Raw genomic sequence first — 52,520 nt, 5'->3', positions numbered from 1 at the left:
GACTATAAACGGGCACGGATCGACCGTAAGACTACCTCGGTAGCAAGTTGAAATGATGTGTCAAGAATCCCCGTCGCTTCAGCGCGGGGAGTATGTCAACGCGCTGCACCTAATCAAAACCAGGCTTTAGATTGGCTGGAAAAACAAGTCTCGCCAGCAACTCTATCGGAGTTTCTTCGCAGGTGGCAGAATCCCAAATGATTTGAGATTAATTCCACAGATGAATCTGGTTTAAGTGTTCTGAAATTAGGTCGATCGCAGATTTTAGGCAGATGTAACCGACGATGCAACGCAGATGTATTTCAAGATAGTTTCCGAATGAGTGCAAGAAGTCTCTTTGAGAATTAACTCGACTCAAATCTCCCCTTCTCCCCCTCTCCCCTTCTCCCCCTCTCCATCGAACATAACAGACAATCTAGGCGCTACAGCTTACTCTCATCTTTGACGGTAAGAGAATTATCTGATAAAGTTATAGCCAATATCAACGTTTTTTAATTTTATTCACAAAAATCCAGGGCAGTGGCGAGTTTGTGCCAGCGTCAAGTATAGCGCCTGCAATCAAATCACCCCCGATCGCGCTTTTAAATCTTTTAAATTTTAAAACCGAGCGGGCAGCCTGTAACAATCATATCTATGGAAATCCCCTTTAACATCACCCTGTTGATGGTCATGACCGTCACCTGTGGTATCAGCGCTCAAGTTCTGGCCGCTTATCTGAAAGTTCCGGCGATCGTATTTTTGCTGCTATTCGGTATTTTAGCAGGCCCGGATTGCCTCGGACTGTTGCACCCCAATCTGTTGGGCAGCGGTTTAGAAGTTATGGTGTCTCTTTCAGTAGCCTTAATTCTGTTTGAAGGCGGCTTGAATTTGGAATTGCGAGATTTAGGCAAAGTTTCCGGTAGCATTCGCAATTTAGTTACTTTCGGCACTTTAATTACGCTCATTGGCGGCGGAATGGCAGCACACTGGTTGGGGGAATTTCCCTGGCCGATCGCATTTCTGTATGCTTCCCTAGTCGTCGTCACAGGCCCGACAGTCATTGGCCCGTTGCTCAAACAAGTATCCGTTGACAAACAAGTCGCCGCCTTGCTAGAAGCCGAAGGCGTTTTAATCGATCCAGTCGGAGCAATTTTGGCGGTATTGGTACTGAATATTATCTTAAACGGCAATGCTGATTTATTGGTCTTGTTCCGAGATTTAATCGTTCGCCTTTTAGTTGGCGCAGTCGTCGGAGTTGCCGGAGGGTGGCTGCTGGGATTCATTCTCAAGCGATCGCAATTTCTCTCAGAAGACTTGAAAAACCTAGTAGTTTTAGCAGGTTTGTGGGGATTGTTCGGCTTATCAGAAGAACTCCGCAGCGAATCAGGACTGATGGCAACAGTCCTCTCCGGCATCGTCCTCAGAGCGGCTGCTGTGCCGGAAGAACGGCTGCTCAGGAGGTTCAAAGGTCAACTCACAGTCCTCGCCATCTCCGTCCTGTTCGTGTTGCTGGCGGCCGATTTATCCCTCGCTAGTGTAGTTGCGCTCGGTTGGGGAAGTTTGTTTACAGTTTTAGCCTTAATGTGGGTAGTGCGGCCGATCAATGTGTGGCTGTGCACTTGGAACAGCGGCCTGAACTGGCGGCAAAAATTATTTGCTTGCTGGGTAGCGCCGAGGGGAATTGTCTCAGCGTCGATCGCCTCTTTATTTGCCATCTTGCTCACCCAGCGCGGCATCAACGGCGGCGACTCAATTAAAGCCTTAGTTTTCCTGACAATTATTATGACTGTTTTCGTACAAGGGCTGACAGCGGGATGGATAGCTCAACTGTTAGGAGTCACCTCAAAATCAGCAACAGGTGCAGCAATTGTCGGGTCAAATCCTTTAAGCAGATTAATTGCTCGCTTATTTCAAGAACGCGGAGAATCAGTCGCAATTATCGACACCAATCCGGAAGCTTGCGCGCAAGCAGAAAGAGAAGGTTTGCGAGTATTTTTGAGTAGCGCTCTCGACCATAGCGTGTTAGAAGAAGCCGGACTCGATTCGATGGGAACATTTTTGGCAATGACTAACAACGGCGAGGTAAACTTAGTATTAGCTCAGCGAGCAGCCGAGGAGTTTGCACCGCCGAGGGTTTTGGCATTATTCCCCAAAGACCCGCAAGCAAATGCGCCTGCAAATAATAGTAAAATTAATCAAGCCTTTGTCTCGGATTTGTCGCTGAAGGATTGGAACGAATATTTGACCGACAGCGAAGTAAAATTAGGGGAAACCGAGTTAAACAGCGAGGGATTGCAATTTCAGATTGCTCACTTGCAAGCTTTGGTGCAAGCCGGGGAGTTGGCGCCGCTGCTACTTGAAAGACAAGGATACTTGCAAGTTGTGTCGGCAACAGAGATTTGGCAAGCGGGCGATCGCATTATTTATTTGCTCTACGATCCTACACCAAAATTGTTAAAAAGATTGTCCGGTTCGTCCAACTCTCGCTTGACTTTGGAAAAGCATCAGGTAGTTGAAGAAGTGCCGATTCCTGCTCCGGTTTTAGAGAATGTTTTGGAGGAATCTATAATTGAAAAGGAAGCAGAAGTTTTGCTACCACCTGTTTCGCGGTAGGGACAGAGAGGGAGAAGAAGAGAGAGGGAGAACAGGAGAGAGGGAGAAGGGGAAAGAGGGAGAAGGGGAAAGAGGGAGAGGATTGTTGATATGCGATCGAAATACACAATTTGGCGGTACGGGAGGTTGACTTTTTTGTACAGATTCCGACTGCACTCTTTGCTGTGCCACTCTCATCGCGGAATCCCACAAATTTTTGTTGCGGACTCTTTCATCCGGGTCGATAATTCCTGCATCTTTCAATACCTCTGTCAGCAATTTCCACAAATGATAAGCAACGTATCGCCCTAAGTAGCATATTTGATAGTTCCGCGCGATCGCATAATTATTCTTGATTTCTTGGTATGTCAAACCATTTAAAACTCCTTGAATAATTTCTCGCTGTAAGCCGTTCAATGGTTCGCCTCTCTTTTCCTTTACCAGGTTATCTAGAATGTTTGTAGCTGATTCTGCATTCATAAAGTTACGCGGTAAGTTGACAGTTGACAGTTGACAGTTGACAGTTGACAGTTGACAGTTGACAGTTGACAGTTGACAGTTGACAGTTGACAGTTGACGGTTGACAGTTGACAGTTGACAGTTGACAGTTGACAGTTGACAGTTGACGGTTGACGGTTGACTGATGATTTAGGATTACTTAAATCTTAAGCAACCCAGATGGGAAATTCATTCGTTCTACCCGCAGAGTTGATGAGGTATGAGGTGCAAGATTGATTGCGGGAAAGTGCAAAGAGAAGATGACTCGGCGGTTGAAACCGCTTCTTGTCAAACAAAGATAATTCGGCAGTTGAAACCGCTTCTTGTCAAACAAAGTCGGCGCAATGCCCGACGGAAGAATAAAGATCGCTCTTCACAAAAACTTACTCAGCCTCCCCAATTAAAGTAAATGCCGCCCAATTTCGCGGCTGGGGATGAGTTTTCATCGTGGTTAGCATTGCCTGCCGTAAAGCCTGTGCTTTGTCGGGATTACTTTGCAAGTTTCGATAAAATGCCTGCATCAATTCGGATGTCGGCGCATCAGGAACCGCCCATAAAGAAACAATTACACTCGGCACTCCTGCCGAAATCAAAGCGCGCGACAAACCAATTACTCCATCCCCGGTAATTCTGCCTTCTCCAGTGTTGCAGGCACTCAAAACGACTAAACTTGCTTGCAGTTTCATATCAAAAATCTCTTCTGCGGTCAATAAGCCGTCATCGCTACCAGAAGGAGCTAGGGCGATCGCACTTCCCAATCCGCGCACATCATCCAGCAACCCATGCGTGGCGAGGTGAATAATCGATGCTTGGGGCATTTTTTGGACGATCGCAGCTTTTGTCCCTTGTGCGCCTGTGATGGCTTGGGTTTTGAGCAGAGGGGCGATCGCTCTAGCTTCGGCTTCGGCTCCAGGTAGAGCAGACAATTGCCGTTTGGGTTCTCCCGGAGAGGGAGACACACTCGGCATGGTGGGATTGCCCAAGACTAAAGCGTTACCGCTGTTAGGTTGCTTCTGTGCTAACTTCTGTTGTCGAGTCAATGCCAGAACTTGAATCGAGGGGGAGGTGAGAATGGTGTGTTTTTGGATTAAGTAAGTGCCGTTGGCATCTTGCAGGGCGGGGAAGGGCACTTGGAATAGGGAACCTTGGGGAATGAAAATGACGTGGGCATTGGGGTCTTTGGGTAGGAGGCTGGCAATGGGATCGATCAGCAGTTGATGTAGCGTCGGTAAGTTGGGTTGAGGTTGGGTGGAGCCAAGACTGCTGCGACTGCGGACGGCAAGAAACTGCTGATTGCCAATGATTAGATCGGCGAGAGAGGCATTGTGTTTTTGCCAGAGGGGTTTGAGGTCAACTTGACGGAATGTGATTTCGCCCGTTGGTTGAATCACCCAGATGTAGAGCGCGGATTCTTGCGTTTCTCGTTTGCTTTGAATCTGGAAGTCGTCGTAGATTATGGAATATTGCACCAAAGTGGCATTCTGTGCTTTGGCGATTTGGCGGATTTGATTTTGGTTAGGAGAAGTGTTAATAACCGGATTGGTAGAACCTGAAGATAAGCGTTCTGTCAGGAGATCGACAAAGGCACGAGCGCGTCCCCGTTCGGCAATTTCTAAAGCGGCGATCGGGTTATTCTGAGCGACCCGGACTCGTTGTAAAGTCCGATAGGTACGAGCTTGTCCTTCAAAGATGGAGACTTTATTCGCGTCGTTGGAACCGAGTTTTTGACGCATCGATTCCCAAACTTGAATCCCATCGAGGAGCATTTTTTCAGCTTCTGTTAGGTTGCCAGCTTTCAAGAATGACGCTCCGAGGTTGTTGAGTTGATTACCCTCCCCTTCGCGATTTTTAAGTTCGCGGGCGATGGCTAAACTTTGCTGGTCATGCTCAATGGCTTTGGCATAGTTGCCCAGATAGTAGTAAGCATTACCCAAACTGCCCAGTGCCACCTGTTCCCCTTCGCGATTTTTAATTTCGCGGGCAATGGCTAAACTTTGCTGCCCATACTCAATGGCTTTGGCATATTTGCCCAGAGAGTTGTAAGCTTTTCCCAAATTCCCCAGTGCTGTACCCTCCCCAGGGCGGTCTTGAATTTCGCGGGCGATCGCTAGCTGTTGCTGTGCATACTCGATCGCTTTTGCATAGTCGCCCAGAGAGAGGTAAGTATCTCCCAAAAACTCTAGTGCTAGACCTTCCCCTTTGCGGTTTTTAATTTCGCGGGCGATGGATAACCACTGCCGTGAATACTCAATGGCTTTGGCATAGTCGCCCAGAAATATGTAAGCCTTTCCCAAAGTGGCCAGTGTAGCACCCTCTAATAGGCGGTCTTTAATTTCGCGGGCGATCGCTAAACTGAGCTGTAAATACTCAATGGCTTTGGTATAGTTGCCCAGAAAGTGGTGAGCGGCTCCCAAATTGCCCAGTGCTAGACCTTCCCAGTCGCGGTTTTTAAGTTCGCGGGCGATGGCTAAACTCTGCTGTGAATACTCAATGGCTTGGGCATAGTTGCCCAGAGAGATGTAAGCCAGTCCCAAACTGCTCAGTGCCTTACCCTCCCCTAGACGGTTTTTGAGGGCGTGATAAATTTGCAGTGCTTGTTGCCAGGAATTTATCGCTGTGACCAACTGACCTGTTTTATACTGTTGAAGCCCCTGCTGCAATAGTCGATCGGCCTCTGTTTCACGAACATTGATCGCCTGAGCAGAAACCGGGAGACCGTAAGCTTCCAAATTACCCAGTGCCACACCCTCCTCTTGGCGGTTTCTAATTTCGCGGGCGATGGCTAAGATCTCCTGAGCAACAGCCGGGAGGCCGTAAGCTTCCAAATTACCCAGTGCCACAGCTTCCCCTTCGCGGTCTTTAATTTCGCGGGCGATAGCTAAACTCTGCTGTGAATACTCAATGGCTTTGGCATTGTTGCCCAGAGAGTTGTAAGCTTTTCCCAAATTGTTCAGTGCCAAAGCCTCCCTTTGGCGGTTTTTGATGGCGCGATAAATTTGCAGTGCCTGTTGCCAGGAATTCAGCGCTGCTTGGAATTGGCTAGTCTGATACTGGTGCTCGCCATATCGGAACAGCCGATCGCCCTCTACTAGACGAGCATCCGTAGTTTGAGCAACAACCGGGAGTGAGAAATGCGGAGGAATATAAAAGGCAACAGACAAAAAGCAAAAGGCGAGGGGAAACAGGAATCCCGATCGCACTTTACAACTGGATTTAAATTTTAGCGAGTCAGGCTGCATGGGATTTTAGGGTTTGGGTTGCGGGGGTTGACGTTGTTGTTCGATCGCTCTTATTTGCCTCAATCGATCGCTCCAGTCTTTCAAAGGTTCGGCTTCCGAATTAGCCAGAGAATCTAGCAATTCCAGCACAGCCGTTTGGTTTTGAGAAGTCTCAGAGGCTTTGCGCGCTTCTGCGATCGCGTCATACCACAGCCCAGCCTTGGCATACAAGTCGATCCGCTGTTGGGGAGTTGATGCGGCTGCAAGTTGAGACTGCAATGATTCCGCAGGCTGCACCACTTGGATTTCTGCCGTCGCCACCACATTCCGCGAAGGAACATTCCGATCGCACAGCAACGCCCCACTGATAGGATTGCCCGATCGACAGTGGAGGCAGATTTGCCGGCAAAGCAACGGACATGATTCCTGGCTGACTCTCCATCTCGGTTCTGTAGAGTAGTTGGCCCGATCGAGTAAACAGCCTCAATTGCAACGGACGAGAAGTGCGATCGGGTACAAACCAGGTAAAAGTCGGATGCCCAGAAATCGTCTGTCCCATATGGCTAAACGGCACTAAGGCAGTTAATACCGCCGCTGAATCACCTTCACAACTGCCGCCGCGAGTGGTATTCGTGCCCGTTTCTTTCGGTTTAGAAGGGTTTGGAGGAGGAGTATATTTTGCCAGGGCTGCGATCGGAATCCAGAACGAAACACTCAGGATTAAACTCGCAATTCCCGCAGAGTAAATGGTTCGACGCTTCAATCCGTGAGTCATCATCTGAATCCTCTCTGTAACTATTTTCTACGGTAATCGACAATACACAAACATAATAGAGGACTGCCCGCAAACAAGACTTGCGGGAAGGTGCAAAGCATTGTTAAAGCGCGATCGCCCCTTCATATCAAGCTATAATCTCGTTAAAGCGCAGATTTTCAATGTCTTTCCACTCCCTTCTGGCAGAAGCAAACATGATTACGACTCTCAGTAAGCCGTCCTCACTCATTCATGAAATTCAGATTGAAAAGGTGGGAGATTGGACGCTATTCAAATTCACTGAATCTCTTCAACTCCGAATGGAAAGCCTGCTAGAAAAAAAGAAGGCGGATCAACTCACTCCAGATGAAGTTACACAACTAGACGCGATCGGAGAGTTAGATCGGATTTTTACCTATATCAACGCTATGCTTGCTGCCCAAAATGCCAATCAGTGATGCAGCCAAACAAGCCATACGCAAAAGAGCCAGCTATTTGTGTGAATACTGTCATTCGCCAGAACGCCTGAGCGCAAATCGGTTCACATTTGATCATATTATCCCAAAATCTTTGGGTGGCCCCGACGAAATAGATAATCTTGCACTTGCCTGTCGTCGCTGTAATGAGAGACGGTATAACTTTGTGGCTGGAGTCGATCCAGAAACCCAGGAAATTGTCCCTATTTTCAATCCTCGTCAGCAGAAGTGGGAGGAACATTTTGTTTGGCTAGACAACGGAGTTGTGATTCAAGGGATTACACCCATCGGTCGAGCAACCTGCATCCGCCTTGATTTAAACGATACACGCTATCCAGATGATGATTCTATCCGAGCAACCAGACGATTTTGGATTCAAACGGGGTTGCATCCTCCAGCAAGCGATCTATCCTAGATTTTGAAGACCCGCACCCACGATCGCTTCTCGAAAATCACCAGAACCACCGCCGTTTGGCTGACCAACTTAACTCGCACACGGTTCCCTTCGGTACATTTTGATAGCGCCGAAACGTTCCACCTAATTGTTTAGCTAAATTGTTTGCCAATTGCGTTCCTAATCCTGAAGATTGAATGTTAGTGTTTGAATCTTGAATTGTCGCTTCTATTTCAGACAGTTTCCCATTGCCATTATCTACCACCCGAATTACTTGCCGATCGCCTTCTTGAGTGCAAATTACTGTCAACCGAGTGGTTTCAATCGCGTGTTTGCCGACATTGCAAAGCGCTTCTTCGAGAAAGCGGCAGAGTCCTCGTTTGTGTTCCAACCGCAGATGTTCGGTGTTCAAAGGATCGAACTGCACTATTTTGAATTTGATCGTTTGGAGGTAGGGCAGTTCTTGTTCGAGGGTGTTGGAATAGACTTTGTAGAGCAATTCATGCAACGGGGCTTGCAGGGCTAATTCGATCGCACTTCCCATTCGCAAATGCGGTTCATCGGCGATCGCATCTCGCTGCACCGATCCGTAAACTTCCCGTAATTCTTGATTCAGGCGTTGCAAATCCGTTAAAAATGATGGGGGTGGATCTTGCTCCTGAGCAGTTCTCAAAATCACTACCAATGTTTGTAAAGGCCCGCTATGAATCGCATTAAAAGTTTGCTCGATCGCAAATTGACGTTCTTCCAACCGCAGTCGCAATTCCTGCTGGTGGCGATAGAAGAGTGCCGCCGCCCGGCCAGCCCCATTTAGCACCAAAATCAGGAACACAGGTACGATCGGCATCCACCACCCCATCAAAATTAATCCGTAACAAATCGCGATCGAGCTAATACTGGCGATTAAGAGCCCCAACAAAATTTTCCACGGCGATCGCAGAAATCGCCCCAAACTCATCCCCAAGAGTCCCCAGACCCCAATCCAGAGAGTTTCCCAGTCATCTCCCCAAACCTGAATCAACGGTCTGCGATCGAGCACCGCGCTAATAATCTGGCTGGTTTCGTGGGCTTGCATTTCCACTCCGTAAATCCGTCCGGGATTGATACCTGCGATCGCAGCTGAACTTGCCAAATCCTTTGCACTAAAAGACATCATCCCAATCAGCACAATCTTGCCTCGAATCCAGTTTGGATCTACTTTTCCCGCCTTGATTTGTGCTAGAGAAATGACTCGAAAAGGTGCCAAACCGCTGCGAACATTCAGCAAAATCTGATTACCGCCTGCATCCGCCCCCACATATCCGCCAGAATTGGGCCGCATTCTGGTCAATTCAATATTGCCAAATCGCATCGCCTCTCGATCGCGAATTCCATTACCTGCCTTAATTCCTCGGTTTGCTAAATAGCGCTCAGCCAGACGGATTGCGAAGGAAAAACGGTATTCTTGGCGATCGTTGTAAGTGCCCAATAAACTGCGGCGCTGATAGCCATCCCCATCGAGGACGAAATCTGCAAAGCCAATTTGTTCCGATCGCAGTGCGGGTGGAGGTGCGACGATAAAGCCATTGCGATCGGGCAAAGCAATCTCCACTCCGATCGCATTCTTGCTGTTACGAAACACCGATGCTAGTTCAGCGTGGCCCGGTTCAACCGGAATATCGCGGACAATATCCAGCCCGATCGCGATCGGTTCATAAGTCTGCAATCGTTTGAGTAAATCGGCAATTTCGCGATCGGGAATCGGATAAGTTTTGGCGCGTTTAATATCTTCCTCCGTAATGCCGACGATTATAATCCGTTCATCCATTGGCTCAGGAGGACGCAGCAGCAAAAATCGATCGAACGCCACCAACTCCACAAACTGAAGCGCACCCGTCAATCTAGCCATCATCACAGCGACAATCACCATCAACCCTGGAAGCGATCCTCGCCACCAAGTCGAGATATCTGCTTTCACTGCTTGCGATCGATCAGGCTTCATATCGTTTCCAGTTGTATCGGTATTGTTTAAATCTCCAAACAGTCAATCGATTTTAGATTTTAGATTTTAGATTTTGGATTGATTCCACGGATAAATCCGGGGGCTTGTACCACCTTTGAAATTATTGGTCAGTAGTCAGTAGTTCCCCCACTGTCAACTGTCAACTGTCAACTGTCAACTGTCAACTGTCAATCAATAAGTCCTGCTTCCCTAGCCCGCACTTCCGTTTGAATCCGCAGATTTTTATCTTTTTCGGGATACACTTCTAGCACATCTCGAATCTTAATCCAGTAATATTGCACAGTGCGTTCACAAACATTCATCCGTTTGGCGATCGCAGTATCCTGTAAGCTATCTTGAAAAGCAAATTGCAATACCTGCATCCAAGCAGGTTTGAGTTGCAGCCCATTGCGGATCTCTCTAGGAGTATAAATTCGCTCATCCAGCGCCCAATTGACCATCGCCAGCAAGTCTTTCACAGGCTGGCTTTTATCAACAACCGTGAATCCGCCCATATGATTGTCGATCGACGGTTTCAGCCAAACCAAAGTCCGAACATGGGCACTTTGCACTACAATATTCAAACTCGGATAATGCTCCATCAGCGTTTTCAGGAGTTGAAGCCCTGAATTAGCCTGAGCAGTTTCGCCGATCGCCTCTGGCATCACCAAATCCACAATCACCAGATCCGGGACGATCTGCGCTACTTGCTGAAGGGCTTCCTGAGCCGTTGGAGCCGTCAGAATATCTGCCTGTGGATACTCCTGCCTTAAAATATTAAGCGTGCCGTCTAACACCATCGCATGGTCATCCACGACTAAAAAAGTTCGTTTGTCCGATCGAGGTAAAGTCTGGGGCATAGTTGATTCGTTGCCGCACAACATCATCATTGGATTTTAGATTTTAGATTTTAGATTTTAGATTTTAGATTTGTGACAAGCGTTGAAACTAGGGGATTCAAACTGCTGAAATTCTCATTCAAAATTTGTACTGAGTGAGGTCGAAGTATCCCAAATCCCAAATCGTCTCGGTCATCTTCTTACCATAGAGTAATTACCGGGCATCCGTCCTGCATCTGTCCGCCAAATGTGGTTGTGGAAGTCAGCAACCAGAATTGCACTAAAGCGCAGTTCTGTTGATTATGTTCCAAAATCTGCACTTCATCGAAATTATTCATCTCTCTCCTCTGCGCTCTCTGCGCTCTCTGTGGTTAAATCATTCCGATCCAAATTGATATTACGCACAGATCACTCGATCGGAGATTTGATTATATTTCCATCGTAATTCTCCCATAATTCTTGTGGAACAGGCCAGAGAGCCTGTTCCTAAAAGCGCTTAAAACAATTCCCTTATTTCAACATCAAAGCAACTTCCTTAGCAAAATAAGTCAAAATCAAATCGGCACCAGCCCGTTTGATACTCATCAAAGTCTCCAAAATAATCCGATTTTCATCAATCCAACCCAACTTTCCAGCAGCTTTGATCATTGCATATTCGCCACTGACATTATAAGCAGCAACAGGTAAATTAGTTGCTTCCCGCACTTGGCAGATAATATCGAGATAAGCCAAAGCAGGTTTTACCATCACAATATCTGCACCTTCTGCGATATCCAAAGCAACTTCTTTCAGCGCTTCTTTAGCATTAGCAGCATCCATTTGATAAGTCTTTTTGTCTCCAAATTTGGGGGCAGAATCGAGGGCATCCCGAAACGGGCCATAATAAGCAGAGGCATATTTTGCGGAATAAGCCAAAATTGCTGTATCGATGTATCCTGCGGCATCTAAGGCTTTGCGAATTGCACCAATTCTGCCGTCCATCATGTCGGAAGGTGCGACCATATCTGCACCAGCGGCGGCTTGAGAAACTGCCATTTTTACTAACACTTCAACAGTCGGATCGTTGAGAATTTTACCGCTTTCATCAACTAAACCATCGTGTCCGTGTGATGTGAAAGGGTCGAGGGCTACGTCGGTAATTACTACTATTTCGGGGATGTTTTGTTTAATGGCTTTGACTGTTTGTTGAACCAATCCTTCTGGATTATAGCTTTCAGTTCCGGTGTCGTCTTTTTTGGTTTCTGAGATTACTGGGAAAAGGGCGATCGCACATATCCCCAAATTCCAACATTCGGCGATTTCTGTTAGCAATAAATCCAGGGAAAAGCGATAACAACCAGGCATCGAAGCAATCTCAACTTTTTGCCCTTCTCCTTCCATCACAAACATCGGATAGATGAGATCGTCAACTGTCAGATGATTTTCCCGTACCATGCGACGCAAACCGGGGGTGCGACGCAGGCGGCGGGGACGAATGGCGATCGGGGAGGGATTTTGATTATTCTCGGTGGGAAGGGCGGACTCGACGTTATTTGCGGATGACATAGGAACTGGAGTTTATAGAGAATGATAATCATTATTATCGCAGTTCCGTCACCCAAATCTATATTTATTAGGAATTACCCAGCAATTTGAGCTAATGAAACCCTAGCCCTAGACTTAATTAAAGCTGGCACAATGCGCGAACTTGCCATCCTTGCACCGGAAAGATTTCGACCAACCGGCCCTACTTGCAAAGCGGCTAAACCACCCATAATAAATAACTCGCATCCTGGCCAACGCAAATACTCGTCCAAAACAGGCAATCCTTTAACTATTTTAGTTGGATAAGCTTCTAAAATTTCTGTCAGCAATGGTTCGGCTGTTACATCTAATTTTGTTCCTGTTGCTAACCAAATTCTATCAACGAATAGCTGATTTCCATCCTGACAGTAAACAGTCCATTGATTGTCATCCCATTTAACCTCAATAATTTGACATTCTGGGTGAAATTCAAGACACGAATCCCGCGAAATTCGACGCAATTGTGTCATAATTTCAGGAGTCATAGAGCCGCCGTTGCGAGCTTGTTGAATCATCTCCCACCGCTTCTCCCAGTCTGGTTCATTTTCAAAACCTTTGAGATATTTGGGCCCTAACCAACCCGGTTCGGCATCAAATAATTTTTCTTGTAACTTTCGTCTTGACATTAATATTACTTGGGCACCGCGCCCGATCGCACCTACTGCCAAATGTCCGCTAGTTAAACCGCCCCCAACGATTAAAATCCTTTCTCCCTGCAACTTTAATCCCTGCAAATTAACTTGATGGGAATGGCAAAGTTTGTCTGGCGGATAGGGTGTTTGAATTTGATTTGTCCACTCCGGTAGTTGGGGTTTACCGCCGCCTGTGGCGATCGCCACACGACGCGCGTAGGCGTAGCCAGCCGAAGGCATCGCACTTTCTCCATCCTCAAACCAAAGCCGAAAACTCCGTTGCAACGGTTCAATCCGAGTTATTTTTGCCTTGATGACGCGATCGCCCAATTCCCATCTCTTAACCACATCGCCACAAAATTCCTTAAACAGCCGACTTCCTGGCAAATCGTAGGGCGCAAACAACTCGTTAGGGCGAGATTCGGCAAACCGTCGCAACTCAAAAGCATTGGGATCGGGATGGTGCACCGCAGGCGATCGCAAGTGTGGAATTTCCAAAGCCGCAAACTGCCTCTCCCACTGAGTTAGCCAGCCACCACTGGGGTCAAAAACCCAAAATTTGTCCCGCTTCTTCTGGCATTTTTGCAGCAAATGAGTAACCAGGGTTAAAGCGTGAGGCCCCGCCCCGACTACCGCTAAATCGATTTGCGATCGCGTAACACTGGTAATTTCCATTTCAGTTTAGATAAGATTTTTTACCGCAGAGGGCGCAGAGGGCGCAGAGGGAGGAAAGGAAAAGAGAGAAATATGGTAATCTAATATGACTCTCTTTTCTTTGTTCAGCCTGCAAATACGGAAGTTTTCGCAGACAATTCTAGCTAGTGAAAACTTGATTTGTGTGCGATTAAACTCATAAATTCTTGACGAGTTCTGGAATCTTCAGCAAACACGCCACGCATTGCTGAAGTCGCAGTCCAAGAACCTGGTTTTTGCACACCGCGCATTACCATACACATATGAGTCGCTTCGATTACAACTGCTACACCTTGAGGTTTTAGCAATCCTTGAAGTGCATCAGCAATTTGTGCAGTCAAGCGTTCTTGTACTTGCAATCTGCGGCCGTACATTTCACAAATTCGAGCGATTTTTGACAGTCCAATTACTTTGCCGTTGGGAATGTAAGCAACGTGTGCTTTGCCAATAATTGGCAGAATATGATGTTCGCAGGAACTGAAAATATCAATGTCCCGCACTAATACCATTTCGTTAGCATTCTCTGTGAACACCGCTCCGTTGAGCAGTTCGTCGAGAGATTGACGATAACCTCCAGTTAGAAACTGCAAGGCTTTGACAACTCGTTTCGGTGTATCTCGTAACCCTTCACGGTCTGGGTCTTCTCCCAATCCTAGCAGCAATGTACGCACTGCTTGTCTCATTTCTTCATCTGAGACAGGGGGTTGAGATTGAGTAGGAATTGATGACACTACACCATTTGGAGAAGTCAGTTCTGGGCGAGTAGATAAAGTCATGCTTGCAGTTTGTGAGAATGTTTAACAGTCGGTATGGACTTTTGGTTGCTACCTGATTATAACAAGATTTACAAAATGTAATATTAAAATATTGAGATTTTTTTGGATGAGTTTTATCGATATAAATGTAAAATTTGCCGTTAGTATTTACACGATTTGTGAACAGCAAAAATTGCAACCACTAACGGCGAAATTAAATAGATATCTCCCCAAAAAATTGTCTTGAACAGGCAGGATGCCTGTTCCACACTAAATATTGTCGATACCTAATGTAAAATGTGTCGGCTAGAATCCTGGACGTGATACTTAGATTGATGAAATCTTAAACTAAGCAACTGTTAAGTTGTTCTCGAATTTGAGCAGTATCTAAGTTGCGGCCGATGACTACGAGTTGATTTTTGGGTGGAGTCAACCATTCGTAAGCGTTTAATTCATAGCGCGCGCCGCTAAGTTGAAAAATGTGTCTCATCGGACTGTCTTCAAACCAGAGAATGCCTTTTGCTCGAAATACATCTAAGGGCATTTCTTCGGTGAGAAATTCTTGGAACTTGTGGAGATAAAAAGGTCGATCGCTCTCAAATGATAGCGAAACAAATCCGTCATTGTCTAAGTGATTGGAGTGATGTCTGTGATGGTGATGTTCGTGATGATGTTCGTGATGATGATCCTGTTCGTGATGGTGTTCGTGATGCTCGTGTTTTTCCTCTGCTTCAACACTATCAAAAAGATCGGCTTGTGTTAAACCTACACCCAAAATTAAGGGTAAAGGAACTTCACCGTGTTGAGAGTGGAGAATTCTCGCTCCTTCCTTAACTGTGCGAATGTAAGCTTCTAACTCTTCTACTTTTGCTTGAGGAGCTAAATCAGTTTTGTTCATCAGCACAATATCTGCAAATGCCACTTGTTTTAAAGCTGCTTCGCTGTCAAAATGTTCGGGAGTGAATGTTTCGCTATCGACTACGGTGAGTACAGAATCTAAACTGGTTAAATCCCGCAATTCAGTGCCTAAAAATGTCAATATGATCGGTAGAGGATCGGCAACTCCGGTGGTTTCAATCACCATGCAGTCGATGGGTTCTTCCCGTTCTAAAACTCGGTAGACGGCATCGACTAAGCCTTCGTTGATGGTACAACAAATACAGCCGTTGCTCAATTCTACCATGTCATCTTCGGTAGAAATTAAAAGCTGCGAATCGATGTTGATATCGCCAAATTCGTTAACTAAAACTGCTACTTTTAAATCTTGGCGGTTTTTGAGTATTTGATTGAGTAAAGTGGTTTTTCCACTGCCGAGAAATCCGGTAATTATAGTTACTGGCATTCCTTTTTTGGGAAAATCGGAAATTAAATCTGGGGTTTGTACAGTGAGATTAGTCATTGTCCCTCATCTATTAATTGTAGAAGCCCTGCTGTTAATTGGGAAAGGCACTGCGCTTCCCAAGGCAATTGTCGTTAGCGCAGTCCTCGAAGAGGATCGCACTTGATAGCTGAAATCCAGGCGATACGGGCGATCGCACTAGACTAAGTATGATAATCATTCTCATGATATCTAAAATGTGCTGTAAGCGCAAGCCCTAGAATTATTGCTCAGCTAGCTGATGACTCTTGAACACTTGACTGTCATCTCTTTTCCAGATTAATCCCATGTTACAAACGGGAATTTAAAACAATGTATTGAGGGCGAGTGCGATCGATAATTCCCTCCTGCTCCAGCCGACACATCAGGCGCGTGACGGTAATCCGCGTAATTCCCATCGCCTCAGAAATCTCCTGGTGAGTCAATCTCAGATCGATTAAGATTCCTTGTGCTACTTCCCGACCAAATTTTTTTGCCAACCAAGCTAATAGTTGCACCAATCTATCCCGCAGATATTCGCTACGCACAATGCAGAAAAATTCTTGAGTTTGCTGAAAGTGTCTGAAAATTTCATCTAAGGATTGATAGCACAAATTTTGAGGAATGTAACTCACTTCTACATGAGTTTTGCACTCAATTTGATAAGGTTCAATGCCTGACAGCGAGTGACCGAGTACGTCTCCAACTCCCCAATATCCGAGGGTTATTGGTGTTCCCTGTTCGCTCCAGGTCATGGTTCGGACGGCTCCCCGTTCAATTCGCAGTAAGCCGTTAAAGGGCATGGGTACTAACTGACGGCAGGTGAAAGTCTGCTGTCTGAGATTAGAGTACAAGGCTGGAGTGTAGGTTGAAAGAGTCATAGGATTTAGGTTTAGCGCGATCGCTACTTTGGATACTATTACAGTCTAAGTTAATTGATAATCTATATCAACTAGCTGGAAATTCCAATTCCGGAGTCAAGAAGGTTGAAACCCTTTGCGGGTGCTGTAAGAGACGTTTCGGAACTTGACTGTATCGGTATCTGGGTCGTACAGGGTATAAGTTGCTCGATCGGCGATCCGCCCGACATTCCCAACTCCGATCGCCCTTCGTGCAGTTGCAGACACGGTTCCAGGAGGCTCCTGGGAGTCCAAAGTCATTACCCAGTTATTGAGAATAGTTGGCTGTAATTGATACTCAAATGCTAAGCCCGATCGCCCGCAAAACAAATTATTAGCATCAGCACGGATTACGCGATCGAGCATCACAGGCGGCGGAGTCTCCGGGGTAAGCTCATCAGACGCGCTAACGGTACTCCCATGAATCAACAAACAATCCAATTCATGAAAACCAAAATTCAAAGAGCGCAACCACTCTACAGTTTTTCGGCTGACAGAATCCCAGAGCAACTTAATCGTCTCAGCACCGTATTTTTGTTGCAATTCTGTCGCATCAGGGCTAGAACCTATTCCATATAAGTTAAAACACTGTTCTTCCCACCACCCGATACAGATTTGAGGTGCGATTTCTCCTCGTTTGGGCGATCGAACTCGCTGCACTAATTTTTCGCAATCGGGATTCGGGCCGACTAAATCGCCTAAAATATACAATTCGTCAACGCGAATTCTCAGGCGTTTTATGTCAGCTAGTACAGCTTCGTAAGCTATCAAATTCCCTTCGATTCCTGTTAATATTGCCCAGTTTTTCATTGTTTATTGTTGTTGATACTAAAGGTTTTTTTCGGAGATTGTTTTGAACGAACCGCGAAGGCGCAAAGGACGCGAAGTAAGATAAAGGAAAAAGTTCTGAATCTCTCCTTTACTCTTAGTCCGCGTCGGCGGACTTCGTTTTTGTAGTAGCGGTTTCAACCGCCGATTCATATCGTTTCTGGTTGCATTGGAATGATTGAATTGTCAATTGTCAACTGTCAACTGTCAACTGTTTATCTATCTCTCACAAACATGAGTCGGATCGTCAGCTCTTTCGGCATATTCCAAACCTCTAGCCAAACGCCAAGCAAAAATCGGCGGCAAACCTTTTTCAATAATTGCAGCGCAAGTAGTTTGATAGTCATATTCCACTTCTCGCAATATCACCTGTTGCGCGTCAACATCATAAATCACATAGGTAGCATTCGGTCTACCGTGGCGCGGTTCTCCTACAGAACCAACATTCACAATCCGCTTTAAAGGAGCAGTAAAACTCAAATCTTTGTCTCCTTCAATGCTTGGCCCGCTGACTCTAACCTGCATATTTCCAGCATCTAAAGTACGGACATATGGTACATGAGTGTGACCGCAAAACAGCACATCAGCACCCGCAGAAAATACCCGCTCTAAGGCAGAAAAAGCATCCATTGTCGGCAGTAAATATTCATGATTGCTGTGAGGGCTACCGTGAACAAAACACATATTGTCTTCTCGCAGACTGTGTGGCAAAGTGGCTAAATATTCTCGCGTTTCTGGGAAGATTTGATTGTTAGTCCATTCGTGAGCTAATTTGCCTCTTTTTTCGGCTAAAGCTGAGGGATAGCTGCATTCGCAGGAGTTCAAACCTTCGACGATATCTTCATCCCAACAGCCGACGCAAGTGGGAATGTCGAGCGATCGAATCATTTCTACTACGGCGTGGGGATTGGGCCCGTAGCCGACTAAATCTCCGAGACAAAAGATTTTATCGGCTTGTTGTTCGTCAATGTCTGATAAAACTGCATTTAAGGCTTCATAGTTGCCGTGAATGCAGGACATAACTGCTATTTTCATTCTGCTTCTTCTCCTAATGAAAGTGATTCTTTGACTTGTTGTTGGTAATTCAACATAATTGTTTCGGAGAGACAGCAATCTTCTAGAGTTTGTCCTAATGCTGTTTCATCAAGATTTTCGCCGACTATTTCTATGCCGCTAAATCTTTGGGGGCGGCCTTCGAGCCAGCGGGGAAGTGGCAATTCTTCGTGGGCGGTTTCTTGGAATTTGGCAGCGAAATCGAAGTAAAAACATCGCCCGTCGGCTATGTCAAAAATGCCTTTGGCTCGGTGGATTTTGCCATAGGCTCCTTGAGTCATTTCTTCATACCAAAAGAGATCGAGGCTGGCTGGATCGAGGACTTGTCCGCTGGCGGGGCTGCGCCAAATTGATAGTTTTTCCGGTTCGCCGCTAACGGCTATGCCCTCTACAATTACATCCGCCCATTGATGCCATTCGGTGTTTTTGATGTCTGGTGGTACGACAGCGAATCGGCGACTGGGGAAGCTTTGAAGCAGGTTTTCTATTGATGTTAATTGTAGGTAAAATCCCAGTTCAATGTAAGCTGAAACGCCGTTGTTTAGGTGTTTCGCGAACTCGGATTCTTGGCCGTCTGTCAGGATGGTGATTTGGGGGAATTCGGCGGCGATGCAGGTTTGGTCGATCGGCACATTGCCGGTTCCGGGACACCAATACAGTACGGGTGCTGTCTCGACGGCTAGCTGCTGTCGAATCCAGGTTGTTTTGCCACTTCCGGGCGGGCCCGCTACGGCGGTGATTGTAGGTTGACTCATAATACAATGATAATCGTTCTCAGTCAAATTAGCTCTTAGATATTTAGATTTAATTTGGCGATCGCACCCGATGCCCCTCCATAAGAGAGGTAGAGCCTCCGAACATCGGTTCCAATAATCCGATTTCCCGCGTGCCTGCCCTACACTAGATCTCTTGCAAAAATCGTTTTAATCAAATTTTGGAACGGGCAAGATGCCCATTCCACAGAAAAAAAAATTGTGGAACGGGCATCTTGCCCGTTCCTAGCTATTTTGCAAGAGGTCTACTATAATCGGGGCATCACTCCAGGAAGAAAGAAGACTTTATGCCAGCAGAAAGTTCGTATCAAGCCAGTACGTACAATCTGGAACTTGACGCAGAAATCCAGCGATTAAAAGCTCAAGTTGTGCTCAGTTGGGAAAAAGAAGCACGCACCTTAAAGTGGTTCGGTTTAGCCGACGGGATGAATGTTTTAGAAGCGGGTAGCGGGCCGGGATTTTTTACCGAACAACTTTTAAAATTACTGCCAAACAGTTTGTTAACAGCCGTAGAAATCGACCCGGTATTGCACGAGAAAGCTCTAGGATATTTGCAGGACAAAGGAGGCGATCGCGTGAATCGCATTCAAGCATCGATCGCAGATACTGGTTTAGAGGATAATACATTTGATTTTGCGATCGCCCGTTTGCTATTTGTTCACCTCCCAGATCCCGTCGCAGCAGCCAGAGAAATCTTCCGCATCTTAAAACCGAGTGGTAAACTGGTGATTATCGATAGCGATGCGGATCTATTTTGGCTGACAAATCCACCTTGGTCAGTCGAGATTGTCCGGGAGAAATTCAAACAGGTGATGGCCTCTCGGGGCGGTAATTTATGCGTAGGGCGAAACCTGTGCCGCATTCTGAAAGAAGCTAAGTTTGGTAACGTCGATTTAGAAGCCGTTGTCAGCCACAGCGATATCATCGGCATTCAAGCCTTTGAACCTTTGCTGGACTCCGGGCCGATTTTACAAATGGTCAAACAAGGGCTGATTTCCGAGTCGGAAATAGAGAGTTATCTAATTTCCCGGGATGAGTTTGCCGCTGCGGGCGATCGATCGATGATGAGTTTTTGGTTGATGGCTTGCGGGAAAAAACTCAATAGATATCTCCCATAATTTTTGTGGAACAGGCATCCTGCCTGTTCTTGAAGCTCTTTTTGCCAAATGTCTAATAGAAATATCGAATAACTCTCAAGTCGGGGGCGGGTTTATGAGATTGTCGATTATTGGCAATTATTGTTGGTGAACCCTTCTATTTTCTTCTTCTTTCTTTCTTCGTGTCCTTCGCGTCTTCGCGGTTCGTTTCTAACACAAATACCCAACCCAATTCGGCAAAACCTCCAGCGAACCATACCACCTCCCCGGAGAGCGAGGCGAATGCCAAACACCCTCCAGCACCAAATTTTCGGCCCCATCCAAAAGAGCAGCTTCAATCGGCGTAATTCCATCGCCCCAAGTTTCGCCCTTCCCCACAGTCAACTCGTAACTTTTATAGGCCAGCCAAGTTCCAAAACTAGGCTTACCAAAAACAGATTTCCCAGCAACGCAGACGTAACGCACCTGCGGGTGGAAAGCACCGGGATAATGAATTTTGACAAAATCTAGATTTTTGCGCGTCCAGCGCTCTTGAGAGACGTGTGGCGTGCCTAAACTAATTAAAGTGTTGACCCAAGGGTGAGCTTCCCACAAACCCGCATTCGACCGCACGTCGCCGTGAATTGTATAAGGCTTTTCGCCTAAATAAATCCGAGAAATCCAGCCGCCTGCGGAATGACCGATGAGATTTACTTGAGAGACGCCGTATTGCTGTAACATTTGTTTGACCGTGCGATCGAGCTTCCGCAAAATTGGCACCATCGATCGCCCGCCAAAAGTCGGCAACCAATCTGCCTTGCCCAGTGGTACTGTTACAGTTGGGAAACCGCGATCGACCAAAGATTTTTCTAATTCCCGATAGTCTGAAGCAGCAGCAAAATATCCTGGCAAAATCACGGTAGGTAATGGCATTATCAATTTTAGATTTTAGACTTTAGATTTTTCGGCCGGGGTGCTAGGATCTATTTTTCAACTTCAAAGACGCTTGCCGAAGCATCCTTTGGATGGCTAACATCTCTTGCTCGTTAAACTTTTTGCTTGGGGAATATCTACTTCTATGGCTCGCGAGCCGATTCCAACATTGTATTTTACCCTAGTTGTCGTTCACTTAGAAGACCGTTTTCTACTGGTACAAGAGCGCAAGTACGAGCAGCAGTGGTATCTGCCAGCAGGGCGAGTAGAAAAAGGCGAGACTTTGCTTGAAGCTGCTCAGCGCAATACTGTCCAGGAAGCGGGCATTCCTGTGATCGTGGAGGGAATTCTCAGGGTAGAGCATACGGTGATGCCTAGGGGCAACGTGCGCCTGAGGGTGATTTTTGTGGCTCGTCCTGAAGATAAGACGCCACCCAAGAGCAAGCCGGACGAGTTTACTTTGTGTGCTGGTTGGTATTCTCTTAAAGAGTTAGACCAGTTGTCGCTGCGCGGAGAGGAAGTTCGGGAAATGTTTCAATATATGGCAAGCGGCGCTCCAATTTATCCGATCGACTTGCTGAGCGTTGAGGGAGCTCCTTTTAAAACTTACCGCTATCGGTGGTAAAAAGAAGGAAGAAGGAAGAGGGAAGAGGGAAGAGGAAAAAAGACTTATGCAGTCAGCTTTTTAGTCATCCGTCCAAATTCCTTTCTGTAACCGAATTGGAAACAGGGGTCGATCGCAGCGGCCGATCGTGTTTAATCGATTAATGCAGTTTGCCAGCCGGGAAATGACGGTATTGCAGCGGTCTTTTTTGTGAGAAGGCACTAGCGATCGGGCAATTTCCAGGGCGATCGTGCTATGCTTGTACCTTTAAATTGCAAATTTTTTAGTTTTGACCCGCTCCCCATAAAAAAATATCGGTAACAAATAACCAATAACCAATAACCAATTCTCGATCGTCATGACTGACTCATCCTCCCTAGCCAACGCCCTTTCCGAACCGCTGCGCCAGCCTTTTTGGTGGGCAGCCCTAGCTTCTGTCGGCCTTCACGGAGTGCTCGGAGTAAGCGCCCCGACAATCTCAAACATCATCTATGGTGGTGGCAATTCCTCAAAAAACATCCCCGGTTCCGTCGGATTCGTACAACTAACTCCCGCAGAAGCCGGCCGCCTGCCACAAACCATACCACCGCGATCGTCTAATAAGCCGTTTTCGATCGCACCAGTTCCCGTTCCCACCTCCCCAAAGTTAGCTCCCCCTTTGCCCCCTCCACCGGTTAACTTGCCCGCCCTGCCACCGGGAATGCCACCTCCTGGATTCTTTGCGCCTCTCGATCCCCCTCTCCCGCCATTAACTGCCCCAGCCGCCCCGCAGTCACAAACTTCAGTTCCAACGGTCAAACCCCCCTCTCTCAAAACACCAACTTTCGTCCCCCAAGGGCCTCCCAGCGGTTTGATTTTCCCGCCATTACCCGGTAATTTCGATCGTAATATCCCCCCACCGCCACCAGGAGTAACAGGATTACCCCAGCTTCCTGGCGGCACCTCCGAAGATGAGGCAGAGACTCTCAAAAGGGTTATAGCCAGTAGAGGCGGACTCCCGCTATTCCCAGACGGAGCTCCAGTCTTTACCCCGGAATTCCCCATTGGTGGCAGGAATTCTGGGCCCGATGGAGTACCGAAATTGACTCAAAAAGATCCCAATAAACGGAATCTCATCGCAGAAACTCCCGAAGAAAGAATCAGGAGGCAACAATTTGACCAGGGACAGCAACAGCTAGAACAGCAGGGAGTTCCCGGTTCAAACTTACCCAAGGACAGAGAGACATTGCTGGCTGCTGCTAATACCTATGTTGCTTTGTTTAATGACTTCAAAAGAGCTTACCCCGACTTGGAAATGACGGGGCCGACTCCTGTGACTGTCGCTTATCCCAAAGAAGCTTGCTCGCAAAAACTCGAAGGAACGGCAGTTTTCGGAGCAGTTGTCAGCCCTCAAGGTTTGCTCAAGGCAGAGCCTAAGCCGATCGTCCCCACAGGTTACGGTATTCTCGATACTGTGGCTAAAACAGCGATTATTAACCCTAATCTGACATTTCAAGCAGCCAGCACCCACAAGCTTTACCAGTTGGCTGTCGCGTTTAAATACGACGAAAAAGTTTGCAGTGGCATTCCTGTCACCCCATCCACAACCCCAACCAGGCCCACAGGCCCGCAGCCGCTAGCGCCAGCCCCGACAGCACCCAAGCCAACAGGCGAACAGTCCCCAGCCCCTGCGGAAGTGAAACCCCAGTTTGAGAAGCCACCGGCGCCCTCTAACAAGCCGCAACCAGGGGCCCAACAGTCGCCACAGCCCTCACCAAAACCCGCAACCAAACCGTCGCCCTCACCTCAACCGAAACCCGCCGCCGAACAATCTCCTTCTCCCCAACCGAAACCAGCCCCCGAACAGTCCCCGCAGCCAGAAGCTGCACCTTCTCCCGCCGCTGAAGTGTCCCCCTCCCCAGAAGCTGCGCCTTCTCCCGCCGCTGAAGTGTCTCCCTCGCCAGAAGCTGCGCCTTCTCCGGAATCTACGCCTTCTCCCGCCGCCGAAGTTGCGCCTTCTCCTGCGCCTTCTCCTGCTACGGCCAATTAATTGTTAATTGGGTGGGAATTGGTATTTGGTAATTGGCGATCAGTCAGTAGGGTGCGTCAGTTGCAATATTTGTTGCCTAGCAAACCAATTTATATTTGCTGGCGCACTCTACATTTTTAACTGGATCTGACCTAAAAAAATCCCACCCAATTACCAATTCCCCATGCCCCATGCCCCATGCCCTGGGAAGGCCAATCCCTCCGCTTCACCCAATTCCCCATGCCCCATGCCCCATGCCCCATGCCCTCTCAATTGTATTGGACTTTATACATTTGGAATAAGTCGCCGTTTTGTTTTTTTACTACTTTAGCGCCTGCCACTTTAATCATTTTTTCCCAGTCTTCTATTGTCTCTAAGAATACTTCGCCTGCTCGATAAGTTTCCAGAATTGCCCAATCTTCTGCTAGAGGTGCATTGGGATTGAGGACATCAAACACAAAATGACCGCCTGGTTTTAATACTCGCTTCACTTCTGCCATGACAATAGCCCAATAATCTATGGGAAAATAGCAACTAAAGCCTGTGGCGATGCACAAGTCAAATTGATCCTCTTCGTAATTTAAGCGATGGGCGGGAGCCAATTCTACGCCTTTAAATAGCTTGGAATTAAGTTGAGGGCCGCGAGCGTTTAAGGCATCTCGGGCGGCGCTGCTGATTTCTTGACCGTAAAAAAGGGCTTCCCAATCCCGCCAAGGATAGATCAGAAAGCTGACTCCGCAGCCAATATCTAAACAGCGCTGATTTTTTTGGGGTTTGGCAATTTTCCAGAAGGGAGAAACTGTTTTTTGTTGCAGTGTTCCGGCGACTGATTCCAGGAAAATCGGCATTGCTTCGACTTCTTCGGGTAAGGCGAATGCTTCTCCTCGATATTCGCGATCGAACCGAGATGCAACCTGCGATAGTAAAGCTTGCCAGCTATCTGATTTGTCTTTGGCAAACCAAGTCTGCTCTTGACCTGCTGCTGGGCGTTCCGACTTTTTAGACATTCTTTAATTACCAAGAAATTGGGTCTAAAGCCCCGTCCTTCTAGGACGGCTTTAATTTTTTAATTATTGCACTATTCCATTTCTATCTACCATCTTAGCCCTAGATAAGCTATTATAGAGATATGCTAAACATGACCTACGAGTACAAACTAGAACCCACTTCATCCCAATCTCAGACCTTTGACCACTGGTTAGAAGTCTGTCGCAAGGTGTGGAATTATGCTCTTAGAGAGCGGAAAGACTGGTACAACTCAAGGTCATGTGCAATCAACGCCTGTAGCCTAAAATCCGAATACATTATTCCCGTTGATAGCCCTAGACCAAACTTTGCCGTGCAGTGCAAATCTTTGACCACCGCTAGACAAAGTAATTCAGAGCTAAAAACTGTCCACTCCCAAGTATTGCAGCAAGTTCTCAAGCAATTAGAGAAAGCCTTTACTTCTATGTGGGAATCAGGTTTTGGCTTTCCGAGGTTTAAGAAGAAAGGCAGAATCAGAAGTTTCCTGTTCCCTACTCCTAATCAAACCGTAGTAATCGGGAATAGGATTAACCTACCCAGTATTGGCTTAGTTAAGTTCAGAGATTCTAGACCTATCCCTGATGGTTTTGTAGTCAAGCAAATCAGAATAGTTAAAAGAGCCTCTGGATACTTTGCCATGTTAGCTTTAGCTCTAGATGTAAGTATCCCTACTACCATGCCTCATGGCTATGCCCTAGGAATCGATCTAGGTTTAGAGAAATTTCTCGCTACCTCCGATAATGAACTAGTTGCCAGACCTAAATTCTTTGTGGATGCTCAACGCAAGCTGAAATCGCTGCAAAAAGTAGTCAGTCGCAAAAGAATCGGGTCAAAAAACTGGCAAAAAGCTCAAAAAAAAGTAGCAAGATACCATCAACATATCAGTGACAGTAGGAAGGATTTCCATTTCAAAACCGCCCATCATCTCTGTAATCAAGCAGGAATGATATTTGCTGAAGATTTGAATGTCAAAGCAATGGCAAAAGGGATGCTCTGCAAGCACACTCTAGATGCGGGATTTGGACAATTTCTATCTATTCTGGAATATGTTTGTTTCAAGAAAGATGTATTTTTATTAAAGGTAGATAAAAATGGTACATCTCAAACCTGCCCTCAGTGCCAGACTCATACAGGAAAGAAGCCTTTGAGCTTAAGAATTCATCAATGTCCTGAGTGTGGATATGAAGCAGATAGAGATGTAGCAGCAGCGCAGGTAGTAGTCCAGCGTGGGCTTGCAGCGGTAGGGCATACCGTCAAGATGCTTTCAGAGGGTAAAGCTACTAGGCTCCCTGTGATGAAAGAATCCCCGTCTCTTTAGAGCGGAGAGTGTCAACTTCTAGAGCCTTTGAGTGCTTTTGTAAAGTTTTGACGGTAAGGCTTATTAAAAATTAACGCGGGCCACAGCAGCGACAGTTTCAGCTTATTTGCAAAACTTCTGTCGAAATTAGTGCGATCGAAACCATTCCAAAATTTCCAAATACCGCCGCCGTAAGCGACTAGCAACACTAATCCAATTAACGGTTCCATTAAATAACCCCCTAAGCGAGTGATTGGATTTTTCGTCAGCGAGCCTGTATCGCTATTCTTAATCTATCATTTTTCAACTGCTCTGGTGCAGAGATACGCCCTTGTAATTCTACCTTCAGCTAGAGACTTGAAAATCCCCGATCGCCACAGACTGAAAAATATAGCAGAAGGAAGAAGGAAGAAGGAAGAAGGAAGAAGGAAGAAGGAAGAAGGAAGAGGGAGGAAGGAAGAGGGAGGAAGGAGGAAGAAGGAAGAGGGAGGAAGGAAGAGGGAGGAAGGAAAAAACAAGAAGCAATATTCAGCAAGGGTTTCAGCAATTAAGAACAGTCCAGTCGTCGGCTGCGGTTGCTATAAAAGCCAAGCAGATACCTTTCAGGGTGCAAGATGCAAGAAACGACTTCTGGCAAAAGTCGATGATTCTGAGGATTTACGCAACATTCCCTACAAATTGGAGTTCTATCGCGCCCTTTCTCAGATTCCACCCAAAAGTTGAAATCGGTGGCTGTTGGGCGACGGCTTCTCCTTCCTGGATTTCTGAGACGTGGGATAACTCAAAGATAATTAACACTGATAGTTAGTACCCCACAGGTTACAGCAGGCAAGCTTTTTCTAGCGGACAATAACGGTAGAGAGGTTTCTAAGTAAGGAGGATTGTTTATGCGTGCTGTGCTGATGGCTGGGGGGTCGGGAACGAGGCTCAGACCTCTGACGTGCGATTTACCTAAACCGATGGTGCCGATTCTGAATCGCCCGATCGCAGAACACATTATCAATTTGCTAAAAAGGCATAATATTACGGAAATTATTGCGACGCTGCACTACCTTCCCGATGTCATGCGCGAATATTTTACCGACGGGACAGACTTTGGCGTTCAAATGACCTACGCTGTGGAGGAAGACCAACCGCTGGGTACGGCTGGTTGTGTCAAAAATATTGCGGAATTGCTCGATCGAACTTTTCTGGTCATCAGCGGCGATAGCATCACAGACTTCGACTTGACAGAAGCTATCAAATTTCACCGCAGCAATAAATCCAAAGCTACGTTAATTTTAACTCGCGTTCCCAACCCAATGGAATTCGGGGTAGTAATTACGGAAGAAAATCACCGGATCAGTCGCTTTCTGGAAAAGCCTTCTAGCAGCGAAATTTTCTCCGATACCGTCAATACCGGCACTTACATTTTAGAACCAGAAGTATTGGACTACCTGCCGGCAAATCAAGAGTGCGACTTCTCGAAAGACTTGTTTCCGCTGCTGTTGGAAAAAAACGAGCCGATGTACGGTTACATCGCGGAGGGTTACTGGTGCGATGTGGGCCAGTTGGATGTTTACCGGGAAGCTCAGTATGACGCATTGCGGGGAAAGGTCAAACTGGATTTGAGCTACTACGATGAAGTTCGATCGGGACTTTGGGTAGGTCAAAATACTTTTATTGACGATAGCGCGATCGTCGAAGTACCTGCCATGATCGGCAACAATTGCCGAATTGGAGCCCGAGTTAAAATTAACGCGGGTTCAGTAATCGGAGATAATGTGACAGTCGGGGCTGATGCTAACATTAAACGTCCGATCGTCTGGAATGGAGCAATTATCGGCGAAGATGCTCATCTCAGGGCCTGCGTGATTTGCCGCAGTACCCGCGTAGACAGGCGCGCCCACGTCCTCGAAGGTGCTGTCGTCGGTTCAATGTCCATTGTCGGAGAAGAGGCGCAAGTCGGCCCTAGCGTGCGAGTCTGGCCGAGCAAAAATATTGAATCCGGCGCTCTGTTGAATCAAAATTTAATTTGGGGAGAACAAGCTAAACGGAATTTGTTCGGCCAGCGGGGCGTTCAAGGACTGGCCAATGTGGATATTACCCCGGAATTTGCCGTTAAATTGGGCGCGGCTTACGGCTCAACTTTGAAACCAGGGGCTTCGGTATCGGTTTCTCGGGATCAGCGCAGTATTTCGCGGATGGTTTCGAGATCTTTGATTGCGGGTTTGATGTCGGTGGGAATTAATGTAGTCAATTTGGAATCGACGGCAATTCCGATCGCGCGCACGGTTTCGTCTACGATCTCAATTGCTGGCGGCATTCACGTTCGGATTTCGCCCGATCGCTCCGACCACATTTTAATTGAATTCTTCGATATCAAAGGTATCAATATCACTAAAGCTGCGGAGAAAAAAATCGAGGGCGCTTATTTTAAGGAAGATTTACGCAGGGCTCTGATTCCCGAAATTGGAGATATGTCGTACTTTAACCAAGCACTCGACGTTTACAACCGGATGTTTGAGCGGCAGATGAATGTTGAGGCAATTCGCTACAGCAATTCTAAGGTGGTGATCGATTACGTTTACGCGGTTTCCGGAGCAATTCTGCCACAAATGCTCGCCAAATTCGGCTGTGATGCGGTGGTACTCAATGCCAGTCTCAAGCAGACTTCTCTGAGCAACGGAGAACGGGAATATTTGCTCGACCAACTCGGCCGGGTGGTAAAAGCACTCAGCGCTAATTTTGGCGTGCAGGTGTCTGCGAACGGCGAACAGCTCATTTTGGTAGACGAGTCGGGAATAGCGATTCGTGGGGAAATGCTGACGGCGCTGATGGTAAATTTGATGCTGACTTCCCATCCCAGAGGTACAGTAGTAGTACCGGTGAATGCGTCTTCTGCGGTGGAGGCGATCGCCCGCCGCTATCAAAGCAAGGTAATCCGCACTAAGGCAAACCCAAGTGCATTGATGGAAGCCTCTAACAGGAACCCGAATGTGGTTTTGGGCGGTAGCGGCAATATGGGTTTTATTTTCCCGCAATTGCATCCGGGGTTTGACGGAATGTTCTGCATTGCTAAAGTGATAGAAATGATGACGATTCAGGAGCGATCGCTCGGACAGATCAAAGCGGAACTTCCCCGCGTCACCCACCGCAGTTACAGCGTCCGCTGTCCTTGGACGGTAAAAGGTTCGCTCATGCGGCATTTGGTAGAAACTCATTCGCCCGATCGTTTAGAATTAATAGATGGAGTGAAGATTTTTAACTACAGCGACGACAATTGGGTATTAGTTTTGCCCGATGCTAGCGAACCCACCGTTCATATCTTCGCCAACAGCGAGGACAGAGATTGGGTATCTGAAACTTTGAAAGAGTACCGCGCCCTCGTTCACGATTTTGTGACCCAAAGCGAAGAGGCGGTTCGACAAGATAAATTTGGTAATGGGTAATTGGGAATTGGGAATTGGGAATTGGGAATGGGTAATCGGTAATGGGTAATCGGGTATTATATTATGTCCGGTTATGCAACGATAATTCAGTTCTTAGTAAGGACTTTAGTCCTTATTAATTCATATATAAAGAGAGGACTAAAGTCCTCACTACAAACCCTCGCTTTCCCAATGACTAATTCCCTCTTTGCCCAATTCCCTCTTTGCCCAATGCCCAATTCCCAATTCCCAATTCCCAATTCCCATTTAAGTTATGAATAGCTGCATTTTAATGGCGGAAATAATTCAACAACCGCAACTCCGTTATACTCCAGACAATCAACTTCAAATCGCTGAGATGCTGGTGCAGTTTCCAGGGTCGAGACCTGAAGATCCGCCAGAACATTTGAAGGTGATAGGATGGGGCAATTTAGCTCAAGAAATTCACGACAAATATCGCGAGGGCGATCGCGTGATTATTGAAGGGCGGCTGGGTATGAATACGATCGACAGAGATGGTATCAAAGAAAAGCGCGCTGAACTGACAGCCCAAAGAATTTACACTCTCGGCGCCGATGCGATGAGCGCTGCACCCGCAGCTAGAACCGCCCCCGAACCCGCTCAAATTCGCGACACCGCCCCGGCTAATGTGCCGAGCAATGTCGTTCCCATGAGTTCCCGAGGTCGCAGTTCTAACAGCGCTCCAGCCCCTGCTAACCGCCCGTCTAGTTCTGATTGGAACTCGCATCAGTCTTCTGAGTCCGATCGCAAGCCTGGTTCCTCAAGCGAAGCTGACAATCCAGATTACGATCCGATTCCGTTTTAAGAGCCGATTCCGTTTTAAGAGCCGACGGCGAATAGATCCGACGGCGAATAGATCCGACGGCGGTTGAAACCGCGTCTACACAGGCAAAACCCGCCTCCGCGGGTTGAAAAACGGGTGGTTAAATTTACGTTATTTTCTTCAGTCTGCGGAGGCAGACTTCGTTTTTGTAGACGCGGTTTCAACCGTACGTCATCGTTTGTAGACGCGGTTTCAACCGTACGTCTTGGTTTGTAGACGCGGTTTCAACCGTACGTCATCGTTTGTAGACGCGGTTTCAACCGCCGTTTGATCCGATCGCACAATTTCCCGATCCGATCGCACAATTTCCACCCCAAAAACGCGAGCAAACTCAGCAACAACGATCGCCCTAACTCGATCGACCTCAATCCCCGGAATAAACTGCTCTAAACTACCAATCGGTCGATCGGGAATCCCGCAAGGTACAATTTGCCCAAAACCTGCCATATCCGGGCAAACATTCAAAGCAAAACCGTGCATCGTAATCCAGCGACTGACTTTAATGCCGATCGCACCCACCTTGCACCCATCCACCCAAACCCCAGTCATTCCCGGAACCCGCGAACCCTTCAGCCCGCAAACTTCCAGCACTCCCAAAAGCACTTCCTCCAACTGCCGCAAATACCAGTGCAAATCCTGCTGGTGGCGGCGCAAATTTAAAATAGGATAGCCCACCAACTGGCCAGGACAATGGTAAGTCACCTCCCCGCCCCGCTCAACTCGGTGCAACTCCGCATGAGTTTGGCTCGGGTCAAACTTCAGAAATTCCAACTTCGATCCCAGCCCCAAAGTATAAACCGGCGGATGTTCCAGCAAAATCAGCACATCAGGCAAATCTGGATTGTCCCGGCGCTCTTGCACCAGTTTTTGCTGGATTTCCCAAGCTTGGGAGTAGGGTACTTGTCCCCAATCGAGGAGCAAGCACGGTTCGGGGATCGCAGGTTGATGAATGAGAGGGGAAATCATGAAAAAAATCAACAGTGTTTTTACGGAATATTTACGCAGTTAAAATCAAGAATTGTCAACATATGAAAAAAGATTTGGAAGATAAGTGTTTTCTAGAATACATAGTGCTATTGTATAAACTATACCCACGTTACAGAAGGGAGGGAGCTCTATGAAGCTTGTTATCCAGGGTAAAAATATAGAAATCACCGATGCCATTCGCGAGTACGTCAATCAAAAAGTTGAAAAGGCAGTTAGCCATTTTCAAACTTTGACGACGGAAGTGGATATCCATCTATCGGTGGCTCGTAACCCCAGGATCAATCCTAAGCAGACTGCTGAGGTGACTATCTATGCTAACGGCAGCGTGATTCGGGCTGAGGAAAGCACGGAAAGCCTGTATGCTAGCATCGATTTGGTCGCAGACAAGATAGCTCGTCAACTGCGGAAATTTAAGGAAAAACGCCACGACAACAAGACCCAGAGTAGTGCCAAAACGGTTACGGCAGTTGAAGAACATCCTGTAGTAGCAGATTTGATTGGCGATCGAACTCCCGAACTTCCACCCGAAGTAGTACGGACAAAGTATTTTGCCATGCCTCCAATGACTGTGCAAGAAGCTTTAGAACAATTGCAGATTATCGACCACGATTTCTATATGTTTCAGAATGCAGAAACAGGCGAAATTAATGTGCTTTACGAACGCAAGAGTCAAAGCGGCTATGGAGTTATCCAGCCTCGCAATGCTAACGGCCACGGTAATAGTAAGAATGGCAAAACCGCCCACAACGTAGCACATGAAAAATCAGGTGCTGCGAAAGGTTAGATAATTGCTAATAGCAAAGAGAGGACTAAATTCCTCTCTTTGTCTTACTCTTCCTCTGTGTTCTCTGCGCTCTCTGCGGTTAAATCAATCCGATCCAATCATATCTAACCTTTAATACCTTCCAAAGTTTTGAGAGACTCAGCAACGTGCGCCTTAAAATCCAGCATTGAGTCAAAAATATGCTTGACAACACCTTGTTTGTCAATGACGTAAGTGACTCTACCGGGCATAATCCACATGGTAGCTGGAACCCCGTACAATTGCCGCACTTTATTGCCAGTATCGCTCAACAATGTGAAAGGTAACTGATATTTGGTAGCAAATTTTTGGTGAGACTGCTGCGAATCATCGCTAATCCCAATTACTTCTGCACCTGCGTCTTTGAAAACTTCATAACTATCACGAAAAGCGCAAGCTTCCGCAGTACATCCGGGCGTGTCATCTTTGGGGTAAAAGTAGACGATGACATTTTTTTTGCCTTTAAAATCCTTGAGACTGACTGATGAGCCAGTTTGAGATAATAAGCTAAAATCCGGTGCGATGTCTCCTACTTTGACAGTCATATTTATTTAAGTGAGTGTTTTGTTTATTGATTATTATACGGTAGTTACGGGAAGAGGATTTTGAACCGCAGATGAGGGCGGATGAACGGAGATGAACGCAGATGGGTTAATTGGCATCTTTTGATAAAATCAAGTTGAGCACGTTCAACTCGTTGGAGCTCAACAGGTACTTATCTGTGAACATCTTGGCTCGACTTTGTTCTAAACTGTAGCTTCTAAACACTATAAATGGGAAGTCTTGGTACTTGTGTCCGATCGGCATTACACTATCTACAGGATACATTTCTCGCATATAAGCCGACAAAATATCCCGAAACTGCCTGTCTTCCGGTTCCTCCAGCCCGCTGTCAGCAAAATACTCCTGCATTTCCTCCCCGCTAACGAAAGCAAACAGCGGTATGGCATAATAGCGATCGAACTGTTGGCTGAGTTGTTCAAAATACTGAGTTTTCTCCACATCGCCGTTGAGAAATTGCAAAAGCTCGATCGCACCTCCTCTTATAGCCGATCGTACATTCTCCGGGTACGACTTGCTATCCCTAATTAGACGCATTTTTTGCAGCAACCCATTATCTCTACATTTCTGAATTTGTTCGCGTAGTCGCATCTGGTATTTTTCCAGCAAATTTTGATTAGCTAGAGGCACTACTAACAAACTACCACAAATATGACCAATCTCTAGATGATCGTAACTCAGCAAACCATCCAGCGGATTGCACTTCTCCAAAAACTTCTTGTTAAAATCATCCCGCATTTCCAGATAGGAATCGCCCTTCTGACGAGAGTTATCAGAATTCGTCAAAACAAACTCCCCACGAGCCAAAAGCTCTTCTAGACTTGTATAAACCTCCTTTAGCAACCTATTTCCTCGGATGCTTTCGCTCTTTAGCGTTTTAATCAGAGAAGCCATCTTGTTACTAAAAGTATCTCCCACTGCGGAAACCGACTTACCACCAATCGGAATCATCACAAACTTTTCCCTACCTAAATAACCATATCCGACAATTCGCGTCATCACCGCCGTCTTCAGAATTAGCAGTAAATTCAACAAACTCAACTTACTTTCTTGTAGGGAAAGTTCCGCATCATCAGCGTAATAAACTGCTGTATCAGACACGTAAAAAACTAACTCCTTATCTTCACCATCAAGAGTTTTCCCCTGTTTATCTTCGCCGCGCCCCCGATAAATTACCTGTATCACTTCCATCAGATTTTTCTCAATCTGGAAGTGAGCAATATCAACTAAAATGTGCTTCGTTTTCGGAAAAGATAAGCCGCGACTTCCAGATGCAGTCATAAAGATTACTTTAGCTGTATCTTTGCACTCTTGTATTTTTGCTTTCTCCTCTTCCGAGATATTCGCATGAATTTCTAGATAATCTTCAAACTGATTAAATTCTCGTTTTTTTTGAATTTTATCAATCAATTCTGCCAATCTTCGCTTATTTTGAATATAGACGATAATTTGTTGGACATCAGCTTTGGCTAATCGCTGATTGATATCCTGAATTATTTCAGACTGTACTCTTTTTACTAAATTATTATCCTCCTTTAAAGACGCATCTTCATTATATTTAACAGCTTCTACAAATACCTTATAAGTTATCTCTAAACTGCGGGCTGGATAAGAATTGGCATTAATTACCGTTGCGGCTAGCCGTTTGAATTCAAAAGGAGTAACTTGTAAAGGTTCAATTACATCCGAATTTTTAGCTAACTTTTTAAAATAGATTTTATCTGGTTCTGGGGATGTATTTTCAAGGTGTTGTTTAATCACATCAGGGTCAACAATCGAAGCATCAGCTACAATAATTTTAGTATTAAAACCATGTTGTGGCTTATGCAACTCATGCTTTTTAACCATCTTGGCAATTCCGGCTAGAAACTCAACGCCACCATCATCTCCTGTAATTTCATCTATCATAATGAAGATGTGTTTGATGCGCCTAGATATTTCTTGCATCTTAGTGGGAATGACTAATTTTTCTCGTTTGTTGTAAGTATCTTGAAATATCTGTTCTAAATAATCAAGGGTACTTTGTCGGTTTTCTTTCATCCTTAAAGATTGGATGGAAACCGTAGCTACAATATTATTAGAAGTTTGACAGTTGATTAGGCTATAAATTCCATTACAAATGCTATTTAGCACTCCCATAGTTTTGAGGCTAGCTGGTTCAATTACGGTTTCATTTTTTCTGGCAATTTGCCGTTGGTAATTTTCTTTTACCTGATTTTCTGAATTGTCTTTGAGAAAATTAACCGTTTTTTGTGCAAAGTTTTCGCTGCGGCTATTCGAGTTATACTTGACTGTACGCTTTCCCGAATAACTGGCGATAATATCGGAGTTTGTGTTAATGCAGAATAACCGATTATCGCACAGTAAACCAGTCTTTTTATCCTTAAATTTCTCGATGATATCTAAGTTTACTTGCTTGCGGGGACTGACGTATAAGAATAGGAAGCCGTCGTCAATATGGCTTTTCAGAAAATTTGCGATCGCAGTTGTTTTACCTATTCCCGGATTCCCAGTCAAAAAGATATAAGTTGCATCAGATTGAAGCGCTTTCACAATCAATTGGGCGTGAGCATTTCTCAAATGCAAGCCGCGATCAATTTGCAATTCATCTGCCATTTTATCTGATATAATATCAATGGAATTAACAAAATTATCGATCCGTTCAGTATGACATATAGGTTTAGTAACATTTTTGTCTATTGCTAACACAGAATCGACAAACTTTCGCCCTTCTTGGAAAGTGCGAGACGCATTGAGTTCGATTACACCTAAAACTTCGGTGCGAGAATCACTAATTTCTTTGTTGGTAACTTCTTTTTTGTAAATTTCGGCGCAAGTTGTTAAGAGCTTGAGTTTGTCCTGGCGTAGGGAAATTGTGCTAATATTGCGATCGCCATAACCCACCACATTCAACAAAACCTCAGCATCTTGTCCCAGGATACCTGTTTGTTGCAGAAATCCATAGAAGCTGTGAGCATAGCTACCAGCTTGAATTAACTTAGTGCTTTCCTTATCCTTATACTTAAAAGCTGTGAAATAGCCTTTCAAATCCTCCGAGAAATCAACACCCAAAGTGCTAGTATCCATCCGCAGATTAGAAAACACACTTTTGGAGCGTAAATAGCTAATTTCTCTGAGCAAATACTTCCGAATCACCTCTATTTCATTGATATCCTCCGGTTTGGGAGCGAGAGTCGGAGAAAACACAGACAAATCAACGCAGAGAATTCTAAAATCATTCCCATATTGTAACAGCATCAGCGTATCAGCCTGCAAAAACTCGCCTTTTTTCGAGTAACGGCGGATGTACGAGTTAATCTGATCATCTAATAAACTAATTCTGGCAGTTGTCAACTGAGATAATAGCTGTTTAAATACTTTTTTTTCATCCTTATTGTAGGTTCTAATACTATTCTCATTACTAAAATTGCACTGACAATATACAATCTCCAACCGCCCCAAAGTCCAGCCTGTAGATTTGATGTACTCCCGGAAAAAGTTCAACCCACCAAGAAAGCCTTTTTGGACAAAAAACAAACTCCATTTCTCAGCGATTTCAGTATCTAAACTAGCCAGCAACTTAGCTTCTCTGATCATTTCCGCCATCATCTTTGGCAATTTTAGCTGCTGTAAATCCAGACGATAGGAATCTCCGAAATTATGAGCTAGCTTTTCCTTTTGGATATACGCCAGAATCCCGATATTGAATCCAACCTCAAACAGCCGTCCAAAATCTTCACTAATCATGATTGCGTACCTCCATCACCGACATTCAAGACTTCTCTTACCTTATTCAAAAAAGCCAGCGAGTTAAATTCTGCATTCCCACCCGCATGATTAAATATAGATAAAGCACCAACAGAATCATCGCCAATAATCCGCTCATAGGGATCTAGTTTCAAACTAATATTTTGGCGCGCTTCATACCTAGAAAAGTGGAAGATGGTAAGATAATGCAGCAAAGTATCTTTGATTTCACCAGCATAAATCAAATCTTCGTGAAGGTCTTGGTCATCCAGAATCCCATCATATATATGCAATAGTGTTGAGTAGGAAATCACGCCGTTGTAAAAGTTTTTTTCTCCCGGCTGCTTGACTTTAATCCCGTTAAACAAGTTGAAAAATATCACAGCTTGCTGATTGCCTTTTGCAGACAATCTTTCAAGCTCCATTGCATCTTGAATGTAAAAAGATTTGCCTTGATCGCCTAGGAAACTGCGGACAAAGTATTTATCAAAAAACATCGGATAAATTTTGATATCTCGGCGCTCTCCCTTCAAAGTTCGGAGCATTTTTTTTGACATGAAAGACAATTCCTCATCTTCCTCAGTCTTGGTAATGTGCAGCGTACTCATGTAAGGTGCTTGGGAAATATATGCGAAATGCCGATATCCTTGGTTATAAAGCTGACTCATCACATCTTCAAGAATTACAGGTTCAGTATAAAGGCGGCTGACGCTGTAATTCTCGGAAAAGGTTTTCAGCATTTCAACTTGAATTGTGCTGTCGTTTAGCTGATTGATTCCGACAACTTCTCCGATTAAGCTGGCTTGTCTTTGGAAGCGGTTTTGATTACCTCTTTTTGCATCGCTATCCCGACTGGAGACGACAATAATTGCTAACTTATCCAACTCTGGAGATAGCTGCACATTGTCGAAGCAAAACTTTTTAGGAAGGATGGAATACATCGAACTCAAACCGTTACGGACACGGAAACCATCAACTCTTTCTCTAATCCGAAATCCTTGAGAAGTTGAGCGGTGTTTTTCACTCAAAATGTGAGATAATGTTTTAGAAACGTTAGCCATAAATTCTTCTGATGGCGAAGGGTGTTTATGGACGCCTTCATGGAGTCTCGCCATTGGAATAAATAAGTTTTCCGCCTTATTTTCTAGTAGTATTCTCATGCAGATATAAGACAGCAGCAACATGGTAAATTTATACACAAAAGCCGCCGCAGGTTGCAAACCTTTATCGCCGCTGTCTAGCCGTCTGTCGTCATAGGGAAACAAGACTAATTTGGTATTAAAATGGTTTTTGTAGATGTCTCTAGAACGCTGGGCTTTAGGTGCAGAAAGTACAGGCAAAACATCGACACCTTCGATATTATACTCCATGCTGAAAGTTTGGCGTTCATCTGTGGGGAAATAACGCACATCTTCGATGGTAATATTAACTGGTAATTGACAGATTACTGTTTCGCTGACAGTCGGCGGTTCGATGGCAATATAATGGAGTGTTTGCTTATAATTTCGCTCCATAATCTCATTGAAAAATTTACCATTCGTCAAAATATTGTCAATGTTTTCTAACAGACCCATTTTGAGGGTTACGTGTCTTGTTTCTGTTCGACTTGGTAAAATTGTCTGCCGTTCCAGAAAGCCTTTCAGCATTTTCTTGAGATGGCTGATTTTGTGCTTAATATTAAACTGCTTAAACCCTTTGATCAAGTTACGAAACAGCTCTCTTTTCGCCTCGTCGTCAGAACCTTTTAGGATTGGTAATACTCTTTGTTCAAAAATTGCGATCGGGTGATGATTGAGCTCAGCTTCAGCGTCGTAGTTTTGTGCTAGTGGATCGTGGCGAGAAGCAAACACAAAATAGTAGAGCAGTGCTATTCTTAAGACCTTACGGGCGAATGTTTCGGTAATGGAATCTATAGAATCTTCCCCAATTGCTGCTTGGTGTTCTTCACTATCTGGATTTAGTAAATTTAGATAATATTCAAATGCTTCTTTTCCGCCGCGTGCTTGAACCGAGTTGTTAAATTTGATTTTGAGACCAAAAATAAATTTACGTTCGCTTTGAGGAGTATCGGTGCTTTCTCCCAAGCAACCTGCTACAATTGGGATAATTGGCAGTGCATCTAAAACTTCCGCTCTAGCAAAAATTTCTCTGTAATTAAATCGGAATCCTGCATAATTTACTTCGTATTCGCCATCGGCTTTACTGCTATCGTTGATATATTTTTCTAGCAATCTGAGCCGGCGAATCAAGTCTTCTAAATAGATGATGCCTACAGTATCTGTGCTGCTAGCGCGGATGTGTTCTAGCAGATACTCCAGATAAGTAATTTTTGCTTCTTTGTTAATTTTTCCGAGGGTTTCTTTGTCTACCAGTCGGATCAATTTGTAAAAATCTGAGTCTGGATTTTTGACCATCTCATCCAGACGATGGCTAAGTTCTTGCCTATCGTCGCTAGTATCGGCATTTTCCCTAATGTAGTTTTCCAAACCCTCTTTTAGCTGTTGTTCAAAAACATCAGTATTTCGCACCGCAATCGTCAATTTATGCAGCTTTAAAGTGGCGTGGCTACCAGAATCGAGAGGTTGCAAAGTTAGCTTTTCTTTTTCTAAAGAAGGGTGGCGTTTGCCAAAATCGTATTTAAAGCCTAACTCTTGACCATTTCCCCGAAAAGATGGGGAACTTAAAGGAGTAATTAAGCTAGTGATAAACTTTTCTATAGAAGCATTTTGTGGCAATTTAGATTCTAAGTGTTGTCGCAAACACTCTTTGATCTGCTTGATTCTGTCGCCAAAATGCTCCTCAACTTCCTGCGGAAAGTTCACAGTAGCACAATCTGCTTGGCGTTCAAAGGAACCCAAGGGTTTCCGCACTTCTATTTTGGCAACGTCAGCAGCAATGGTATCAATATCGATAATTAGACGACGGGAATCGTCCGACACGCTAAAGGGATTGTTTCCCTGCAAAACTTCTAAAATTTTGTCCAGCAAATCACCATAATCCACTGGAACTAAATCGCTGTCGTCCAATCTTAAGATGTTCACCCTATGCACCCCTTCAAAAAGCTTGAATCCACTCTTTTATTTCGTATTCAGTCCAAATCCCATTTACCCAATAAGGATCGGCTTCAACTAATTTTCGCACAGCCGCCTCATCTTCTGCTTCGTAAATTGCAAAAACTTTGCTTAAATCTTTGGTTGGCCCGATCGCAATTAACACTCCCGATTCTTTCTGTTTGGCAAGTCCCGCTAGGTGCGCGTCTCGAAATGGAGCACGTTTTTCGAGGACATCTTCGCAGTAACTTCCCCACATTACATATTTGGTCACGGTTTTGAGCCTTGGATGAATTTATTTGAAATTTATTGTACAATAAGTGTAGCAGGATTTGATAATTTTTTTTAGGATAAGATTGATTGACTACAGAGGGTGCTGAGGGCGCTGAGGAAGAGAGGGGAGAAAGAGAGACGTTTGTTAAATAGGAGGAGATAACTATGACTTTACTAGACCTTCGGCTGCTAACGGTTCAAGAATATGACCGGATGACGGAAATTGGTATTTTTGATGAGGATGAACGGGTAGAATTACTAGCAGGACAGATAGTAAAGATGGCAGCAAAGGGAACAGCACACGGTGCGGCGGTAAAACGAACAGAGAAGCTACTGGAAAACCGTTTGGGAGAGAGGGTTTTGGTGCGACTGCAAGACCCTGTTCGGCTCGATAATTACTCGGAACCTGAACCGGATATTTCTGTAGTTATACCAGATCCACTTTACTATGAAGACCACCATCCAACGCCATCGGAAATTTATCTGATTGTGGAAGTTGCGGATACTACGCTGAGAACGGATTGCGGGATTAAAGCGAAAATTTATGCTGAGTCGGGGATTGCTGATTATTGGGTTTTGGATGTGAATAATCGGCAACTTCATGTTTTTCGAGAACCGAGTCAGGATGGTTATCAAAGTCGGGTGATTCTGGCGGATGATGCGAGTATTTCTCTTTTGCAGTTTCCTGATTTTTATTTTTGTGTACGGGAGATGTTGCGTCCTTTAGTTACAAATTGAATTTCCCGGCGGTTGGAAACCGCGTCTACACAAACAAAACCCACCTCCGTGGGTTGAAGGAAGTTAGCCGTAGGGTGTGTCGCCATCAAAAATCCCTCACTAAATATCGAAAATCTCATGGCGACGCACCCTACAATTAGCTTCTCAAACTAACGCCGAATTTCTCGACTAAAACATCGCGGACTTTTTGTTGGGCTGGTTCGACATCGCTTTCGCTGAGTGTTCGATCGCCCGATCGATAAATCAACCGAAATGCTAAACTACGTTGTCCCGCCGGCACGTTTTCCCCGCGATACTCGTCGAACAATTCCACCGAATCCAGCAAGCTACCCGCCGCCTGCTTCATCGCACTCTGCATCTCAACCACCGCCACCTCAACCGGTGCGAAAAATGCAATGTCCCTGTCGGAAGCCGGGAAACTCGAATAACCAGCGAATTTGCGAGTCGAGTTGTGCGTTAGCGAAGCCCTCGTAGAGGATCGACCTAACTCATCCAACAACACCGCTAAATCTAATTGAAACACATAAACCTGTTCCGGCAAACCCTTTTCCTGCTGCAATTGCGGGTGTAGCTGTCCGAAAACTCCCAACCGTTTCCCGTTTAACGATAGCGCGGCGGTGCGGCCAGGATGCAGGCGCCCATTAGACGAATCGCTTGCATATTCTACAGCCAAACTCAACTGCTGAAACACACTTTCTAGGACACCTTTCGCTTCAAACCAAGTCAAAGGTCGATCGCGCCCAGATTGCTGCCATTTCCATACAGTCGGGTCGCCGCCAATAATCCCCGCTACGGCGTCTGCTTCTTTCTTCGCATCCCCTTCTTTCCAAAAAATGCGTCCGACCTCAAAACCGTTGAGCGCGCCGTTTCCTTGCTCCAAATTGTACTGGAAAGCATCGATCGAACCTGACAGCATTTCTGTCCGCAAAGCCGAATACTCGACAAACAGCGGATTTGCCAACACAACTTGATTATCTCCCTCGGTTTTTACTAAGGAATAGTGCATCAATTCTGTCAAACCGGCCGCCCGAAAAGCCGATCGCACATTCCGTATTTGCGCGTATTCTGGAGATAGATAACCAGGTTCTGTTTCGCTAGGCAAAGTATCGCAGAAATTGTCGTAACCGTGGAGTCTCGCGACTTCTTCGATTAAATCAATTTCCCTTTCTAAATCCCGGTAGCGGTAAGGCGGAACAGTTATCGCAAATACTCGTGCTTTTTCCGTCGCAGCCACTTCGCAGCCCAGGGCTGTGAGGATATTTTTTACTTCCTCCGGTTCCAGATAGGGAGAACCGCCGGTTGCTCCTCTTTTTAACTGTCCTAACACCAAGTTTATGCGATCTAGACGCAATTCGATCGATCGCGAAAAACTCATATCTTCCCCCGAACTCGCCGTTTTCTGCACCGTCGCAGTCCCGCCAGCCAACTGCAAAATTAGGGCAATAGCGCGATCGCACGCCGTCGTTAAAGCTGCCTGATTCACACCCCGTTCGTAGCGGATCGATGCCTCACTCCGCAGGCCTTGGGCGCGGGCAGAACGCCGAATCGTTGCTTGGTCGAAAATGGCAGCTTCTAAGACTAAATTTTGCGTGCCTTCGTGCACTTCCGTGTCTTCGCCACCCATTACCCCAGCTAAGGCTACGGGTTTGTCGCTAGCAGTAATTAACAGGTTTTGAGGTTGCAAATTCCGGTTTTGTCCGTCCAAGGTTTTGAAGGATTCGCCTGGTTTGGCAAAGCGCACGCCGATGCTGATGTCAGAAGTACCGGTGAAAGATTGCAGTCGATCGCGATCGAAAGCGTGCAGCGGTTGTCCCCATTCCAGTAAAATGTAATTAGTAACATCAACCACATTACTAATCGGCCGCACTCCCGCCGCCTGCAACCGCTGTTGTAACCAAGCCGGAGACGGTGCAATTTTTACCCCTGAAATTTCGGTACCAATATAAATCGGGCAGCCTTGCAGTTCCGATATTTCTACTGCCAAATTCGGACTTTTTTCGCCATGAATCGCCACATCATTAGTTGTCGGAATTCTCAAACTTGCGCCAGTTAGTGCCGCCACTTCCCGGGCTACACCCACCATGCTTAAAGCATCTGCACGGTTCGCAGTTGCTGTCAAGTCTAGAATCACATCATCTAAACCTAAAAGCGGACGAATATCGCTGCCTAATTCGGGATTTTCTAGATCAAAGATATGAATTCCTGCTGATTCCTTCAACAATCCCAATTCGGCGAGAGAGCAAATCATTCCTTCCGAAGGAACACCCCGCAATTTAGCAGGTTTAATTTTCAGATCGATCGTCGATAAAAAAGTACCGACAACGGCTACAGGTACATAAATATCCGCCCTCGCATTGGGTGCCCCGCACACAATATTTAAGGGTTCAGGTTTGCCGACATCAACTTGACAAACTCTCAATTTGTCAGCGTTGGGATGTTGTTCGCAGGCGACTATTTTGCCCAATACTACGCCGTCGGCCCATGCACGCCTGTCTTCGATTTCTTCGACTTCAAATCCTGCCATTGTCAGGGTTTCGGCTAATTCTTCCGGGGAACTCGTCACATCGACCAATTCCCGCAGCCAGTTTAGAGAAATACGCATAATTTTGTCAGTAGTTTGTTGTCAGTGCTCGGTAGTTATTCGTCATTAGTCTACGCCGGCGGGCTTCGACTGTGCTGTCCGAGAATTTATTCGGGAAAACTTTTCATACCATACTAATTAAGATTTGTCAAGACTATTGTGGTAGATATCAGCAAAAACGAGCGATCGCCCTTTCGATCGATGTCTGCTGTGGGATGAGTAACATTCTCAATCAGAGAATGAGGTATGCTAGAAACATCTAACAGCGCAAAAAGCACTTAAGTTTAGAAAGACTTTACATAAAAAAGGACAACTTTAGCAAGTCTTTAAACTATCTTCAAGGATAATCTACCGCAAAAACTCACAGCAACGAGATAATTAAAATAGGGAAAAGATATCGGCCTAAAAGACTTAGGTGCAATTCCAATTCGCACGCCGCAGCACGGCCCGCCGGCAACTGATAGAGCTGTATTTCTAGCAGATGCGGTTTAAGGGAATTTGTGCCCTCGAGCGATCGCCAGAGCAAAATCAGAAAAATATAGGCAAACTCAATCAACATGAGCTACTGCGTAAATCCGGGCTGTCCACATCCTCAAAACCCTCCTGACTCTATTCTCCAGTGTCAGACCTGTGGTGCGCGGTTATTGCTGCGCGCTCGCTACCAAGTCATTGAACCTTTAGGACAAGGAGGTTTTGGAGCTACATTTCTGGCAAAAGACATCTCTTTGCCTGGTCAACCGAGTTGCGTAGTCAAGCAACTGCGACCAAGTAGTTCGTCGCCGCGAGTTTTAGAAATGGCGCGGGAATTATTCAAGCGAGAAGCGAAAACCCTCGGCCAACTCGGCGATCACCCGCAAGTGCCGAGGCTGTTAGATTATTTTGAAACCGAACAGCAATTTTACTTAGTTCAAGAGTATGTTAAAGGCTCGACTTTGAAACAAGAAGTCAAACAATCAGGGCGTTTCAATGAATCAGATGTTAAAAATTTTCTATTAGAAATTCTCTCGGTAGTGCAATACGTCCACAGCCAAGGAGTAATTCACAGAGACATTAAACCCGCAAATATTATTCGCCGCGCTCAAGACAATCACTTGGTTCTGATTGATTTCGGAGCGGTTAAAGACCAAGTTAGCCAAACAATATTATTAGACCCCGCCGACCAAAGCGCCAACACGAAATTTTCAGTTGGTACGTTTAGTTTTGCTCCCCCCGAACAAATGGCGCTGCGGCCGATATTTGCCAGCGACATCTACGCCTTGGGCATGACTTGTTTGTATTTGCTGACAGCAAAGTCTCCCAAAGATTTAGATTTTGATGCGGTAACTGGCGAAATTGTTTGGCAGCCCCACGTTCAGGTGAGCCCAAATTTTGCGCGGATTCTTGAGAAAATGCTCAAGCCCATGGTCGGCCATCGCTTTCAATCGACAGGAGATGTCGTCAAAGCTCTGAATGGCGAATTTGAAGACGCAGATCTTTGCAACGGCTTGACAACTCAATTCAACGCAGGTGGCCGCACGGTTGAAGAACCAACGATATTTAATAGTGATGCTACTTCGTTGCCTTCGCCCCAGATGAAAAACGATCGAGATTTGCGATCGAAGCAAAGCATCCGCACTAGAACTTCCTTCAGTCAATCGGGAAATACAGGGATGCAGCCGAGAGTTTCCCGGACTTTGGCTGAGTCTGGCAGAACTTTCGGAACTGCGGCCTTGTCCAATGGCAATTTAGCAGGACAAAAGGTAACGAAAGCGGTTGTAAAGTGGGAAAGTAACAGCTTGCGAGCGGCATATTTTAAAGGTAAACGCGATTTTGCTGACTGCGAACTGTCGGGTTTGCAATTGCCAAAAGCGCAGTTGGCGGGGGGAAATTTTTATCAGGCTAGGTTGGTGAAGGCAAATTTGCAAGCAGCGGATTTGTCGGGGGCGAATTTGGGCCACGCGAGGTTGGTGAAGGCAAATTTGCGATCGGCAAATTTGACTGAAGCTTATTGCAGCACTGCTAATTTTGAAGGTGCGGATTTTCGAGGTGCTGATTTGACGGGCGCTTATTTGAGCAAGGCGAATTTGCGGGGTGCGAATTTGTGCGGCGCGAATCTAACTGACGCTACAGTTACTGAGGAACAACTCGCAAGTGCAAAGACAAATTGGTTGACTACTAAGCCCGATGGTAAGCGGGGTTTTGGATTTTAATAGAAGGAAGAAGGAAGTTCGGCAACGGATTCTGTAGCGGATGTAACGGATGTAACGGATGAAAGTCCGATCGAAGTTGTAAGAAGGAAAGAAGTAAGGAAGAAGGAAAAAGGAATATTTTCCTAATCTCTCTCAATCTCCTCCAATCTTCCCCAATCTCCCCCTCTCCCCCAACTGTCAACTGTCAACTGTCAACTGTCAACTGTCAACTGTTGAACCCTTCCCCCAGTCAGGTGATTCGTCTGGAGGAAGCTCGATCGCCCAAATTCGCCTAAATTAAAAAATAGCAATGGAGGATTCGATCGCACAAAAAATGAAACTGCTCAACCGCCGGACTCGTCCCCTTCTGCACGCCAGCATCCTGGCCCTGGCCTACTTTGTCACCGGAAAACTCGCAGCCTCCGTACTGGGACTGGTAAAAGCCGAAGCCTCCCCCGTGTGGCCACCCGCAGGTATTGCTCTGGCGGCAGTGCTGCTACAAGGGCGACGGATGTGGCCGGGAATTGCCCTCGGTTCGGTACTGTTAAACTCTACCTTCGCCGCGGGTATACCCTCCGCCGTGATTGTGACATCCGCTTTTAGCGTCACCCTGCAAGCACTGGCTGGGGAGGCTGTGCTCGCGCGGATCGGATTTTGTACTAAGCTCGATCGACTGCGAGATGTTCTGGGTTTGGTGGCGGGCGCTGTCATCGGGTCTACTTTGCTCGGTTCTGCACTCGGCAACTTGGGTACGTGCTTTTTTGGTTGGGCTCAGTGGAGCAATTTCTCTCGCAACTGGTGGACTACGTGGCTCGGAGACGGCATGGGAATTTTAATTGTCACGCCAGTGTTGCTGACTTTACACCACGCTATTAAAAGTTTTAAATCTCCCATAAATCCTCCGATTATTACTGACTTTTTATCATTGTTTAACTGGCTAAAGTGCCAATTGCCAGTTGCTAATTATGAATCATCAATTGCTAATTATCAATCGCTAACTGCTCATTATTTAACTATATCAAATAAAGCCAGAAATCGCTATAATATTATATTTTTAATTTCTGATTATTTAGAAGCACTCATTTTATTTGTTCTGCTGTTGAGCGTGAGTTGGCTAGTTTTTTGTTGTAAAACAAAGGGGGCGAGTGCTCTTTATCCGCTGGAATATTTGCCTTTTCCTTTCATAGTTTGGGCTGCCCTGCGGTTTCAACAGCAGGGAGCAATTTTTGCTTATTCGATCGTCTCTTGCATCGCGATTTTGGGAGCTGTGCAGGGAGGCGGCCCGTTTCTGGTCAAAAGCGAAAATTTGCAACAGGCGGTTTTATTTTTACAAGCTTTTACTGCTACGATCGCCATTGTCGCCCTGATGTTGGCTGCTGCTGTCGCTGAACGCCAGCAAGCTCTGGTTGAGGTACACCGAACCGCGGCCATGTTGCGCGACGCTCACGCTAGTTTAGCTAACGCTCAGCGCATCGCTCAATTGGGCAATTGGGATTTAAATTGCGCCGCCGTCGCCACAACTACAAACTGTGCAGAAGCCGCAGCACATCATATATCCAATATCGAATTGCGGTGGTCGGATGAACTTTATCGCCTCTTGGGTTTGGCTCCGGGAACTGTGAAACCAACACCAGAAGTTTTTTTGCAGGCGGTACATCCAGATGATAGAGAATTGGTGGCGCGATCGCAATGTCAAGCGATATTTGAGCGCAAATCCTATTGCATTAACTATCGAATTGTACTCGCCGACGGCTCTGAGCGCACTGTCTGCGAACAGTCGGCAATTAATTCTAACGTCATCGCCGCCACAGTCCAAGACGTTACCGATCGCCACCGCACAGAAGCGGCTTTGCGAACATCCTCGGAGCGCGATCGGTTGCTCTCAGAAATGGCCCTGAGAATTCGCCACTCCCTCGATCTCGAAGCAATTCTCAACACTACTGTTGCCGAAGTCCGGCAATTTTTCAAGGCAGACCGGGTGTTCATCGGTATTATGGACGGAGGCGGGGCAAATTTGGCTAGCCCGGCGCGCGGCAAAGTTGTTGCTGAGTCTGTCGCTGTGGAATGTCCTTCTCTTATAGGATGGGTGCTCGCTGACGAAAGTTTTATCGAAAAGCAGAAAGCTTTTTATGCTAACAACCTCGTCCGAGTAGTCTCCGATACTGCTACGGTGCAAGTCAGCAACATCATTGCCAAATTGTACAGCGACTATCAAATTCGGGCGACCTTAACTGTGCCGATCTTCCTCGGGGAAGAATTGTTCGGGATCTTGGCCGTCAACCAGTGTTCTGGGCCCCGCCAGTGGCAAGAATTTGAAATTGATTTGTTAGAAAAACTGGCTACCCAAGTCGCGATCGCCCTCTCTTCAGCCCAACTTTTGCAGCAAGTAAAAGATCTCAATGCCAACTTGGAATCTCAAGTGGAGGAACGCACCCGCCAATTGCAGCAAAAAATGCACGAACTGCAAGAAAGCAACCGCCTCAAAGATTTATTTTTGCACGCAGTTTCTCACAATCTCCGCACTCCAGTTATGGGAATGTTAATCCTGCTGAAAAATTTGCTCAACAAATCGGCCTCTGACTCTCTAGAGCATATTGCGGTTTCTCGATCGATCTTGAAGCGGATCGTTGAAGCTAGCGAACACCAGTTGAGAATGGTTAATGCCTTACTCGACGCTCACGCTAGCGAAGTTCAAGGTATTGTCCTAAATACAGTACCGCTGCATTTGCAGTCTTTAACTTCCGCAATTGTTGCTGAGTTAGAACCAATGCTGGCAAAAAATCAAGCAACTTTGACTTTGGAAATACCCGCAGATTTGCCACAAGTCAATGCCGACAGCAAACACTTGCAGCGAGTTCTGGAAAATCTCCTAACCAATGCTATCAAGCACAATCATCCGGGAGTCAATATAACTTTTAAAGCCGAGGTAATTGAAGTAGAAAAAGCACTAATTTTTGCAGAAAATGCACAGGTTTTCACGTCCCGAAATAATTTCGTCGCCCGCTGTATCCCTAACCTGTCATCTGCTGCGGGCGATTGCACGGGGATGTTCGACACCCCAAAAAATCAAGAAACCCGGGCCAAATTTCACCTCGACGGCAGTTGCCAACTGCCCCGCTATCAGGGTCAAATTGGGAATACAGGTGGCAAATTGCCCGATGTCACCGTAAAAATGGTTCGCTGCACTGTAACAGACAATGGAGTCGGAATCAGTGCTAGACAGCGGGAATCTCTGTTTGAACTTTACGTTCAAGACCCCAATAGCCGACAATTAACAGGGCTGGGTTTGGGGCTTTACCTCTCCAAGCAAATTATCAAAGCTCACGGCGGCTTCATCGGCGTCGAAACCACTCCCGGAGGTGGCTCGACTTTCTGGTTTTCGCTACCGACTGTCAGTCGATTTTAGATTTTAGATTTTAGATTTTAGATTTTTAATTTACTTCACAGATGAATGTGGGAGGTTTAACTCTTAGTCTAAAATTTTGATTTCTCCACGACAACAGTCGGGCGCTTGTATCCGTTTGAGCGCGGATTCAATTCTGACAATCGCTATTAACCCAATTATTCAATCTTCAATTATTGAGTCTTCAATCTTCAAATCTTCAATGCTTCAATCCAAAATCCAAAATCCAAAATCCTACAGCGGTTCTCAAAAAAAGTGAGGTATGCGGGCAATACCTATGCCCTATGCCCTATGCCCTATGCCCTATGCCCTATTCGTACCTCATGTTAGTGAGAAAGGCTATATGTTTTATCCTGGCCATAAAAAATCAGTTCAGGCGTTAACGGTTTACGAGGTGTGGCGCGATCGCTTCCTGCGAGATCGGCTGAGCCCTGCTGTCCGAATTGCCATCTTTTTTGCCTTCACAATAATTGTCTATCTTCTGGGCGAAGCAATCTTCGCTCCCCGGGAATTTAAAATTGTTTATTTGTACACTAGCGCTGCTATACAATTTGGCTTGCTGACTTGTTTGGTGTTGCAAAAAACCTCGATCGGAAAACGCTATCCCGGTTTACTATTTTTGGGTTTTTCGTGGTCGTTAACAGTCGTTGTACAGCTTGGATTAGCCGCAGCAAAAATCGGAGACTTACCACTTTTAACTTGGAGTTTAGCGTTTCTCACTCAAGCGACACTGATGCCCGTCCGCTGGCGCCTTCACCTGATTTCTCAGCTCGGCGTTTTGTTCTGCCACGTTGGCATAAATTTAATTTTAAATCTAAGTTTTGCTAAGTATACTACTTTTCGGCTGAGCGGGTTTTACTTATATTTGTTTTGGTTTTGTTTGATCTGCGATTTGTCGGTTTATTGGTACGAATGCCTGCAACGGAAAGAGTTTAGTACCAGGCGCGAGTTGGAATCTGCTTACCAGCAGTTGGAAGTGGCTGAAGCGAAGTACCGCAGCATTTTTGAGAATGCCGGCGAGGGAATTTTTCAAAGCACTCCCGAGGGGCGCTACATTACGGCTAATCCAGCTTTGGCGCGGATTTACGGCTGCGATTCCCCCGAAGAAGTGACGGCAAAGTTTACTGATATTGAGCGACAGTTGTATGTCGATCCTGTACGCAGAAATCAGTTTTTGCGATCGATCGAGCAAAGCAACACAGTATCGGATTTTGAGTCGCAAATTTATCGCTCAGACGGCAGTATTGTCTGGATATCGGAGAAAGCGCGGGTGGTACGGGATAGCAGCGGCTCGGTGCTTTATTATGAGGGTTTAATTGAGGATATCACGCAGCGCAAACAGGCCCAAGAATCGCAACGGCTGTTTATTCACGCTCTTTCTCACGACTTGCGAAACCCGGTAGCGGGAATGTTAATGGTGCTGAAAAATTGGAAGACAAAAACGGGGGATTCGATCGCAATTCCCCGTTCTGTTTTGGAGCGGATGATTCAAGGTAGTGAGCAGCAATTGCGGTTAATAAATTCGCTGTTGGAAGTTCATGCTGGGGAATTGCGCGGTTTGGTTCTGCACTGCACAGGAGTAGATTTGAGAGCGCTAGTGAAAGCTTCGGCGGCTGATTTGGAGCCTTTAATCAATGATGCTCAAGCTACTTTTACAAATTTAGTGCCAGATGATTTGCCCGCAGTGAATGCTGACTATACTCAGTTGTGGCGCGTTTTCTCTAATTTAATTTCTAATGCTTTGAAACACAATCTTCCCGGACTAAATTTGAAAATTTTTGCTAAAGTAATCCCTAGGGGAAAAAATATCATAAATCAAAGTGAATCGAAACCAGATATCGATAAATTACCAATGCCCCATTCCCAATTCCCAATTCCCCATTCCCCAAGTATGATTTACTGTACCGTTGAAGATGACGGAGTGGGAATATTGCCGGAACAGTGCGAACATCTTTTTGACCTTTACGTTAGGGGCAATCAATCCAGACACTCCGTCGGTTTGGGTTTGGGCTTATACCTGTGCAGGCAAATTATTGGCGCTCACGGCGGGCAAATTGGGGTAATTAGCAGTCACGGTAAAGGGGCAATTTTTTGGTTTACTTTGCCCCTAGCTGAAAATAGCCGATGATTTTTTTGTATTTTTAACTACATTTGAGCGGGGATAATTTTTTTGTATTTTTAAATACATTTCATTGTTGGGTTTGATTGTATTATATCCGTTTAGCTCGGGTGCAGAAAAATCTGTCGATCGCACTATTGATGTTAATTTCAAGCAGTGGTAAGATCGCCGGAACATTTTCCAATTTTTTTTGTTCGATCTTCATATTTTATTTATAAAAATTATTTAATCTAGAAAATCCCTAAAACTAGAGAACAGAACTGCAATTTATGTTTGCCGAGAACTGCTCAGAAAATACAGATCAAAACGATCCAGCGAGGTACGACTCAGCCAAATATAACGAGCGGTCGTTCTCAACTTTAGTTCGGGCTATCCGTCTTTCTCAAGGTTACTTTTCTTTCGTTTTAGTCCACTGCAACTCCCTGGCTTTGCGGCAGCAAATAGTCGATCGCCTCCAAGCAACTTGCACCCAGAAACCGCAGCAACTGTTTGTGCCAAAATCGGCGACATCTCTCTACACGACAATCGCAGCAGAAGTAGACAGCGCAAAGCCTCCAGCTTTAATGATTCTCGGTTTGGAGTCAGTGGAGTCGATCGATCGATTGCTAAGTTCTACCAATCTAGTATGCAGCGAGTTCAGCAAAAAGTTTTCCTTTCCCATCGTCTTTTGGGTAACAGATGAACTTCTCAGAAAAATCATTCGCACCGCCCCAGATTTATACAATCGGATGACAACAATTAGATTCATTAGTTAGTAGTCATGGGGCATTGGGCATTCGGCATTGGGCATTGGGCATTGGGCATTGGGCATGGGGCATTGGGCATGGGGCATGGGGCATGGGGCATTGGGCATTGGGCAACTGCGATCAAGAATTAGTACGTTCTTAATTGCTGAAACCCTTAATTTTCTTCCTTCTTCCTTCTTCCTTCTTCCTTCTTCCTTCTTCCTTCTTATTTAAATTCCGCTTCCCAAATCCCGACTAATTCCCGCGCCGCCTCAGTACCCTCAGCCGGAAAATCGGGCAAAAAGTCTTTATCCGCCGCCACCTCATAGGGCCCTTCCTTGAACTCCAAAATCACAGTATCCACAACCAAAGCTACCAACGTGTGAATAGTGCCCTCTGGAAGTTCCACAGCGCGAGTGGGCCCGATAGCGCTAACTCGGAACGATCGCAAAATTTGACCGTCTTCGTTCAAAATCAGAATACCCACTTCTCCTTGAATCACGACAAAAAACTCAAAACCGTTAACTTCCGGGGCGCGCAGGTGGCGGTGAGGGCGCACGTAAGTACCCATTTGCAGCACGTTGACAAACCGCTGCACCTTTTCTGACAAATCGTGGAAATTGTAGTTTTGTCGCCCGCGGGGATTGCTGCGAGAGGAAGCTGCAACTTCGTCTAGCAATTCTTGCGTCAAACACTTAATCGGAGAAGGCTGCACAATAGATATCCTGTATTTAATAGTTTTTGAACAAATCGGCTAGGCTGAGATCATCTTTACCAGCATTTCTTGACCAAGAAAATGGGATACAAGCCCCGTCCTTTTAGGACGGCTTTTCTTGATTTCTAATATACTCTTTCAATACTTCTAAGGGTGCGGCACCAACGGA

Annotated in this window: 40 protein-coding genes and 1 pseudogene; 16 read left to right on the top strand and 25 right to left on the bottom strand. The window is 45.9% G+C overall.

Features of this window, described 5'->3' with window-relative positions:
* Nucleotides 1-633: 633 nt before the first annotated feature.
* Nucleotides 634-2,592 carry a cation:proton antiporter gene (locus JGK14_RS23855; protein ID WP_293185830.1) on the top strand — a complete coding sequence of 653 codons (1,959 nt, stop codon included), beginning with the start codon at nt 634-636 and terminating at the stop codon, nt 2,590-2,592.
* On the opposite strand, the gene JGK14_RS23850 is transcribed toward JGK14_RS23855, so the two are convergent.
* The 3 genes and pseudogenes from JGK14_RS23850 to JGK14_RS23840 form a co-directional block, all read right to left on the bottom strand.
* Nucleotides 2,572-3,051: a hypothetical protein gene (locus tag JGK14_RS23850; RefSeq protein WP_293185831.1), complete on the bottom strand. Its 480-nt coding sequence runs from the start codon at nt 3,049-3,051 to the stop codon at nt 2,572-2,574. The two genes, JGK14_RS23855 and JGK14_RS23850, sit on opposite strands and share 21 nt — an antisense overlap.
* A gap of 401 nt (nt 3,052-3,452) precedes the next feature.
* Nucleotides 3,453-6,308 carry a CHAT domain-containing protein gene (locus tag JGK14_RS23845; protein ID WP_325315569.1) on the bottom strand — a complete coding sequence of 952 codons (2,856 nt, stop codon included), beginning with the start codon at nt 6,306-6,308 and terminating at the stop codon, nt 3,453-3,455.
* 6 nt (nt 6,309-6,314) lie between these two features.
* A pseudogene (locus tag JGK14_RS23840) lies at nt 6,315-7,062 on the bottom strand (DUF928 domain-containing protein).
* 161 nt (nt 7,063-7,223) lie between these two features.
* On the opposite strand from JGK14_RS23840, the gene JGK14_RS23835 reads away from it, so the two are divergent.
* Complete coding sequence (locus JGK14_RS23835; RefSeq protein ID WP_325315568.1) at nt 7,224-7,499, top strand: hypothetical protein; 276 nt, start codon at nt 7,224-7,226, stop codon at nt 7,497-7,499.
* Nucleotides 7,486-7,932 carry an HNH endonuclease gene (locus tag JGK14_RS23830; protein ID WP_293270029.1) on the top strand — a complete coding sequence of 149 codons (447 nt, stop codon included), beginning with the start codon at nt 7,486-7,488 and terminating at the stop codon, nt 7,930-7,932. The genes JGK14_RS23835 and JGK14_RS23830 overlap by 14 nt, the downstream gene beginning before the upstream one ends.
* Before the next feature lie 37 nt (nt 7,933-7,969).
* Here the strand turns inward: JGK14_RS23830 and JGK14_RS23825 are convergent, their stop codons facing one another.
* The 11 genes from JGK14_RS23825 to JGK14_RS23775 form a co-directional block, all read right to left on the bottom strand.
* Nucleotides 7,970-9,892 (bottom strand): sensor histidine kinase, encoded by a 1,923-nt coding sequence (locus JGK14_RS23825; protein WP_293324056.1) that lies wholly within the window; start codon nt 9,890-9,892, stop codon nt 7,970-7,972.
* 188 nt (nt 9,893-10,080) lie between these two features.
* Nucleotides 10,081-10,782, bottom strand: coding sequence for a response regulator (locus tag JGK14_RS23820; protein ID WP_293202881.1), 702 nt, complete (start codon nt 10,780-10,782; stop codon nt 10,081-10,083).
* Between the two features lie 149 nt (nt 10,783-10,931).
* A complete protein-coding gene (locus JGK14_RS23815; RefSeq protein ID WP_293183511.1) occupies nt 10,932-11,069 on the bottom strand; it encodes a hypothetical protein in 138 nt (45 codons plus the stop codon).
* Between the two features lie 172 nt (nt 11,070-11,241).
* Nucleotides 11,242-12,276 (bottom strand): porphobilinogen synthase, encoded by a 1,035-nt coding sequence (gene hemB, locus JGK14_RS23810; protein ID WP_325315567.1) that lies wholly within the window; start codon nt 12,274-12,276, stop codon nt 11,242-11,244.
* A gap of 74 nt (nt 12,277-12,350) precedes the next feature.
* On the bottom strand, nt 12,351-13,601 hold the full coding sequence (locus JGK14_RS23805) for an FAD/NAD(P)-binding protein (protein WP_325315566.1): 1,251 nt from the start codon (nt 13,599-13,601) through the stop codon (nt 12,351-12,353).
* 143 nt (nt 13,602-13,744) lie between these two features.
* Nucleotides 13,745-14,395 (bottom strand): GTP cyclohydrolase I FolE, encoded by a 651-nt coding sequence (folE, locus tag JGK14_RS23800; protein WP_293153275.1) that lies wholly within the window; start codon nt 14,393-14,395, stop codon nt 13,745-13,747.
* 322 nt (nt 14,396-14,717) lie between these two features.
* Nucleotides 14,718-15,773: a CobW family GTP-binding protein gene (locus JGK14_RS23795; RefSeq protein ID WP_325315565.1), complete on the bottom strand. Its 1,056-nt coding sequence runs from the start codon at nt 15,771-15,773 to the stop codon at nt 14,718-14,720.
* A 269-nt stretch (nt 15,774-16,042) separates the two neighbouring features.
* On the bottom strand, nt 16,043-16,612 hold the full coding sequence (locus JGK14_RS23790) for a Crp/Fnr family transcriptional regulator (RefSeq protein WP_293183503.1): 570 nt from the start codon (nt 16,610-16,612) through the stop codon (nt 16,043-16,045).
* A 96-nt stretch (nt 16,613-16,708) separates the two neighbouring features.
* On the bottom strand, nt 16,709-17,440 hold the full coding sequence (locus tag JGK14_RS23785; RefSeq protein WP_293196504.1) for a metallophosphoesterase family protein: 732 nt from the start codon (nt 17,438-17,440) through the stop codon (nt 16,709-16,711).
* 237 nt (nt 17,441-17,677) lie between these two features.
* Nucleotides 17,678-18,493, bottom strand: a complete 816-nt coding sequence (locus JGK14_RS23780; RefSeq protein WP_293212846.1) for a metallophosphoesterase family protein — start codon at nt 18,491-18,493, stop codon at nt 17,678-17,680.
* Nucleotides 18,490-19,266, bottom strand: a complete 777-nt coding sequence (locus tag JGK14_RS23775) for a GTP-binding protein (RefSeq protein ID WP_325315564.1) — start codon at nt 19,264-19,266, stop codon at nt 18,490-18,492. Before JGK14_RS23775 ends, JGK14_RS23780 begins: the two co-directional genes overlap by 4 nt.
* Nucleotides 19,267-19,571: 305 nt before the next feature.
* On the opposite strand from JGK14_RS23775, the gene JGK14_RS23770 reads away from it, so the two are divergent.
* A complete protein-coding gene (locus JGK14_RS23770; protein ID WP_293183495.1) occupies nt 19,572-20,402 on the top strand; it encodes a class I SAM-dependent methyltransferase in 831 nt (276 codons plus the stop codon).
* Nucleotides 20,403-20,591: 189 nt separating this feature from the next.
* Here the strand turns inward: JGK14_RS23770 and JGK14_RS23765 are convergent, their stop codons facing one another.
* Nucleotides 20,592-21,293, bottom strand: a complete 702-nt coding sequence (locus JGK14_RS23765; protein ID WP_293230953.1) for an esterase/lipase family protein — start codon at nt 21,291-21,293, stop codon at nt 20,592-20,594.
* Between the two features lie 145 nt (nt 21,294-21,438).
* Here JGK14_RS23765 and JGK14_RS23760 point away from each other — a divergent pair, with 145 nt between their 5' ends.
* Together JGK14_RS23760 and JGK14_RS23755 are read left to right on the top strand one after the other, a co-directional pair.
* On the top strand, nt 21,439-21,918 hold the full coding sequence (locus JGK14_RS23760; protein WP_293149848.1) for an NUDIX domain-containing protein: 480 nt from the start codon (nt 21,439-21,441) through the stop codon (nt 21,916-21,918).
* Between the two features lie 337 nt (nt 21,919-22,255).
* On the top strand, nt 22,256-23,926 hold the full coding sequence (locus JGK14_RS23755) for a hypothetical protein (RefSeq protein ID WP_325315563.1): 1,671 nt from the start codon (nt 22,256-22,258) through the stop codon (nt 23,924-23,926).
* A 248-nt stretch (nt 23,927-24,174) separates the two neighbouring features.
* On the opposite strand, the gene JGK14_RS23750 is transcribed toward JGK14_RS23755, so the two are convergent.
* Entirely contained in the window at nt 24,175-24,912 is a 738-nt protein-coding gene (locus JGK14_RS23750; protein WP_293204791.1) for a class I SAM-dependent methyltransferase, read from the bottom strand.
* A 131-nt stretch (nt 24,913-25,043) separates the two neighbouring features.
* On the opposite strand from JGK14_RS23750, the gene JGK14_RS23745 reads away from it, so the two are divergent.
* The gene (locus JGK14_RS23745; protein ID WP_442921475.1) at nt 25,044-26,249 is read left to right on the top strand and encodes an RNA-guided endonuclease InsQ/TnpB family protein; all 1,206 of its coding nucleotides are present in this window, start codon (nt 25,044-25,046) and stop codon (nt 26,247-26,249) included.
* An 11-nt stretch (nt 26,250-26,260) separates the two neighbouring features.
* Here JGK14_RS23745 and JGK14_RS23740 read toward each other — a convergent pair whose 3' ends face one another.
* The gene (locus tag JGK14_RS23740; protein WP_293149854.1) at nt 26,261-26,458 is read right to left on the bottom strand and encodes a hypothetical protein; all 198 of its coding nucleotides are present in this window, start codon (nt 26,456-26,458) and stop codon (nt 26,261-26,263) included.
* 19 nt (nt 26,459-26,477) lie between these two features.
* Between JGK14_RS23740 and JGK14_RS23735 the strand changes: the two genes are divergently transcribed.
* From JGK14_RS23735 to JGK14_RS23725, 3 genes are all read left to right on the top strand, one after another.
* Nucleotides 26,478-26,951 carry a hypothetical protein gene (locus JGK14_RS23735; RefSeq protein ID WP_325315562.1) on the top strand — a complete coding sequence of 158 codons (474 nt, stop codon included), beginning with the start codon at nt 26,478-26,480 and terminating at the stop codon, nt 26,949-26,951.
* Between the two features lie 164 nt (nt 26,952-27,115).
* A complete protein-coding gene (locus JGK14_RS23730; protein ID WP_293189925.1) occupies nt 27,116-29,659 on the top strand; it encodes a mannose-1-phosphate guanyltransferase in 2,544 nt (847 codons plus the stop codon).
* Between the two features lie 253 nt (nt 29,660-29,912).
* Complete coding sequence (locus tag JGK14_RS23725) at nt 29,913-30,464, top strand: single-stranded DNA-binding protein (RefSeq protein WP_293183479.1); 552 nt, start codon at nt 29,913-29,915, stop codon at nt 30,462-30,464.
* A 210-nt stretch (nt 30,465-30,674) separates the two neighbouring features.
* On the opposite strand, the gene lipB is transcribed toward JGK14_RS23725, so the two are convergent.
* The gene (lipB, locus tag JGK14_RS23720; protein ID WP_293183477.1) at nt 30,675-31,448 is read right to left on the bottom strand and encodes a lipoyl(octanoyl) transferase LipB; all 774 of its coding nucleotides are present in this window, start codon (nt 31,446-31,448) and stop codon (nt 30,675-30,677) included.
* 151 nt (nt 31,449-31,599) lie between these two features.
* Here lipB and hpf point away from each other — a divergent pair, with 151 nt between their 5' ends.
* Nucleotides 31,600-32,253 (top strand): ribosome hibernation-promoting factor, HPF/YfiA family, encoded by a 654-nt coding sequence (gene hpf, locus JGK14_RS23715; protein WP_293183475.1) that lies wholly within the window; start codon nt 31,600-31,602, stop codon nt 32,251-32,253.
* Between the two features lie 104 nt (nt 32,254-32,357).
* Here the strand turns inward: hpf and JGK14_RS23710 are convergent, their stop codons facing one another.
* From JGK14_RS23710 to JGK14_RS23695, 4 genes are all read right to left on the bottom strand, one after another.
* The gene (locus JGK14_RS23710; protein ID WP_293183473.1) at nt 32,358-32,816 is read right to left on the bottom strand and encodes a peroxiredoxin; all 459 of its coding nucleotides are present in this window, start codon (nt 32,814-32,816) and stop codon (nt 32,358-32,360) included.
* A 106-nt stretch (nt 32,817-32,922) separates the two neighbouring features.
* On the bottom strand, nt 32,923-36,579 hold the full coding sequence (locus JGK14_RS23705) for an ATP-binding protein (protein WP_325315561.1): 3,657 nt from the start codon (nt 36,577-36,579) through the stop codon (nt 32,923-32,925).
* Nucleotides 36,576-39,620: a hypothetical protein gene (locus tag JGK14_RS23700; RefSeq protein WP_293216161.1), complete on the bottom strand. Its 3,045-nt coding sequence runs from the start codon at nt 39,618-39,620 to the stop codon at nt 36,576-36,578. Before JGK14_RS23700 ends, JGK14_RS23705 begins: the two co-directional genes overlap by 4 nt.
* 13 nt (nt 39,621-39,633) lie before the next feature.
* The gene (locus JGK14_RS23695; protein WP_293212862.1) at nt 39,634-39,903 is read right to left on the bottom strand and encodes a YciI family protein; all 270 of its coding nucleotides are present in this window, start codon (nt 39,901-39,903) and stop codon (nt 39,634-39,636) included.
* A gap of 164 nt (nt 39,904-40,067) precedes the next feature.
* Between JGK14_RS23695 and JGK14_RS23690 the strand changes: the two genes are divergently transcribed.
* Nucleotides 40,068-40,640 carry a Uma2 family endonuclease gene (locus tag JGK14_RS23690; RefSeq protein WP_293196498.1) on the top strand — a complete coding sequence of 191 codons (573 nt, stop codon included), beginning with the start codon at nt 40,068-40,070 and terminating at the stop codon, nt 40,638-40,640.
* 136 nt (nt 40,641-40,776) lie between these two features.
* Here the strand turns inward: JGK14_RS23690 and pheT are convergent, their stop codons facing one another.
* Complete coding sequence (gene pheT, locus JGK14_RS23685; RefSeq protein WP_325315560.1) at nt 40,777-43,242, bottom strand: phenylalanine--tRNA ligase subunit beta; 2,466 nt, start codon at nt 43,240-43,242, stop codon at nt 40,777-40,779.
* A 113-nt stretch (nt 43,243-43,355) separates the two neighbouring features.
* Nucleotides 43,356-43,499: a hypothetical protein gene (locus JGK14_RS23680; RefSeq protein ID WP_293196495.1), complete on the bottom strand. Its 144-nt coding sequence runs from the start codon at nt 43,497-43,499 to the stop codon at nt 43,356-43,358.
* A 279-nt stretch (nt 43,500-43,778) separates the two neighbouring features.
* Between JGK14_RS23680 and JGK14_RS23675 the strand changes: the two genes are divergently transcribed.
* The 4 genes from JGK14_RS23675 to JGK14_RS23660 all read left to right on the top strand — a co-directional run bounded on the left by JGK14_RS23675 (nt 43,779) and on the right by JGK14_RS23660 (nt 51,666).
* Complete coding sequence (locus JGK14_RS23675; protein ID WP_293149884.1) at nt 43,779-45,410, top strand: serine/threonine-protein kinase; 1,632 nt, start codon at nt 43,779-43,781, stop codon at nt 45,408-45,410.
* Between the two features lie 289 nt (nt 45,411-45,699).
* Nucleotides 45,700-48,795 carry a sensor histidine kinase gene (locus tag JGK14_RS23670; RefSeq protein WP_325315559.1) on the top strand — a complete coding sequence of 1,032 codons (3,096 nt, stop codon included), beginning with the start codon at nt 45,700-45,702 and terminating at the stop codon, nt 48,793-48,795.
* Between the two features lie 295 nt (nt 48,796-49,090).
* Nucleotides 49,091-50,920, top strand: coding sequence for a sensor histidine kinase (locus JGK14_RS23665; protein ID WP_325315558.1), 1,830 nt, complete (start codon nt 49,091-49,093; stop codon nt 50,918-50,920).
* Nucleotides 50,921-51,180: 260 nt separating this feature from the next.
* Nucleotides 51,181-51,666, top strand: a complete 486-nt coding sequence (locus JGK14_RS23660) for a hypothetical protein (protein ID WP_325315557.1) — start codon at nt 51,181-51,183, stop codon at nt 51,664-51,666.
* Between the two features lie 196 nt (nt 51,667-51,862).
* Here JGK14_RS23660 and JGK14_RS23655 read toward each other — a convergent pair whose 3' ends face one another.
* Nucleotides 51,863-52,351 carry a WbuC family cupin fold metalloprotein gene (locus JGK14_RS23655; protein ID WP_325315556.1) on the bottom strand — a complete coding sequence of 163 codons (489 nt, stop codon included), beginning with the start codon at nt 52,349-52,351 and terminating at the stop codon, nt 51,863-51,865.
* Nucleotides 52,352-52,520: the final 169 nt, after the last annotated feature.

The organism is Microcoleus sp. PH2017_28_MFU_U_A (assembly GCF_020738035.1).
In the GTDB taxonomy this organism is placed as follows: domain Bacteria; phylum Cyanobacteriota; class Cyanobacteriia; order Cyanobacteriales; family Microcoleaceae; genus Microcoleus.
The sequence above is the reverse complement of the archived record's forward strand: the minus strand, read 5'-3'. Positions and strand labels throughout refer to the sequence as shown.

What these genes read in the sequence shown, in the direction of transcription:
- JGK14_RS23855 (WP_293185830.1), top strand. Translation starts at nt 634, where the DNA reads ATGGAAATCCCCTTTAACATCACCCTGTTGATGGTCATGACCGTCACC.
- JGK14_RS23850 (WP_293185831.1), bottom strand. Translation starts at nt 3,051, where the DNA reads ATGAATGCAGAATCAGCTACAAACATTCTAGATAACCTGGTAAAGGAA.
- JGK14_RS23845 (WP_325315569.1), bottom strand. Translation starts at nt 6,308, where the DNA reads ATGCAGCCTGACTCGCTAAAATTTAAATCCAGTTGTAAAGTGCGATCG.
- JGK14_RS23835 (WP_325315568.1), top strand. Translation starts at nt 7,224, where the DNA reads ATGTCTTTCCACTCCCTTCTGGCAGAAGCAAACATGATTACGACTCTC.
- JGK14_RS23830 (WP_293270029.1), top strand. Translation starts at nt 7,486, where the DNA reads ATGCCAATCAGTGATGCAGCCAAACAAGCCATACGCAAAAGAGCCAGC.
- JGK14_RS23825 (WP_293324056.1), bottom strand. Translation starts at nt 9,892, where the DNA reads ATGAAGCCTGATCGATCGCAAGCAGTGAAAGCAGATATCTCGACTTGG.
- JGK14_RS23820 (WP_293202881.1), bottom strand. Translation starts at nt 10,782, where the DNA reads ATGATGATGTTGTGCGGCAACGAATCAACTATGCCCCAGACTTTACCT.
- JGK14_RS23815 (WP_293183511.1), bottom strand. Translation starts at nt 11,069, where the DNA reads ATGAATAATTTCGATGAAGTGCAGATTTTGGAACATAATCAACAGAAC.
- hemB (WP_325315567.1), bottom strand. Translation starts at nt 12,276, where the DNA reads ATGTCATCCGCAAATAACGTCGAGTCCGCCCTTCCCACCGAGAATAAT.
- JGK14_RS23805 (WP_325315566.1), bottom strand. Translation starts at nt 13,601, where the DNA reads ATGGAAATTACCAGTGTTACGCGATCGCAAATCGATTTAGCGGTAGTC.
- folE (WP_293153275.1), bottom strand. Translation starts at nt 14,395, where the DNA reads ATGACTTTATCTACTCGCCCAGAACTGACTTCTCCAAATGGTGTAGTG.
- JGK14_RS23795 (WP_325315565.1), bottom strand. Translation starts at nt 15,773, where the DNA reads ATGACTAATCTCACTGTACAAACCCCAGATTTAATTTCCGATTTTCCC.
- JGK14_RS23790 (WP_293183503.1), bottom strand. Translation starts at nt 16,612, where the DNA reads ATGACTCTTTCAACCTACACTCCAGCCTTGTACTCTAATCTCAGACAG.
- JGK14_RS23785 (WP_293196504.1), bottom strand. Translation starts at nt 17,440, where the DNA reads ATGAAAAACTGGGCAATATTAACAGGAATCGAAGGGAATTTGATAGCT.
- JGK14_RS23780 (WP_293212846.1), bottom strand. Translation starts at nt 18,493, where the DNA reads ATGAAAATAGCAGTTATGTCCTGCATTCACGGCAACTATGAAGCCTTA.
- JGK14_RS23775 (WP_325315564.1), bottom strand. Translation starts at nt 19,266, where the DNA reads ATGAGTCAACCTACAATCACCGCCGTAGCGGGCCCGCCCGGAAGTGGC.
- JGK14_RS23770 (WP_293183495.1), top strand. Translation starts at nt 19,572, where the DNA reads ATGCCAGCAGAAAGTTCGTATCAAGCCAGTACGTACAATCTGGAACTT.
- JGK14_RS23765 (WP_293230953.1), bottom strand. Translation starts at nt 21,293, where the DNA reads ATGCCATTACCTACCGTGATTTTGCCAGGATATTTTGCTGCTGCTTCA.
- JGK14_RS23760 (WP_293149848.1), top strand. Translation starts at nt 21,439, where the DNA reads ATGGCTCGCGAGCCGATTCCAACATTGTATTTTACCCTAGTTGTCGTT.
- JGK14_RS23755 (WP_325315563.1), top strand. Translation starts at nt 22,256, where the DNA reads ATGACTGACTCATCCTCCCTAGCCAACGCCCTTTCCGAACCGCTGCGC.
- JGK14_RS23750 (WP_293204791.1), bottom strand. Translation starts at nt 24,912, where the DNA reads ATGTCTAAAAAGTCGGAACGCCCAGCAGCAGGTCAAGAGCAGACTTGG.
- JGK14_RS23745 (WP_442921475.1), top strand. Translation starts at nt 25,044, where the DNA reads ATGACCTACGAGTACAAACTAGAACCCACTTCATCCCAATCTCAGACC.
- JGK14_RS23740 (WP_293149854.1), bottom strand. Translation starts at nt 26,458, where the DNA reads ATGGAACCGTTAATTGGATTAGTGTTGCTAGTCGCTTACGGCGGCGGT.
- JGK14_RS23730 (WP_293189925.1), top strand. Translation starts at nt 27,116, where the DNA reads ATGCGTGCTGTGCTGATGGCTGGGGGGTCGGGAACGAGGCTCAGACCT.
- JGK14_RS23725 (WP_293183479.1), top strand. Translation starts at nt 29,913, where the DNA reads ATGAATAGCTGCATTTTAATGGCGGAAATAATTCAACAACCGCAACTC.
- lipB (WP_293183477.1), bottom strand. Translation starts at nt 31,448, where the DNA reads ATGATTTCCCCTCTCATTCATCAACCTGCGATCCCCGAACCGTGCTTG.
- hpf (WP_293183475.1), top strand. Translation starts at nt 31,600, where the DNA reads ATGAAGCTTGTTATCCAGGGTAAAAATATAGAAATCACCGATGCCATT.
- JGK14_RS23710 (WP_293183473.1), bottom strand. Translation starts at nt 32,816, where the DNA reads ATGACTGTCAAAGTAGGAGACATCGCACCGGATTTTAGCTTATTATCT.
- JGK14_RS23705 (WP_325315561.1), bottom strand. Translation starts at nt 36,579, where the DNA reads ATGATTAGTGAAGATTTTGGACGGCTGTTTGAGGTTGGATTCAATATC.
- JGK14_RS23690 (WP_293196498.1), top strand. Translation starts at nt 40,068, where the DNA reads ATGACTTTACTAGACCTTCGGCTGCTAACGGTTCAAGAATATGACCGG.
- pheT (WP_325315560.1), bottom strand. Translation starts at nt 43,242, where the DNA reads ATGCGTATTTCTCTAAACTGGCTGCGGGAATTGGTCGATGTGACGAGT.
- JGK14_RS23675 (WP_293149884.1), top strand. Translation starts at nt 43,779, where the DNA reads ATGAGCTACTGCGTAAATCCGGGCTGTCCACATCCTCAAAACCCTCCT.
- JGK14_RS23670 (WP_325315559.1), top strand. Translation starts at nt 45,700, where the DNA reads ATGGAGGATTCGATCGCACAAAAAATGAAACTGCTCAACCGCCGGACT.
- JGK14_RS23665 (WP_325315558.1), top strand. Translation starts at nt 49,091, where the DNA reads ATGCCCTATGCCCTATTCGTACCTCATGTTAGTGAGAAAGGCTATATG.
- JGK14_RS23660 (WP_325315557.1), top strand. Translation starts at nt 51,181, where the DNA reads ATGTTTGCCGAGAACTGCTCAGAAAATACAGATCAAAACGATCCAGCG.